32 protein-coding genes are annotated in these 43,400 nt (G+C 37.6%); 27 read left to right on the forward strand and 5 right to left on the reverse strand.

Annotation, left to right across the window (positions count from 1 at the left end; translation table 11 throughout):
- Window positions 1–534 precede the first annotated feature (534 nt).
- Genes tkt through aroB form a run of 4 tightly spaced genes read left to right on the forward strand, consistent with a single transcriptional unit; the run spans window position 535 to window position 5,536 of the window.
- On the forward strand, window positions 535–2,556 hold the full coding sequence (gene tkt / locus KH893_RS10055; RefSeq protein ID WP_281165996.1) for a transketolase: 2,022 nt from the start codon (window positions 535–537) through the stop codon (window positions 2,554–2,556).
- Between the two features lie 17 nt (window positions 2,557–2,573).
- Complete coding sequence (aroE, locus tag KH893_RS10060; protein ID WP_281165997.1) at window positions 2,574–3,452, forward strand: shikimate dehydrogenase; 879 nt, start codon at window positions 2,574–2,576, stop codon at window positions 3,450–3,452.
- On the forward strand, window positions 3,449–4,441 hold the full coding sequence (gene aroF / locus KH893_RS10065) for a 3-deoxy-7-phosphoheptulonate synthase (RefSeq protein WP_281165998.1): 993 nt from the start codon (window positions 3,449–3,451) through the stop codon (window positions 4,439–4,441). The genes aroE and aroF overlap by 4 nt, the downstream gene beginning before the upstream one ends.
- Window positions 4,442–4,450: 9 nt before the next feature.
- A complete protein-coding gene (gene aroB, locus KH893_RS10070; RefSeq protein WP_281165999.1) occupies window positions 4,451–5,536 on the forward strand; it encodes a 3-dehydroquinate synthase in 1,086 nt (361 codons plus the stop codon).
- On the opposite strand, the gene KH893_RS10075 is transcribed toward aroB, so the two are convergent.
- Together KH893_RS10075 and KH893_RS10080 are read right to left on the reverse strand one after the other, a co-directional pair.
- Complete coding sequence (locus tag KH893_RS10075) at window positions 5,529–6,254, reverse strand: GntR family transcriptional regulator (RefSeq protein WP_281166000.1); 726 nt, start codon at window positions 6,252–6,254, stop codon at window positions 5,529–5,531. The genes aroB and KH893_RS10075 overlap by 8 nt on opposite strands.
- Window positions 6,255–6,649: 395 nt before the next feature.
- Window positions 6,650–8,677, reverse strand: coding sequence for a beta-galactosidase (locus KH893_RS10080; RefSeq protein WP_281166001.1), 2,028 nt, complete (start codon window positions 8,675–8,677; stop codon window positions 6,650–6,652).
- A gap of 386 nt (window positions 8,678–9,063) precedes the next feature.
- On the opposite strand from KH893_RS10080, the gene KH893_RS10085 reads away from it, so the two are divergent.
- The 14 genes from KH893_RS10085 (at window position 9,064) to KH893_RS10150 (ending at window position 28,148) form a co-directional block, all read left to right on the forward strand.
- A complete protein-coding gene (locus KH893_RS10085; RefSeq protein ID WP_281166002.1) occupies window positions 9,064–10,758 on the forward strand; it encodes a lactose-specific PTS transporter subunit EIIC in 1,695 nt (564 codons plus the stop codon).
- 12 nt (window positions 10,759–10,770) lie between these two features.
- On the forward strand, window positions 10,771–12,195 hold the full coding sequence (gene lacG, locus KH893_RS10090) for a 6-phospho-beta-galactosidase (protein WP_281166003.1): 1,425 nt from the start codon (window positions 10,771–10,773) through the stop codon (window positions 12,193–12,195).
- A 69-nt stretch (window positions 12,196–12,264) separates the two neighbouring features.
- Complete coding sequence (locus KH893_RS10095; RefSeq protein ID WP_281166004.1) at window positions 12,265–13,275, forward strand: LacI family DNA-binding transcriptional regulator; 1,011 nt, start codon at window positions 12,265–12,267, stop codon at window positions 13,273–13,275.
- 6 nt (window positions 13,276–13,281) lie between these two features.
- Window positions 13,282–13,617 (forward strand): PTS lactose/cellobiose transporter subunit IIA, encoded by a 336-nt coding sequence (locus KH893_RS10100; protein ID WP_281166005.1) that lies wholly within the window; start codon window positions 13,282–13,284, stop codon window positions 13,615–13,617.
- A gap of 161 nt (window positions 13,618–13,778) precedes the next feature.
- On the forward strand, window positions 13,779–14,945 hold the full coding sequence (locus KH893_RS10105; protein ID WP_281166006.1) for a galactokinase: 1,167 nt from the start codon (window positions 13,779–13,781) through the stop codon (window positions 14,943–14,945).
- Window positions 14,946–14,958: 13 nt separating this feature from the next.
- Complete coding sequence (gene galT, locus KH893_RS10110) at window positions 14,959–16,449, forward strand: UDP-glucose--hexose-1-phosphate uridylyltransferase (protein ID WP_281166007.1); 1,491 nt, start codon at window positions 14,959–14,961, stop codon at window positions 16,447–16,449.
- Complete coding sequence (locus KH893_RS10115) at window positions 16,439–17,443, forward strand: aldose epimerase family protein (protein ID WP_281166008.1); 1,005 nt, start codon at window positions 16,439–16,441, stop codon at window positions 17,441–17,443. The genes galT and KH893_RS10115 overlap by 11 nt, the downstream gene beginning before the upstream one ends.
- 103 nt (window positions 17,444–17,546) lie before the next feature.
- Window positions 17,547–18,542 carry a UDP-glucose 4-epimerase GalE gene (gene galE / locus KH893_RS10120; RefSeq protein WP_281166009.1) on the forward strand — a complete coding sequence of 332 codons (996 nt, stop codon included), beginning with the start codon at window positions 17,547–17,549 and terminating at the stop codon, window positions 18,540–18,542.
- A 233-nt stretch (window positions 18,543–18,775) separates the two neighbouring features.
- The gene (locus KH893_RS10125; protein WP_281166010.1) at window positions 18,776–20,905 is read left to right on the forward strand and encodes a glycoside hydrolase family 3 N-terminal domain-containing protein; all 2,130 of its coding nucleotides are present in this window, start codon (window positions 18,776–18,778) and stop codon (window positions 20,903–20,905) included.
- Window positions 20,906–20,920: 15 nt separating this feature from the next.
- Window positions 20,921–23,971 (forward strand): GH36-type glycosyl hydrolase domain-containing protein, encoded by a 3,051-nt coding sequence (locus tag KH893_RS10130; protein ID WP_281166011.1) that lies wholly within the window; start codon window positions 20,921–20,923, stop codon window positions 23,969–23,971.
- Window positions 23,972–24,102: 131 nt separating this feature from the next.
- Window positions 24,103–25,353 carry a sugar ABC transporter substrate-binding protein gene (locus KH893_RS10135; RefSeq protein ID WP_281166012.1) on the forward strand — a complete coding sequence of 417 codons (1,251 nt, stop codon included), beginning with the start codon at window positions 24,103–24,105 and terminating at the stop codon, window positions 25,351–25,353.
- A 62-nt stretch (window positions 25,354–25,415) separates the two neighbouring features.
- The gene (locus tag KH893_RS10140; RefSeq protein ID WP_281166013.1) at window positions 25,416–26,309 is read left to right on the forward strand and encodes a carbohydrate ABC transporter permease; all 894 of its coding nucleotides are present in this window, start codon (window positions 25,416–25,418) and stop codon (window positions 26,307–26,309) included.
- A gap of 12 nt (window positions 26,310–26,321) precedes the next feature.
- Window positions 26,322–27,155, forward strand: coding sequence for a carbohydrate ABC transporter permease (locus tag KH893_RS10145; protein WP_281166014.1), 834 nt, complete (start codon window positions 26,322–26,324; stop codon window positions 27,153–27,155).
- Window positions 27,156–27,170: 15 nt separating this feature from the next.
- Window positions 27,171–28,148, forward strand: coding sequence for a LacI family DNA-binding transcriptional regulator (locus KH893_RS10150; protein ID WP_281166015.1), 978 nt, complete (start codon window positions 27,171–27,173; stop codon window positions 28,146–28,148).
- Between the two features lie 5 nt (window positions 28,149–28,153).
- Here KH893_RS10150 and KH893_RS10155 read toward each other — a convergent pair whose 3' ends face one another.
- On the reverse strand, window positions 28,154–29,035 hold the full coding sequence (locus KH893_RS10155; protein WP_281166016.1) for a helix-turn-helix domain-containing protein: 882 nt from the start codon (window positions 29,033–29,035) through the stop codon (window positions 28,154–28,156).
- Window positions 29,036–29,222: 187 nt separating this feature from the next.
- On the opposite strand from KH893_RS10155, the gene KH893_RS10160 reads away from it, so the two are divergent.
- Window positions 29,223–30,335 (forward strand): ABC transporter ATP-binding protein, encoded by a 1,113-nt coding sequence (locus KH893_RS10160; protein ID WP_281166017.1) that lies wholly within the window; start codon window positions 29,223–29,225, stop codon window positions 30,333–30,335.
- Between the two features lie 89 nt (window positions 30,336–30,424).
- Here the strand turns inward: KH893_RS10160 and KH893_RS10165 are convergent, their stop codons facing one another.
- The gene (locus tag KH893_RS10165) at window positions 30,425–30,727 is read right to left on the reverse strand and encodes a hypothetical protein (protein ID WP_281166018.1); all 303 of its coding nucleotides are present in this window, start codon (window positions 30,725–30,727) and stop codon (window positions 30,425–30,427) included.
- Between the two features lie 264 nt (window positions 30,728–30,991).
- Here KH893_RS10165 and KH893_RS10170 point away from each other — a divergent pair, with 264 nt between their 5' ends.
- Window positions 30,992–32,917, forward strand: a complete 1,926-nt coding sequence (locus KH893_RS10170) for a fructose-1,6-bisphosphatase (RefSeq protein ID WP_281166019.1) — start codon at window positions 30,992–30,994, stop codon at window positions 32,915–32,917.
- Here the strand turns inward: KH893_RS10170 and KH893_RS10175 are convergent.
- On the reverse strand, window positions 32,899–33,822 hold the full coding sequence (locus tag KH893_RS10175; protein WP_281166020.1) for a DMT family transporter: 924 nt from the start codon (window positions 33,820–33,822) through the stop codon (window positions 32,899–32,901). The genes KH893_RS10170 and KH893_RS10175 overlap by 19 nt on opposite strands.
- 196 nt (window positions 33,823–34,018) lie before the next feature.
- On the opposite strand from KH893_RS10175, the gene KH893_RS10180 reads away from it, so the two are divergent.
- From KH893_RS10180 to purB, 7 genes are all read left to right on the forward strand, one after another.
- Window positions 34,019–35,071, forward strand: a complete 1,053-nt coding sequence (locus KH893_RS10180) for an AI-2E family transporter (protein WP_281166021.1) — start codon at window positions 34,019–34,021, stop codon at window positions 35,069–35,071.
- Window positions 35,068–36,249 carry a MalY/PatB family protein gene (locus KH893_RS10185; protein ID WP_281166022.1) on the forward strand — a complete coding sequence of 394 codons (1,182 nt, stop codon included), beginning with the start codon at window positions 35,068–35,070 and terminating at the stop codon, window positions 36,247–36,249. Before KH893_RS10180 ends, KH893_RS10185 begins: the two co-directional genes overlap by 4 nt.
- Before the next feature lie 101 nt (window positions 36,250–36,350).
- Window positions 36,351–37,037, forward strand: a complete 687-nt coding sequence (locus KH893_RS10190) for a 2,3-diphosphoglycerate-dependent phosphoglycerate mutase (RefSeq protein WP_281166023.1) — start codon at window positions 36,351–36,353, stop codon at window positions 37,035–37,037.
- 356 nt (window positions 37,038–37,393) lie between these two features.
- Window positions 37,394–37,564 carry a hypothetical protein gene (locus KH893_RS10195; RefSeq protein WP_281166024.1) on the forward strand — a complete coding sequence of 57 codons (171 nt, stop codon included), beginning with the start codon at window positions 37,394–37,396 and terminating at the stop codon, window positions 37,562–37,564.
- A 299-nt stretch (window positions 37,565–37,863) separates the two neighbouring features.
- A complete protein-coding gene (gene pepI, locus KH893_RS10200) occupies window positions 37,864–38,742 on the forward strand; it encodes a proline iminopeptidase (protein WP_281166025.1) in 879 nt (292 codons plus the stop codon).
- Between the two features lie 341 nt (window positions 38,743–39,083).
- Window positions 39,084–41,489, forward strand: a complete 2,406-nt coding sequence (locus KH893_RS10205; RefSeq protein WP_281166026.1) for a LysM peptidoglycan-binding domain-containing protein — start codon at window positions 39,084–39,086, stop codon at window positions 41,487–41,489.
- Window positions 41,490–41,880: 391 nt separating this feature from the next.
- Window positions 41,881–43,251, forward strand: coding sequence for an adenylosuccinate lyase (gene purB / locus KH893_RS10210; RefSeq protein WP_281166027.1), 1,371 nt, complete (start codon window positions 41,881–41,883; stop codon window positions 43,249–43,251).
- Window positions 43,252–43,400: the final 149 nt, after the last annotated feature.

The raw sequence follows: 43,400 nt of genomic DNA on the forward strand, positions 1-43,400 counted from the left end.
TTTGGATTTCCTTTGTGAGTCCTTTATTTTGTTTTAGCGTTGCACTTAAAGTGTAAATTCAAGGCATAAAATAAAAATCGGTACTTAGGATAGAAAAATTTCTATCAGTACCAAATATTATAGAACCCAATAATACAATAAATTTTATTGACATTCAAAAACAAATCAGTTAAACTTACATTATTAAAAATATCTCATTTATTTGTTGCTTATTTAAGGAGAATTTCATTATGAACTTACGAAAAGTTACCAAGAGAAGCAATCGATTTTATTACTACTGGTTTATCAAGTAGTGTCCGGATCACATTTGATGCGGGCATTACGTTCCCGCATCGGATGTGACCAGTAATTTTTCGTGTAATTTTCTTACTGAATCGGTCACACAGATGCAAACAGCATTGTGTGGCCTTTTAATTAAATGCTTTTTGAATTAAAAATTCAAATTAAATTTAAAAAAAGACTTTTGCAATGTTGGCTGCAGAAGTCCTTTTTTGTTGTTCGAACAGCGTTTTAGGTAAGTAAGGAGGTTTTTAGATGACGAAAATGACAAAAGATCAATTAGCAGTCAATAATTTACGTATGTTGAGTGTGGAAATGATCGAAAAAGCCGGTTCCGGTCATCCGGGGTTGCCTTTAGGAGCAGCGCCAATGCTGTGGTGTCTTTGGAGTCGACATTTGCGGATTGACCAACGTAATCCGCAATGGGTCAATCGTGATCGCTTTGTTTTATCTGCCGGTCATGGTTCAGCTTTATTGTACAGTTTGCTGCATGTGAGTCAATTTGATTTAACAATTAATGATTTGAAACATTTTCGCCGTTTTGGGAGCCAGACTCCTGGTCATCCAGAATTTGGAAATGTTCCTGGGGTGGAAGCAACGACTGGCCCCTTGGGACAAGGCTTGGGAATGGGAGTGGGGATGGCTTTAGCGGAACGCTTTTTAGCCGCTAAATGCAATCGTCATAAGTCTTTGATCAATCATTTTACTTATGTTTTGGTTGGTGACGGCGATTTAATGGAAGGAGTCTCACATGAAGTCGCAAGTTTTGCTGGTAACCAGCAATTGGCTAAATTAATTGTTTTATATGATTCAAATGATGTCTCACTAGATGGGCCAACTAGCCGTTCCTTTAGCACCAATGTTCGTCAAAGATTTGCCAGTTATGGTTGGGATACTCAGTTAGTTGAAGATGGCAATGATTTGGAACAAATTGATCAAGCCATTCAGCAAGCTAAGCAATCTAATCAACCGAGTTTAATCGAAGTCCGCACGGTAATTGGTTTTGGAGCGCCACATGCTGGAACTAATTTAGTTCATGGAACACCATTAGGAAAAAAAGGAATGTCAGTTTTACGTCAGAACTTGAATTGGCAAGCAGAGCCTTTTACAGTTTTACCAGAAGTTGCTCAGTTGGCCCAGCAAAAAATTGTTCAGCGGGGAATGGCAGCAGCTGATCAATGGCAAAAAGAGGTTGTAAAATTAGCTAAGGAATTTCCGCAAGATTTGGCACAGTTCAAAAATTTGTTTTGTGAATCGACTAATGGATTACAAGTTAGCTTACCGTGCTACGAAAGTGGTGCTGAAGCTGGTCGCGACACAAGCCATAAAGTTATTCAGGACTTAGCTGATCAAACTGAAAACTTGCTTGGCGGGTCAGCTGATTTGTCCTCGTCTAATCGAACTGAGATCGATAACAGTTACTTGATGACTCCGCAAAATCCTACTGGTCGTAATTTAGCGTTTGGTGTTCGTGAATTTGGTGAAGGAACGATTTTAAATGGCATGGCGTTACATGGCGGGGTTCGAGTTTTCGGGGCCACTTTTCTGGTTTTTTCGGACTACATGCGACCAGCAATCAGATTAGCTGCTCTGCAAAAATTACCAATTATTTATGTTTTTACACATGATTCCTTGGCAGTTGGCGAAGATGGCCCGACACATCAGCCAGTTGAACAATTAATGAGTTTACGGCAAATACCTGATGTTGAAGTTTTTCGCCCTGCAGATCCTAATGAGGTGCTGGCTGCTTGGGATCAGGCCATCTCAGCAGTTGATCACCCAACGATTTTAATTTTGACTAGACAGCAGCTGGCGGTTTTGCCGGGGACCAAAAAGTTAGCCAAAAAAGGAGTTGAACGTGGAGGTTATGTTATTTCAGCTCAAAAAGGACTGGTGCCGGATGGAATTTTGATGGCTAGCGGTTCAGAAGTTGCTTTGGCTTTGGCCGCTCAAAAGCGTTTATTGAAATTAAATCAAGATGTCAGTGTTGTGTCGATGCCATCAATGGAACGTTTTTGCCAGCAATCTGCAAAATATCAGGCACAGGTCTTGCCAAAAAAAATTCGCCGTCGAGTGGCAATTGAGCTGGGAGTTACTCAAGGTTGGGAAAAATTCACGGGGATCGATGGAAAAGTCATTGGAATTGATTGTTACGGTGCTAGTGGGTCAATGGATGAATTATTAACAGCCGCTGGTTTTACAATTGAACGGATCATCAATGATTATCAGCAGATTCATATTAACGACCAGCAACTTTTATCAATTAACGGTTATTAACTAGAAAGGAGTAAAGAATGAATTTTAACGGTCAGACTCAACTCTATGGCTTTTTAGCCCATCCCGCGCAGCATAGTTTATCACCATTAATGCATAATCTAAGCTTTCAAGCTAGACAGCTAAATGCTTGTTATTTAGCCTTTGATCTTAAACCAGCCGATTTTGATTCATCAGCAGCTAATTTAAAAAAATTTTTTGCTGGTTTCAATTTATCAATGCCATACAAAAAACAGATTATTCCTTATCTTGATGAACTTACTCCTAAAGCTCAACGCATCATGGCTGTTAATACTGTCAAAAATCAAGCGGGACATTTGATTGGTGAAAGTACTGATGGGGCTGGTCTATTTGCCGATTTGCAGGCGAAAGGTCAAAAAGTGGCCGGGAAAAATTTGTTGATTTTAGGTGCTGGAGGAGCGGGACGGGCGATCATTGCTGCAGCGGCCGATTATCAAGTAAAAAAAGTTTTTGTTTGCAAGCGGCCGAATCAAACCTTTGTGGTAATCAAACAATGGTTGCAAAAGATTGCCCAGTCAACGAAGACTGAATATCAGCTGGTTGATTATTCTGACCAATCAGCATTAAAACAGTGTCTGCAGCAAAGCCAAATTTTGATCAATGCAACTAACGTCGGGATGGATGGCCAAGCTTTGCCACTGACATCAGCAGTTTTAAAACAGTTAAGCACTGAACAATTTGTCTATGACATCATCTATCAACCTTTGAAAACACCACTTTTACAATTAGCAGCCAAAAGAGGTTGTCCACATGCCAATGGTGTCGGAATGCTTTTGTGGCAAGGAGCATTAGCTTTTGAATTTTGGACTGGCCAAACAATGCCGTTGCTCAAGGTCAAAACAGCTTTACTCAATGAAATTAGGAGGAGATCATCATGATTATTGTTTTAAAAGAAAGAATCACTGAAAATGTTGCTAAAATCGAAAAACTCTTTGCCGGTCAAAAGCAGGTCTTTGTTCATCAGAATCGGGTAGCTGTCGTTGGAGCGTCAATTGCTGATTTGCCAACTGAAATTAAACAGGCGGCCAGCGAATTGATTGACAAAACACCGGCAGCTGTGCAAGCAAGTCGTTTATTTCACCCTGAAAATACTGTGATCAAGACTGCCCATTCACTGATCGGTGCTGCTAATTTAACGATCATGGCCGGTCCGTGTTCAGTTGAAAGCAAGGAACATATTTTTAAAATGGCTCAGGTTGCTAAACAAGGCGGAGCAACGGTTTTGCGAGGTGGTGCCTTTAAACCACGGACTTCACCATACTCTTTCCAAGGATTGGGGGAAGCCGGCTTGAAGTATCTGCGAGCGGCAGCAGATGAAAACGGGCTGGATGTGATCACTGAAGTTATGGATGATGAACATGTACCGTTGGTAGCTAAATATACCGACATTTTTCAAATTGGAGCCCGGAACATGCAAAACTTTTCGTTATTAAAAGCTGTTGGTAAAACTAAGATACCAGTTGCTTTGAAACGTGGGATGTCAGCGACGATTGATGATTTACTGAATGCAGCTGAATATATTGCAGCCGGTGGCAATCAACAAATTATGCTGATCGAACGCGGTATTCGAACTTTTGATAATAAATACACCCGCAATACATTTGATGTTGGCGCGATTCCGGTTTTACAGCAGTTAACTCATTACCCGGTGATTGTTGATCCTAGTCATGCTGCTGGTTACTGGGATTTAGTGACTCCGCTGGCGACGGCGGGTGTTGCAGCCGGAGCGAGTGGAGTGATCGTTGAGATTCATGATGATCCGGCACATGCGTTCTCTGATGGCCCACAGGCACTTAAACCAGCAGCTTATCAAGCAATGACCCAACGTTGTCAACAAGTCCATCAATTAATGGCCAATTGGAAGTAGGTGATTTCAATGGAGCAAACGATCGAAGTCAAAACAGGGCAACATGATTATGCAATTAAAATCATTCCTAAGGGTTTAAGTCAGCTAGGAGTTTATCTTTCGAAAATTTGGTCAAAACGGCAAATTGCGATCATTACAGATGAAAATGTAGCTCGAATCTATGCTAAACAAGTTCGACGGCAACTCGCATCAGCTGGCTATACGGTTCAGCTTTTAGTAGTTCCAGCAGGTGAACAAAGCAAGTCCTGGCGGCAATTGATCAAGCTGATTGATCAACTAGCTGCTTGGCACTTCACCCGATCAGATGGACTCCTAGCTTTAGGTGGTGGTGTGATTGGGGATTTGGCTGGCTTAGTGGCTTCAATTTATTTGCGGGGAATTTCGATTATTCAAGTTCCAACTTCGCTATTAGCCCAAGTTGACAGTTCGGTTGGTGGCAAAACGGCAATTGATTTGACTGCGGGAAAAAATTTAGTTGGTACTTTTTATCAGCCAGACTTGGTTTTGATTGATCCCACCGTTTTACAGACGTTACCGGAACGCTTGGTAATTGAAGGATATGGAGAAGTGATTAAATGTGCAGCACTGGTCGGCGGGAGTTTTTGGCAGTTGACAGACGAGATTCATTCAGTTGCCGATATCTACAAATTTTCAGCCGAGCTAATTGCAGCGAGTGTAATCTTTAAAGTTAAAATCGTCATGGAAGATGAAACTGAAACTCACCAACGACAATTATTGAATTTAGGGCACACTTTGGGTCACGCCGTTGAGCGAGCAGCCGCTGGTCGACTATTTCATGGTGAGACGGTTGCAATCGGATTATATCAAATCTGCCGGTTGTTCGAAAAAGAAAAGCTGACCGCCCCGCCAACGACTGAACAAGTAGCTCAACGTTTGCAGGCGGTCGGCTTGCCACTGACTGATGAAGCGCTAGCAACGCCAGCATTTTACGCTGCGCTAACACATGATAAAAAGATCCATGATGGTCGCTTAACGTTGATCTATTTAGAAAAAATCGGTCAGCCAAATTTTTATCCCTGGCAGCTGGAAAAAGTTATCGCTTGGCTGAAAACAGAATTACCGGCAATTAATTGACAGCCATAAAGGAATTGAATTTTAAATACTTATAATGCATTCGCATGCTTGAAAACTCGAAGGGTGTGCCATTATCTAAGAAAAAGATTCCTTCCATTACACCCACCGGTTCAGTTGGTTTTAGTTTCAGTAGCTGTTGATCATTTTTGGTTGAAGGGTCGGCAAAGACTGATAAAAAAGACTTAGTAACAGCTAAGTTGCGTTCTTTTTGCAAATAGTTAAACAATGAACCTTCAAGAATTTGCCGAGATAACTCAGGAACGATTTTAATTGGAATATAGCCGGTTTCAATCATAAAGGGCTGGCTGGAAAAAGAGCGCAACCGAATAATTTTATAAACAAAATCATCTTTTCCTAAGAAAAGATCACGTTGCAATTCAGGAGTCACTTTAGTAACTTCAAAAGTTAAAACTTTAATTTTAGGACGCTTGCCATTCATCTTGAAATTATCGGTTACACCTAAGTTGGAGCTTTCCTCGTAATTGAAAACTGATTCATTTTTTAAATAGAGCGGATTTATAAAAGTACCCGAGCCGCGTTTTTTAAAAATTATTCCATCATTCGCCATGCGGCTGAGAGCCCGCTTGATTGAACTACGGCTGACTTGATAAGTTTCACTTAAAGTTCGTTCGTCCGGCAGGCGCATATTGGGGAACTCACCTGCAAAGATCCTGTGCTTTAAGTTAGCGATAATTTGTTTGTATACCAATTGTGCCATGAAAGCTCTCCTCGTCTTATGAATTTATAAGTTACAAATTTTTTACTAAAATGTACTTATTTTTTGAAAACCAGATGCTAGTCTCTAATTGTTATTGGCTTTGGTCAACTGGTGTGGACTTTTCTTTTCTTAGTAACGTAATTATTCGTAAAGACTGCCGCCTGCCGCCCAGATGATCACCTAAAGCTCGAACCACATGTCTTTAAATTACTCTTAATTTCTAGTTAACCACAATGACTAAAAAACAACAAGCAGCGAACAAAATTAATTATTGATTGAATTAGAAATGTCAAAGATTCCAAAAGAAAAAATGAAGCAACCGTCAAAAGCCTGTTACCATGCTAATAAGCCGATGATTGCTTCATTTTTTTATAGTTTTTTGAAAATAGCATTTATTAGTTAAGCTGTTGGAGAATCAAAACTTTCCAAGCTGGTAAAGCAGACTTTGTAACAATTTTGCTGCTTAGCAAATCTTTAAAATTGCCATTTAAAAATGTACTTGGCAGCTGTTGAACGCTATTGCTTAAATTGAGAATAAAGAAATATTTTTGCTTTTCATGATAGCGGACGGTAATATCAAGCTCTTTAGCAGCAGCTGCTAAAGGTACAAGTGCAGAAACATGTTGTTTAAGATATTCAATTAAGTAAGAGATTCCGGCAGTATCCAATTGGCTGCCCACATACCAACTGGTTCCTTGACCATAATGATTTTCTGTGATTGCCGGTGTTCCTTGGTAAAATTCAGCCGCATAATTTGCTAAAGAACTAGCCTTCTTTAAATGAATCAAATCGCAAACTAAAGTGCCTTTGATCCTTGGACCAGCAGTAAATTTGATTGGACAGTCATGATTGGGCAATAAAGCATCAGTTTCTTCGACCCAAATTCCCAAGACTTTCTTTAAGGGCCCAGGATAACCACCAGCGTAAACTTGGTCAGTTTTATTGACTAAACCAGAAAAATAAGTGGTTAGAAAATGCCCGCCGTTTGCCACATAATCGCCAATTTTTTGAGCTAATCCGCTGGTTACTAAATGCAAAACAGGTGCCACGATCAGTTTGTATTGACTAAAATCAGCATCAACACCAATAACATCGACTGGAAGATGTTGTTGATAGAATGCTTGATAATAAGTTAGCACTGTTTTTTGATAATCTAAGTCTTGAGTAATACCGGCAATATGCTGACAGGCCCACCAATTCTGCCAGTCAAAGACGATGGCAATTTGGTTTTTGATCTGAGCATGTAAGATTTTAGAAGCTATTTTTTTAAGATCTTGGCCTAAATGGCTCACTTCTTTAAAAACACGTGTTTGATCGGTATTAGCATGACTGATGACTGCTCCATGAAACTTTTCTTGGGAACCAAGCGACTGTCGCAGTTGAAAATATTGCACAGTATCAGCCCCATGAGCGACAGCTTGCAGTTCTTGAGCTGCTAATTGCCCAGGACGCTTTAAGGGACTATATGCTTGCCAGTTAACTTGTGAAGGAGTCGACTCCATGAGCATAAATGGTTGGTTATTTTTCAAACCACGTATTAGATCATACAAAAATGCGGTTTGATAGGCCGGTGTGTCATAAGCCGGATAACTGTCATAGGCAATCACATCCTGATATTTAGCCCATTGATGATAATCTAAGGCTGGGTTAGGCGTGCCATGAAAATTAGTAGTGATCAATGCTCGTGGATTAGATTTTTCAATAATCTTTTTTTCGTTGATAAATAATTTCAGTAAGCTTTCTGATTGAAAGCGCTGATAATCAAGGGAAAGACCACCGACGGCTGTCGCTGTATTTTCAGGGCCAAAAGCATCACCTAATTCGTTAGGAACTACGATTTCATCCCAGTTATAAATCGTATGTCCCCAGAAATTAAGGTTCCAGGCTCGATTCAACCTCTCAGTGGTTTGATATTTATCCTTAAGCCACTGGCGAAAGGCGATTTGACAGTTTTGACAATAGCAATAGCCACCATACTCATTATTGATATGCCAAACAACAATTGCCGGATTTTTAGCATAGCGCTGAGCTAATTGTTCGACCAGTTTTTGTGACAAACGCTGATAGTTTGGACTGTTAGGACAAAAATTATGACGTTGCCCAAAAACATGACGTCGCCCTTGATAATCTACCCGAGCTACCTCAGGGTATTTTTTAAACATCCAAGCTGGCATTGCAGCAGTTGCAGTTGCTAAAACAATTTTAAAACCAGCAGCTGCATATTTTTTGATAATCTGATCCAAGGTTGAAAAGTCGTAGTATTCCTCAGTTGGTTGCAATAAAGCCCACGAAAAAACATTGATCGTGATTGAATTAATGTTAGCTGCTTGGAAAAAGGTCAGATCTTGATCCCAAGTTTTTGGGGACCACTGTTCTGGATTATAGTCACCGCCGTAGAGCAAATCATTGAGCAGAGATTTCATAACTGATCACATCCGTTTAAATATAAAATTTAGGGGCTGATTATTTGGCAAAATGGTAGATAATTTTTAAAAAGCTACTCCAATTTAATTTCGCTTATTATTCTATCCTGCAAGCGGTTTAATTGCAAGAGGTAAAGAAATGAATAAGCAAAAGTATAAAAGTACCCCTGCTTTGAGAATGCTTTTGCGTATTCTTAAAATAATCTCCTTTTAAATAAAATATATCATTTTACTTGATATATAATAAATAAATTATGTCGATGCTTACAATACAACAATTAAATATTATTTTTAGTAAAAAACTCATTGACTTGGACAAAAAAGCGTACTAATATAAAGCTGTAATGAAAGCGCGATCATTATAAGAAAAATTAGGAGGAGAAAAAATGATTGCTAGTTTTGAAAAAAAATTAGAGAAATTAAGACCTATGTTTCAAAAGATAGCATCTAATACCTATCTGTCTGCAGTTCGTGATGGCTTCATAGCAGCTATGCCGATTATTTTGTTTTCAAGTGTGTTTTTGATGATTGCATATGTTCCAAATGCATGGGGATTTTATTGGCCTACCAAGATTACTAACTATTTATTGATAGCTTATAACTATTCGATGGGATTATTAGCATTGTTTGTTGCTGGAACAACAGCCAAAAACTTAACGGATTCCAAAAATTTGGATTTACCAAAGACAAATCAAATAAATCCTGTGTCGGTAATAATTGCAGCCGAAATCTCATTCATAATTTTAGCGGCAATTCCATTAAAAACCGGATCTGATTTGACTTATATGGGTACCCAAGGTTTAATAGCTGCCTATATAGTGGGATTAGTAATTCCTAACATTTATTATGTTTGCATTAAAAATAACGTAACTATTAAGTTACCACCACAGGTTCCACAAAATATTTCTCAAACTTTTAAAGATTTAATACCTTTGGCTTGTTCGGTTACTTTTTTTTGGATTTTGACTATATTTTTTAAAGTTCTAACGGGAACAAATTTGCCTCACTTCATTATCAATGTTCTTTCTCCATTATTTAAAGCAAGTGATTCATATATTGGTTTGTCAATTATTGCTGCTGCAATGGCTTTCTTCTGGTTCTGCGGCGTTCAGGGACCTTCAATAGTACAGCCGGCAGTTGTGCCGGTAATGATTGCAAATACTGCAGCTAATTTGCAGCTTTACCAAAAAGGTTTACAAGCCTCACATGTTCTAGGCATGAATACAATGGATTATGTTATGAATTTTGGTGGGACAGGTTCAACACTTGTTCTTGCCTATTTAATGCTAAGTCATATTGCTCGTTCAAAGCAGTTAAAGGCTGTAGGCAAAGCAGCATTTATTCCAGGAACATTTTCAGTAAATGAGCCGGTACTTTTCGGAACACCTATTATAATGAATCCAATCTTTTTTATACCATTTCTGTTGACTCCCGTTGTGAATGTCTGCCTATTTAAATTTTTTGTCACAACTTTGGGGATGAATTCAGTTATGTATACTATGCCATGGACATTGCCTGCTCCAATTGGAATTATAATCTCTACGAGTTTTGCTCCTTTATCATTCGTTTATGTTGGACTGGTTTTAATTTTAGACTGTTTAATTTATATTCCCTTCTTAAAAGCGTACGATAACACTTTGTATCTTGAAGAAATTGCAAATGAAAAGAAATTAGTTAAAGAGGGCAATGAAAGTCAAATAATTTCTGAAAATAATGCATCATTAGAAGAAACTTCAAGTGCTGTTAATTTGAATAATTCAAAATTAAAAAAGCAAACGAACGTTTTGGTTTTGTGTGCAGGAGGAGGGACAAGCGGCATTCTTGCAAAAGCTTTAAATAAACTTGCTAAAGATAAAAATTTACCACTTGCTGCGACGGCTAGAGCTTATGGCCAAGATATGGATTTAATTAAAGACATGAATTTAGTGATACTAGCACCACAAATGGACAGCATGAAAGATAATCTAAAAAAGATAACTGATAAGTATGATGTAAAGATGGTTACAACAACAGGAAAACAGTACATTGATTTAACTCAGAATGGAGAAATGGCACTTAAATTTGTAGAAGAAAATATCTAAAGCATTGAGAGGATGGTAGAATTGAATTTTCCTAAAAATTTTTATTTTGGAGGAGCAACAGCTGCATATCAAGCTGAAGGAGCAACAAAAGAAGATGGTAAAGGTCGAGTTCTGTGGGATAGTTATTTAGAGAAAGAAGGAACATTTAGCCCTGATCCTGCATGTGATTTTTATCATCGTTATCCAGAAGATATTGAATTAGCACACAAATTTGGAATCAATGCAATTAGAGTTTCAATTGCATGGTCAAGAATTTTTCCAAATGGAGATGGAAAAGTAGAAAAAAAAGGTGTTAATTTTTATCATGAACTATTCAGAAAATGCTTCTCAGAAAATGTAGAACCGTTTGTTACTTTGCATCATTTTGACTCACCTGAAAAAATCTATTTGGATGGAGATTGGCTCAATCCTCAAAATATTTCAAAATTTTTGGACTATGCAAAGTTTTGTTTTAAAGAATTTCCAGAGATTAATTACTGGATAACTATTAATGAGCCAACCTCAATGGCTGTACAACAATATGTAACGGGAACTTTTCCTCCTGCACAGAAATATAATTTTTCAAGATGCTTTCAAGTGGAGCATAATTTAAACTTAGCACATGCTAAAGCAGTAAATCTTTTTAAGAAAATGAACTTAAAAGGAAAAATTGGAATAGTTCATGCTTTACAAACCGTATATCCTTTTGATCCAAATAAAAGTGGTGATCAACACGCTGCGGAGTTACAAGATGCACTTGATAATAAATTATTTTTAGATGGAACATTAGCCGGAGAGTACTCAAAAAAAAGTATTGATTTAGTAAACGAAATTCTAACAGCTAATCAGCAAAAACACTTTGAAGTTAGACAAGAGGATTACAAAGAGCTTCAATCAGCAGCCAATCAATTAGACTTTGTAGGAGTTAATTATTACTTTAGTAAGTTTATAAAAGAATATCATGGAAAATCTGAAACTATCCACAATGGAACTGGGAAAAAAGGATCATCAATTTCAAGATTGCGTGGTATAGGAGAATCAGGTTTAAGAGATGGAATTGCAACAACTGATTGGGATTGGCCAATTTATCCAAAAGGTATGTATGATATTTTAATGAGAATTACTAATGAGTATCCTAAAATTAAGAACATCTATATAACCGAAAATGGAATAGGATTGAAAGAGGAACTAGATAATAAGCACACAGTAATTAATGATGAAAAGAGAATTGATTACCTAAAATTACATTTGAAGGAGGTTCAGCGTGCCATTGAGGATGGGGCTAAAGTTAATGGATACTTCGTGTGGTCTTTGCAAGATATGTTTTCCTGGACAAATGGTTATAATAAACGTTATGGATTATTCTATGTGGATTTTAAATCACAAAAACGTTATCCTAAGAAAAGTGCTTATTGGTATAAGGAGTTAAGTGAAACAAAACAAATACCTGAAATTTAACCGCTTTTTTGCCACATTTTTTCCTTAAGTTTATAATATGATTATAAAAATAATTGTGGGGTTAAAATAATGGCAAGTTTAAAGCAGATTGCAGAAAAAGCACATGTTTCAATATCAACTGTTTCACGGATTCTGAATTATGATGAAACTTTATCGGTTACTCAGGAAACAAGAATCAGAGTTTTTAAAGCTGCTGAGGAATTTAATTATACAAAGCCTATTAGGAAGAAAAAAAGAAAAAAAGTAGCGGTTGTAACATGGTATACAGAAGCTCAAGAACTGAAAGATTCTTACTATCTTTCAATTAGGTTAGCAGTCGAATCAATTTTAAAACAGTTAAGTATTTCAATTACACGTATATTTTCAGATGGTGTAATTTCAAATATAAAAAATTGTAATGGTGCAATTCTAATTGGACATTTCAGTAGTAATCAATATAAATTATTTAAAGATTTGAATAAAAACATTGTGGTTATTGGCGAAAATACAATTAAATATAATATTTCTTGTGTTTCAAGTGATAACGAAGTTTCTATAAAAAATGTTCTTGACTACTTTATAACTAATAAGAGAACTAATATTGGAATTTTTGTTGGAAATGGAAGAACGAATGATGGTTTAGAAAAAATTTATGATTATAGATTAGGGGTGTTTCGAAAATACTTAAAGTCTAAACATTTGTATAAGGCAAAGAATGTTTTTGAAGGAGCTGTTTCAACTAACAATGGATATAAAATGGCGAATGAGGCTTATGAAGAACTCAAAAATGAATTTCCGAATGCTATTCTTGTTGCAAGCGATACAATGGCAGTTGGAGTTTTAAGGTTCATGCATGATTATGATATTAAAGTTCCTGAGAGAGTGGCAATTATGAGTTTTAATGATTCGCCGACAGCGCAATTTTCAACCCCTTCGCTTAGTTCGATAAAAGTTTTTACAGATGTGATGGCCAAAAGAGGAGTAGATTTGTTAACAGACAGACTTACAAATGATTCTAAAGACGCTCAAATTTCTGAGTGTATAATTGTTGGCACGGTAATCAATTATAGGGAGAGCAGTAATTTTCAGGGGGAGGCATAGTTTCTCATGGCAACAAAAGAAGAAATTTCTATGACAGGGTTTAAAATTGTAGCATATGCAGGTGATGCTAAAACAGCTGTTTTAAAAGCATTAGATAAAGCAAAAAACGGTAATTTTGATGAAACAGAAGATCTTTTAAAAGAGGCAGAAGCCTCAATAAATGATGCTCATAATGCCCAAACACAATTATTAGCCGCAGAAGCTGGTGGGGAAGATTTAGATATGACTTTCATTATGGCACATGGTCAAGATACTTTGATGACAACAATGATGTTGATTGATGAAACAAAATATTTAATAGACCTCTTTAAAAGGGTTAATAAACTTGAAGGGAAAAATTAATTAATTTTCATTTTGGAAGCGTTGTAGTTATTTATTCAACGCTTCTATTTTATATGATTCACAATTCAAATGTGATAGTTTATAGTGTGTTAAACCTTTTTCAAAAAGTAGGCAAGAAGCTTTGTAAGCAAAGAAATATTTTATAGATGGATGTGATAGAAATGGAACAAGCAGAATTAACAAAAGAATTCACAACGATTTTTGACCAAAAGCCAACGGTATGCTGTTTTTCACCTGGAAGAATCAACTTGATCGGCGAACATACGGACTATAATGGCGGCCATGTGTTTCCGTGTGCTTTGAGTTTGGGAACCTATGGAGCAATCAGACGCAGGGATGATCAAAAATTACGTTTTTATTCGGCTAATTTCAGCCAACTAGGCATGATTGAAGTTGATTTAAAAGAGCTGACCTATGATCAAGCCGACAATTGGGCTAATTATCCCAAAGGCATGATCCAACAATTTATAGTGGCTGGTTATTCATTGCCAAGTGGAGCAGATCTTTACTTTAATGGTAATTTACCAAATGGTGCTGGCCTTTCATCATCTGCCTCAATTGAATTGTTGACTGGGGTAATGATTAATGATCTATTTGAATTTAAGGTTAGTCGACTAGACTTAATTAAGTTTGGTCAAAAAACTGAAAACGAATACATTGGAGTCAATTCGGGAATCATGGATCAGTTTGCTGTTGGCATGGGTAAAGCAAATCAAGCGATCTTGTTAGATACCAATACCTTAGATTATGCTTATGCTAATTTGAAGCTGAAAGATAACGTCATTGTGATCATGAATACCAATAAGAAACGGGAGTTGGCTGATTCCAAATACAATGAACGTCGTCAAGAATGTGAAACCGCATTAAAAGAATTACAAACAAGATTGGCAATCAAAAGTTTGGGTGAATTAAGTATTTCGGTATTTGATGAAAACTGTTATTTGATCCAAAACCCAACTTGTCGCAAACGAGCACGGCATGCAGTTTTTGAAAATCAGCGGACCTTAAAAGCTAAATCTGCACTTGATCATGGTGATTTAGCAGAGTTTGGCAAGTTAATGAATGCGTCTCATGTTTCGTTAGCCGATGATTATCAAGTTACCGGCAAAGAATTAGATATGTTGGTGCAAACAGCTTGGCAACAGTCAGGAGTTTTGGGAGCTCGAATGACTGGTGCGGGCTTTGGTGGCTGTGCAATTGCGTTAGTTGCAACGAAGCAAGTGCCAGCCTTCAAAAAACAAGTTGCTCAAGTTTATCAGCAAAAAATCGGTTATGCGCCTAGCTTTTATGTTGCAAAAATTGCCGCTGGAACCAAACGTTTAGCTTAAGAAGGGGATTAAAATGCAAGAAACCTTGCTTGGAGAATTTGTTAGTCGAATAATTGTTGCGAGTGATTATACTGAAATGGATCGAACCTATTTATACAACCGACTATTGAATTTGTTAGCCGAAAAAGATTTGCCTGGTGATTTTAGGCAAACTGATTTATTAACTTTAGTTGCTAAAATAGTGGAAAATTATGATGAACATTTGACTAAACAGCAACAGTCACTTTTAAAAGCTCAATTAATGGATTTTTTAGTACCTGTTCCGAGCCGCCTGAATCAAAAATTCTGGCAAAGGTATCAACAGCAAGGCTCGACGGCAGCTTTAAATTACTTTTATCATTTAAGCCAGGCGAGCGACTATATTAAAGTCAATGAGATCAAGAAAAATAAGTACTTTAAGTTTAATTCGCCGTATGGATCGTTGGAAATTACAATTAACTTGTCTAAACCTGAAAAAGATCCGCGTGATATAGCACGGTTAAAAACAGTGAAGACTAGCGGTTATCCGCCATGTCAATTATGTTTTAGTAACGAAGGCTATCAGGGCCGGCTTAATTATCCGGCCCGCACCAATCATCGGCTGATTCGTTTTAAATTGTTTGATGAAACTTGGGGGCTGCAGTATTCACCTTATGCTTACTTCAATGAACATTGTATTTTTGTTGACCAGCAGCATCAGCCAATGAAAATCGAACGGCTGACCTTTGCCCGGTTACTGAAGATTCTCGATTTGTTCCCAACTTATTTTGTTGGCAGCAATGCCGATCTGCCAATTGTCGGTGGATCGATTTTGAATCATGAACATTTTCAAGGCGGTCGACATGTCTTTGCAATGAACCAAGCCAAATTACAAAGGAAATTCGACTTTAAAGGTTTCCCAGCCGTTCAAGCAGGAATTTTGCATTGGCCAATGTCGGTAATTCGCCTGACAAGTCAAGATCAGGAACAATTAATTGAGCTGGCAGCTAAAGTTTTAGATCACTGGCGTCAGTATTCTGATCCAACTGTTAGTGTTTTGGCTGAAACTGACGGGAAACCGCATCACACAATCACTCCAATTGCGCGTAAGCAAGGTACTGCTTATCAGCTTGATTTAGTCTTGCGAGACAATCGTCAGGATCAACAATATCCAGCTGGAATCTTTCATCCGCATTCTGATGTTCAGCATATTAAAAAGGAAAATATTGGTTTGATTGAGGTGATGGGACTGGCAATCCTGCCACCGCGCTTAGTGCCTGAGTTAACTGAAGTTAAACGCTTCTTGCTGGATTGGCCGAATCAAATTGCTGACCAGCATTTGCCATGGGCTAAACAAATCAAACAACGTGCAGCCACCATTAATCAAGCTAATGTTACGGCAATTTTGCAAAATGCACTCGGTCAAGTCTTTACACGTGTCTTAGAGGATGCGGGCGTTTTCAAAAATGATCAGCTAGGACAAGCGGCATTTGATCGGTTTGTAACAACTATTGGAATTCAATCGGAGGTAAAAAATGCAAATTAAAAAACAACAGGTGGCGACTTTTCAAGAACAACCAGTATTTCAGTACCGCCTGATCAATCAGCAAGGAAATTATATTGATGTTTTGAGTTATGGGGCTACTTGGCAGAGTTTGGTGATCAACGGGCAAAACCTGTTAGCGCATTTTGACCGTGTAGAAGATTATTTTGAGACCCCAGCTTATTTATGCCAAACAATTGGTCGGGTTGCTGGCCGGATTAGCCATGGTTCATTCCAACTAGCTGGTCAGACATATCAGTTGCCGCAAAACGAAGGTCAAAATACTTTACACGGCGGACCAGGTGGCTTTGCTAAATGGAATTGGCAGACATCGGCTAAGAAAGCGGAAAAGGCAGCTGAAGTAATCTTGACAAAAGTCTTTACGCCGGAAATGGATGGCTTTTTGGGGAAACTGTCAGCTCAAGTTGCTTTTTCTTTTGATGAGCAAAATCAAGTTAAAATTACATTTAACGGGACATCAGATGGAACAACCCTTTTTAATCCGACCAACCATGCTTATTTTAACCTGAATGCTGACCAGCATGATCTACAGGATCAGTTTTTAACGATCAATAGCCAGCGACGACTTGAACTTGATCAAGAAAAGCTGCCAACCGGCGAGTTTTTAGCTAATCAGCAGACCGGATATGATTTTAGTGAAGGTCAATTACTAGAACCAGCATTAGCCAAAATCAATCAGCAATTTGGCAAAGCTGAGATCGATGATGCCTTTGTTGTTAAAGCAAATCAGCAGCCAATTGCAACTTTAACAAATCAAAAAAATGGCACGCAGTTAGAACTTTATTCAGATCGCTCGGGCTTAGTTGTTTTTACTGCTGATTTGAATCAGGATAAAATTTTTGATGCTTTAGCTTTAGAAGCTCAATCATTGCCAGATGCAATTAATCATCCGCAGTGGAATGATGACATAGTTTTGGCAGATGGAGCAAAAAAAGAATATCAAATTGTTTTTCGTTATCGCCAGTTGAAATCATAAATTTACATCAACTATCCTTTAAATAAAGAAACTGGTAAAATGAAAGTGATCACTTTGATACAATAAAAATGTTTTTAATGATCGATTAGAAGGAGGAATTTTAATGGCAGTCTTAGTTTTGGGCGGTGCCGGCTATATTGGCTCGCACACAGTTGATCGCTTAGTTGAACGAGGGATCGATGTGGCAGTGGTCGACAGCTTAGTCACTGGTCATAAAGCAGCTGTTAATCCAAAAGCTAAATTTTATCAAGGAGACATTGCCGATCAGCCTTTTATGCGCCGGGTCTTTGCAGAAAATCCTGATATTGAAGCAGTGATTCATTTTGCTGCCTTTTCATTAGTCGCTGAATCAATGAAAAAGCCGCTGAAATACTTTGATAATAATACAGCTGGGATGATCAAATTACTGGAAGTCATGAATGAAGTGGGTGTTAAGAAAATTGTCTTTTCTTCGACAGCAGCTACTTATGGGATTCCGGAGCATATGCCGATCAAAGAAACCGATCCGCAACGGCCAATCAATCCTTATGGCGAAAGCAAACTGATGATGGAAAAAATCATGCATTGGTCGGATTTAGCTTATGGGATCAAGTTTGTTGCTTTACGTTACTTCAATGTGGCGGGTGCCAAGCCAGATGGCAGTATTGGCGAAGATCATTATCCGGAAACACATTTACTGCCGATTGTTTTACAAGTTGCAGCTGGTAAACGTGACAAATTGAAGATTTTTGGTGATGATTACAATACGTCGGATGGCACCAATGTTCGCGATTATGTTCATCCATTTGATTTGGCCGATGCTCATATTTTAGCAGTTGATTACTTGAAAGCCGGCCATGACAGTGATGCTTTCAATTTAGGCTCATCGACTGGTTTTTCAAATTTGCAAATTCTTAAAGCTGCTCGGGAAGTGACTGGCAAACCAATCCCAGCAGAAATGGCCCCAAGACGTCCAGGCGATCCAGATACGTTGATTGCTGCTTCTGACAAGGCACGGAAGGTTTTAGGTTGGCAGCCGCAATTTGATGATATTCACAAAATCATTGCGACCGCTTGGAAATGGCATTCAACTCATCCAAATGGTTACGCTGACCGTTAGTCCATGATTTTATAAATCATTTAAATATTTTATCAAGCCTTAAACGCAATTTTAGTCATAAGTTTAAGGCTTTTTGTGACCACTTCACTATAAACGTTTCAACAAGAAAATTGACTAATAATCTCAGGAATGAAATCGTTAACAAGATACTATTGACTAGCTTAAATAGATCACTTATAATCTAATTGAAACGTTTCTACAAACTTTATTACTAAATTTAAGGAGAAAAAAGTATGTCGCAATTTGTCAAAGAACTGATCAGCAAAATGACTTTTACAGAAAAAATTGGACAGATGACGCAATTGAGTGGAGATTTCTTTGCTAGTGATAATTCAGCAATCACTGGTCCGCTACAACAGGCAAATTTAGCTACGACAGATCTTTATCAAGTTGGCTCAATTTTAGGTGTTTCCGGCGTTGATGAGGTCAAAAAGATTCAAGAAAATTATCTACAGCATAGTCGCTTGAAAATTCCATTGCTGTTTATGGCAGATGTTGTGCATGGATACCGCACAATTTTTCCGATTCCGTTGGCCTTAGCAGCGAGCTTTGATCCGCAACTAGTCAGTCAAACAAGTGAAATTTTTTCACGGGAAGCAGCAGCTGGAGGAGTTCATGTGACCTTTGCACCAATGGTTGATCTGGTTCGTGATCCGCGTTGGGGGCGCGTCATGGAAGCTAACGGTGAAGATCCATTTTTAAATAGTGAATTAGCTAAAGCAAGCGTTGAGGGTATCCAAGGTCAGCAGAAAATTCCTGATGCTGATCACGTAGCTGCCTGTGTCAAACATTTTGCTGGGTATGGTGCTGTCGAGGCCGGTCGGGAATATAACACGGTTGATATTTCTGAATGGCGTCTGCGTGATCAATACTTGAGCGGTTACCAAGCAGCAATTGAAGCAGGCGTACCTTTGGTTATGACAGCTTTCAATACTTTTCAAGGCAAGCCAGCCACCGGAAATTATCACCTGATGCGAGACATTTTGCGCCGTGAGCTCGGATTTAAGGGACCTCTGATTTCTGATTGGGATGCAATTGGCGAAATGATTGCTCATGGAACAGCTAGTGATCTTCAAGATGCGGCCCAGCAAGCCTTAAAAGCTGGAGTCGATATCGATATGATGTCAATGGCCTATTTGAAACTGGCTAGGCGAGTTCATCCAAGTTCAGAATTAGTAGACCTTGTTAATCAAGCTGTTGAACGGATTTTAAATTTTAAAGAATCGCTCGGCTTATTCACCGATCCAAATCGAGGTTTGCATTCAGAAAATGAAAAGCAAATATTTTCAACACATAATTTAGAAATTGCTCAGCAAGCAGCGGTTGAGTCAACAGTTTTACTGAAGAATAAAAATAACCTCTTACCGTTATCTAAGGATTGTCGGCTTGGTCTGGTAGGAAAGTTTGCAGATAATCCAGACTTACTGGGCAGCTGGTCTTGGCAAGGCAAAATGGCTGAAACACAAACAATTAAATCGGCGCTCCAAGAAAATTTTACCAAGGTTTCTTATATTCAAAACCAACAGCTACAGGCAGTTGATTTGCAGCTGTTAAAGCAACAGGATGTCATTGTTGCTTGTCTTGGCTTGTCGGCCCAGCAAAGCGGTGAAGCAACCAGTATGACGCATCCACAGATTCCTGATCAACAGCTAGCTTTGCTGAGAAAATTGCAACAGTTAAACAAACCGATTATTACAGTTTTGATCACCGGGAGACCATTAGTGTTGAATCCGATTATTAAAAATAGTGATGGCTTATTGTTACTGTGGTTTCCAGGCAGTCGCGGGGCGGCAGCTTTGGCCCAGATTCTTTTGGGAGAAAAGGAACCTGGTGGCCGGCTGCCGATGACCTTTCCCAAAGACCTTGGGCAAATACCACTTTATTATAATAATTTTCGAACTGGTCGCCCACTGGTTGGTGATAAGAGCGATTTAGAAAATAAGTATCTTTCAAAATATATCGATCAAGAAAATCAGCCCGCTTTTTGTTTTGGCTATGGGTTAGGCTATGCTAAAACGGCCTTAAGTGAGAGTAAATTGGATAAAAAAACTTATCAGTCGATAGATTCAATTAAAGTATCAGTAAAGATCGAAAATCACTCAGATATTTCTGCTAAGCAAGTTATTCAAGTCTACTGTCACCAAATTGTCGGTGAAACAGTTCGTCCACAGTGGGAACTCAAAGCTTTTCAGAAAGTTAAATTACAGCCAAAAGAGATCAGAAAAGTCGAAATTGATTTACCGCTTAACCGTTTAGCGTATGTTCATAGTGATTTAAAAAGACGACTTGACCCAGGAAATTATTGTTTAAGAGTTGGTTTCGATTCACAAAGCGGTTTAAGACAAAGTTTTAAAATTATTTGAGGGAGAATTGATTAGATGAAAGATAAAAGGCAGCTTAAAAATGGTCAATTGACAGCTACTGTACTTAAAAATGGAGCATTGGCTTCAATCAAGGCTGGCGATACTATGATTAATCAGGTCAATGGCAATCAGCTGGATGGTAGTTTAATGAACATTTATTTACGAGTGTTTTCAGCTGGGCAAATCAAGTTTTTTATTCCACTGCTAGGTCCTAAGTCTGCTAGCAATTTAAAAATTGGCAACAATCAAGCGAGCTGGTCAGGCAGCATTAATGGCATCGATTATCAGGTTAAACTTTTACTTGGCTCGAATACTTGGTTTTGGACGGTCGATCTAACTTCAAAACAAGTTTATCAGGCAGATTTGACGTACGTTCAAGATTTGGGTCTTGGCAAGGCAAGCTTTGTTGAAAGCAATGAGGCTTATGCTTCGCAGTATATAGATCATTTAATTATCAAGGAAACGGAAACGATTACGGTTTGTTCACGTCAAAACCAAAGCCAGTCGGGGGATCATCCGTACTTGCAGCAAGGGTCTTTAGGTGCTTTGAAAAGCTATTCAACCGATGGCTTTCAGTTTTATGGAACAGCGTATAAACAAACTGATATTCCGCAAGCAATGAAACAGGCTAATTTAGCTAATCAGAAATATCAATATGAGTTTGCCCTGACTGCTTTGCGAACTCCACGCTTCAAAGTCAGTTTGCAAACTATAGGGAAAACATTTTATGCAGCTTTTTTGCCGGATCAACCAAATGATAATCAACAAAGATTGTTTTCTGCTGAACGATTGCAGCATGAATATGAAAGATTAGCCAACATCAAACTTGAGCAAGGCTTGACTTTGCCTACGTTGCCCTCTATTCAGCATAAAAATGCAGTTTTAAGCGGTCGACAGTTAACTGAAGCTGAACTGCAACAGTTTTTTCCGGTTGAGCAAAGAAAGCAAGTAGAAATTAACAATGGACAGTTATTGTCATTTTTTGATCAGCATCGACGCCATATTGTTTTACCAGAAAAAGAAGTTCAGCAAGAAAGAATGACTGGGAATGTTATTATGTCGTATGCCAAGGTCGAAGCGGGTAAACCAGTTTTAGCCACTACTCAATATATGTGCGGGGTTTTTGCCTCACAAACAGTTTTTGGCAATACTAATCTGAATATTTTATCAACCAATACTCGGAATGCTTTAAATGCATTTAAAGCAAGTGGAATGCGAATCTGGCTAAAAATTGCTGGGAATTGGAGAATCTTGACAATGCCGTCGTTGTTTTGCATGAGCTATGAAGGCGCTGACTGGTATTACAAATTAGCGGATGATTTGCTGAAAATTTCGGTTGAGGCGGCTGCCAGCGGTGATGGTTTGCTTTTTAATGTTGAGTCAGCGCAAAATCGTGAATATGATTTACGAGTTGTCACGCAACTAGATTTGCAAACGTTAGGGAAAGAACCACAACTGCTAAATGATAAGGGATCATTAGCCGTTTTGCCAGATCAAGACTCTTTGCTGGCTGAGCGTTGTCCAAAACTTAGGTATTATTATAATTTTGCTGATCATTCGCAGCAACAAGTCGAAATCAATGATCTGGGTAATGAAGATGAAAAGTATTTGGTCTTCGAATATCATTCTGTTCAAAAAATTAAATTTACGATTACTACAGTTGCTGCAAAAGTAGCCTTTGAAATTGCTGAACAGCGAATAGCAAATGAGAATAAGTTAATTGATTTTTTGGGAGATTTAAAAATACAAACAGCTCAAGCACCGGTTGCTGAATATTTACAGCAGACAGATTTGATTATTCCATGGTTTGCTCACGATGCTTTAGTTCATTTGCTCTCGCCACATGGTTTGGAACAATATGGCGGTGCGGCTTGGGGAACGCGCGATGTTTCACAAGGGCCGACCGAGCTATTACTCGGGCTGGGCCATTTTGACCAAGTAAAAAAGATAATTCTGATGATTTATCGACACCAATTTATTGAAAATGGTAGCTGGCCACAATGGTTTATGTTTGATGAATATGCCGATCAGTTTGCTGATGAGAGCCATGGTGATATTGTTGTTTGGCCATTGAAAATAGTTGCTGATTATCTTGAAAAAACTCATGATGAAGCAATTTTAGACCGTGAGCTGCCATTCTTCAGCTTACAGGCAAAACAGTCAACGACTCACACAGCAAGTTTAGCCGAACATTTGCAATATCAGCTTGATTATTTAAAAAAGCACTTTTTATTTGACACGCAAGTTTCTTCATATGGTGACGGAGACTGGGATGATACATTACAACCAGCAAATGCTGAACAAAAAAAGACCATGGCCAGCACTTGGACGATGGAATTGACCATTGGCGCGCTGAATGCTTTAGGAAATATTTTATCAAGGCATTCAATGCTGAAACAAAATGTTCAATCACTAGTTAAAGGTATGGAAAAGGATTTTAAGAAATACTTTATGCAAGATGAAATTTTACCGGGTTTTATTCAAATGAATCGGCAGCATCAGGTGAAGCCGATTATTCATCCAAATGATCAAACAACGGGAATTGCTTACCGGCTTTTACCTTTGCAGCAAGGTATTTTAAGCAATATTTTTTCAAAAGAGCAGATTGGCCGAGCTTTGCAATTAATTAAGGACAATTTAGCATTTCCTGATGGTGTTAGGTTAATGAACCAGCCAGCTCCGTATACTGGCGGGGTTAGTCATATTTTTAAACGTGCCGAGCAATCAGCTTGTTTTGGGCGTGAAATTGGTCTGATGTATACTCATGCTCATATTAGGTATGCTGAGGCTTTAGTAGCAGTTCAGCTTAATGACCAAGCTTGGGAAGCGTTGATGAAGGTCAATCCAATTAACCTGCAGCAACGCGTTAAAAATGCAGCTATCCGTCAAGCTAATACTTATTTTTCTAGTTCAGACGGTGATTTTGCTGATCGTTATGCAGCGGCAACTGATTTTGCAAAATTGAAGACCGGAGAAATAGCTGTCAAGGGCGGTTGGCGCTTATATAGTAGTGGCCCAGGAATATATGTAGCAGTCTTACAAAAATTGCTTAGTAAAAACGTTTAACTTAAGTCTAAAACAAATTATTCAGAATAAACTGCTAAAAAAATATGATTAAATTGGTAATATTTTGCTTGTAATCGCTACCAAAAAAGCTATAATAAAAATGTAGAAACGTTTCAACAAAAAATGAAGGAGTGAGAAGGTTGAAGTTTAAAAGAGTAGTGAGTTTGCTTGGGGCACTGTTTGTAGGTGTTTTTCTTCTGGCTGGGTGCGGTAACAGTTCGTCCAATAACAGCAGCAGTTCCAATAAGACATTAACATTTTGGTACGCAGGTGATGGTGATTCTGACGTCAAGCCGATGATCAAACAATTCACTAAAAAAACAGGTATCAAGGTCAAGATTCAAAGCATTCCTTGGAGCCAATATAATGACAAACTGCTGACAGCAGCGTCTTCTAAGAGCGGTCCTGATGTTTTATTGATTGGTACAACTCAAATGGCGCAGTTTGCCAGCTCAAATTCACTGATGGATCTGAGCAGTACGATCAAGAATGATAAGAATTTGTCACCAAGCAAGTACTTTTCCGGGTCTGAAAAAACTACCAAATACAAAGGTAAGTATTACGCTGTTCCTTGGTATGCTGAAACTCGTGTCCTCTATTATCGGAAGGATGTTTTGAAATCAGTCGGTTATGATCATGCTCCTAAAACATGGGATGAACTATATGATGCTGCTTTGAAGCTTTCTAAACGCGGCAAGAACATGTATGGGTTTAACGTTGATTCTTCCGAACCAACCTTTGGCTTTATGTTTGCTCGTCAAAATGGCGCTACCTTGATTAAAAACGGCAAAACGCAGTTTAACAGCCAACAGATGGTTTCAGCCTTAACATATTTGGATAAATTTGTTAAAAATGGTGCTTCACCGAAACAGGATCTCAAGTTGACGATCGCTCAGTCATTTGGTAAAAATGGGCGGATTCCGATGTTTATATCCGGTCCATGGGAGATGAGTAGTATTGAAAGCGATTCTGGTTTGAAAGACTCACAATGGGGTGTAGCCGAACTACCAAAGGGCAAGAACAACACCTCTGTAATGGGCGGTGGCAATTTGGCTGTTTTCCAGTATAGCAAGAACAAGACCAATGCTGTCAAACTGCTTAAATTCTTATCTACCAAGCAAAGTCAGTTGACTTATTACAAGAAGAGCAATTCCATGCCAACTTTGAAGTCAGCCTGGAGCGACAGCTCACTGCAAAGTTCTAAGATCCAAGTCTTTCGCAAGCAGCTGAATCATTCCCAACCAATGCCGGCAGTCAAAAATTGGGATGAGATCGGCACAAATTATTTGGATGTCTGGGAGCAGATTGCTCTTAAGAATACTGATATCCAGCAATCAATGAATAGTTTTAATCAAAAGAGCCAAACATTATTAGATAAATAACAGTCTAACTGCCTCATTACAAGAAATGGGGCAGTTTGTCGTTATTTTTGGAGGAAATCAGCATGGAGAAAGAAAAATTCAAGAAATTAATCCCATATAGCTTTATTTTGCCAGCTTTACTGCTTTTGCTGTTGTTTTCGCTGATCCCGATTCTAGTGGCATTAGTAATCAGTTTTACAGGATTGGATATCACTGGCTTGGGAAACTGGTCGCAGGTCAAATTTATTGGTCTTTCTAATTATATTGAACTGTTTAAAGATTCAACTTTCCTACAGGCAATCGGCAATACTATTTTTTACGTCGTAATCGGCGTTCCGTTGGTCGTTATTTTATCGCTGACCGTTGCGGTGATGATCAATCTCAGTCAAAACAGATTTTTCAAAGTGATGCGACTGATCTTTTATACGCCTTCAATTACTAATACAGTTGCTGTTGCAGTTGTTTGGAGTTTCATTTATAACCCGAGTATGGGTCTGCTGAATGAAATTTTTGGAAAAATTGGGATCGGACCGGTCGGCTGGCTGACGGATCCAAATGTTGCCAAGCTGTCGCTGATCATTTTGGCCGTCTGGAAAGCAATCGGGCTGAATATGTTGATCTTTCTGGCAGCTTTGCAGGGTATCCCACGTTCGTTGTATGAAGCAGCTGATTTAGATGGTGCTAATTTTTGGCAGCAGACAATGCATATTACAATCCCTTCGATGCGGTTTTCAATTTTTTTTGTGACGGTTACAACGATTATCGGTTGGTTCCAGTTCTTTGATGAACCGTTTGTAATGACTCAAGGTGGACCGCTTAACAGCACAAATTCAATGGCACTTTTTGTTTACCAGAATGGTTTCCAAAACAGCAATTTTGGGTATGCTGCAGCTGGATCGTTTATCATGTTTGCCGTGATCATCATTGCTACTTTGATTCAGTTCAAGATTCAAAAAAAGCAACGTGGCGAGATATAGGAGGGTTTGAAAATGGATGCAGGGACAAGGGAAGCAAGTACCAAATCAAAAATTATCGTTGGAATTGTTTTAGGTTTTTGGGGCCTGATCACAGTTGCTCCATTTTTGTGGATGATCTTATCTTCATTTAAATCAAATGCTGAGATTTCACAAATGAGTCAATCGCTTTTACCGCGGCACTGGACGCTGCAGAATTATAAAGACTTATTTATTACTGGTAATTTTGGTGTTTATCTGAAAAACACTTTAATCATTACTTTATTTTCGTTCGGCGGGATGCTGCTCAATGCAATGGCCGGCTACGGTTTCGCCAAATTTAAATTCAAAGGACGCGGAGTTTTATTCATAGCGGTTTTAGCAACGATGATGATTCCCGGCCAAGTTACGATGATTCCAGTATATTTGATCTTAAATCAGGCGCATTTGACTAATACATTAACTGGTATCGTTTTGCCAAGTTTAGTTGGTGCTTTTTCAATTTTTCTTTTTAGGCAATTCATGAGTAATATTTCAGATTCGATTATTGAAGCAGCACGCTTAGATGGAGCAAGCGAGTGGTACATTTTCTGGCACATTATTTTACCAATTTCAAAACCAGTCTTAGCAGTTCAAGGAATTCTAACATTTATTGGTGGCTGGAATTCTTTCTTGTGGCCATTGATCGTTGCTAATGATCAAAAGTATTATACTTTATCTGTAGGGTTGCAATTATTACAAGGACAACATACTTCAGATTATGGTTTACAAATGGCAGGTTCATCCTTTATGGTAATACCGATAGTTATAATATTTTTAATTTTCCAAAAATACATTTTACAAGGTTTTAATATTCAAGCTGAAAAATAGCATGGGGGAATTTGTATGACGGGGATAAAAGACATTGCAAAAAAAGCTGGTGTTTCAATTTCAACTGTTTCGTATGCTTTGAATGGTAGTGATCGAATTACAGAACAAACACGGCAAAAAGTTTTGAAAATTGCGAAAGAAATGCACTATATTCCGAGTTTGGCTGGGCGGGGACTAAAAAAACAAAAAACCAAAATCATTGAAATGTATGTTACTGATTTAGGTGGTTACTTCTATTCACATTTACTGGATGGAGTTGCAAATACTTTGAAGAAACAAGGTTATGAATTGATTGTAGCATCTGGCGGACAACGAGCACAGGCTTTTATTTCGCAAAAACTAGTTGATGGAGCGATTATTTTAGATCCGACATTTCCCAGTCAAACGATTGCTAGTCTAGCGCAAGCCGGTAATAAATTAGTTTTGATGGATCGAGAATTGACATTAGAAAATGTTAGTCATGTTTTACTGAATAATACACAGGGAGCCACACAGGCGGTTAATGAACTTTTGAAATCAGGTGCTGATGCTTTCGCAATCTTAACTGGTCCCAAAGATTCTTACGATGCTAAAAAAAGATTGGAAGCAGCTCTTGATACTTTTCATGAAAAAACTGATCAGCCAGTTATGGTCATGTCGGGAGATTTTACGATTGAAAGTGGCCGCAAAGCAGCAGCTCAACTGAGTAAGATTTGTCAAGAGGGCCACCGAGTTGGCGTATTTGCAACTAATGATGAAATGGCTTTTGGCTTGTATGAAGGCCTTAAAAAGCAAAACCTTCAGCCTGGAAGGGATGTTTTACTCATTGGTTTTGATAATGATTTATTAGCCAATTACTTACAGCCAACTTTAACTACAGTTGGTTATTCTAAACATCAGTGGGGAAGAAAAGCCGCTGAAGCAATCTTAAAAATGATTAATCAAGATCAAGTTTTCAATGAAATTATTCCAACCAAAATTATTGAGCGTGAGTCTTTGAGCTCAAAAGATTAGCGTACTTAGTAATTGTTTGACACCAGCAAAAAGTAACAAAAGACTAAGTCATCCATGTTTTTGAGTGATAGTTGTGTTTCACGGTAAAACTTGTCTAGACGATATTGTAAAGTATTACGATGAATATAAAGTTCTTTGGCTGCTGAACTCAGATTTCCTTGTTGGTGGTACAACGCTGGAATGATTGTTTGAATTTCAGGATATTGGGTCAATTCATCACGGTAGGCTGCTAGCAATTCAGAAGCTAAGATTTGCTGATTAACAGCTTGTAAAAAAATTTGTGGCAAACTGAAAGTATTGGAGCGGACTGCCAATGTTTCGCTTTGAAAAAACTTTTTTTCCAATAGCAAAATGTTTCTGAGGTTTGGTGACGGTTGCCAGAAATGACCAATGAAGACTTTTGAGTTAGTTGAAAAGTCGCTATCAAGTGTTTGCCGAATGCCATCGAACTCTTTCAAGGTCGGACTATCTGAAGAAAAAGGTTCCAAGACTAAACCACAGCGATTATCAATTTGGAGATTAGTCAGACAAGCCTGTGGTAGCATTTTGGCAAAAAAATTTGACCAGGCTGGCAATTGATAATCACTTTTGCGAAAATCAACTTGAAAAAGAATAATGCGAATTTTTTGATTTAGCACTGGCAATTTTGTACCTGGAACGTTCAAATAAGCCGCCCATGGATCATTGGAGAATTCGTTATTTGATAAATTGATCTGTTTATTTTTAAAAAGCGAGCTCAACAATTTTTTTTCGTGATCTGAGAGTTCAGCGTTTGGAAAATTGATCCATTCCTGATTTAAGGGAAAACTTAAGTAATCTTGTGAGTTCAAAGACTGTGAAGCGATGATCGAGTTGGGATAAATAGCTAACAATTCCTTTAATTCCATAGTTGCTTCCTCCATTTATAATACTAATTGTAACATTTAATTTAGTGATTTAGATAATTTCAAGCTAATGAAACCGATTTCTCAAAAATGCACAAAAACATCAAGCCTTTTTTGTGCAAGATTGGCTAGTTTAATGCAAACGATTTCGCTATGATAAAAGTGTAAATAAAAAGAAAAGGTGATTTGAATGGCAGGATTAAAACTAGAACATATTTATAAAGAATATGAAAATGCTAAGGAAGGCGATTACGCCGTCACAGATTTTAACTTAGATGTTAAAGATCGTGAGTTTATTGTATTCGTTGGGCCTTCTGGTTGCGGTAAATCAACGACTTTACGAATGATCGCTGGCTTGGAGGATATTACCAAGGGTAAATTATATATTAATGATAATGTTGTTAACGACTGGGCTCCGAAAGATCGTGACATTGCGATGGTTTTTCAGAACTATGCCTTGTATCCGCATATGACCGTTTTTGATAACATGGCTTTTGGATTAAAGTTGCGAAAATATGAAAAAGCCGATATTGAAAAGCGAGTTAAAGAAGCAGCCAAAATTTTAGGCTTAACACCTTATTTGCAGCGTAAACCAGCTGCTCTTTCCGGTGGTCAGCGGCAGCGGGTTGCTTTAGGAAGGGCAATCGTTCGTGATGCACCAATCTTTTTGATGGATGAACCATTATCAAACTTGGACGCTAAGTTGCGTGTTTCAATGCGGGCGGAGATTGCTAAGTTGCATCGGCGTTTGAATACTACAACAATTTATGTTACACATGATCAGACCGAAGCAATGACGATGGCTGATCGAATCGTTGTTATGCGTGATGGCAAGATTCAACAAGTTGGTACTCCACAAGAGGTTTATTATAAACCTACTAATTTGTTTGTCGCTGGTTTTATTGGTTCACCAGCAATGAACTTTTTCAACGTAACTTTGAAAGATGGCTATGTAACTGATGAAAAAGGCGATTTGCATTTGAAAGTTCCAGAAGGCATCGATAAGACTTTACGGGAAAAGGATTACGACGGCAAGAAAATCGTTTTGGGCGTCCGTCCAGAAGATATTCATACTGAAGGAGCTTTCCTCGAAACTTTTCCAGAAGCTGCCGTTCAAGCTGAAGTCGTGGTTTCAGAATTACTTGGTGCTGAATCAATGCTTTATAGCAAAGTTGGTGGAACAGAGTTTGTTTCAAAAGTTGATGCTCGTGACTTTATGAACCCCGGAGAGAAAGTCAGAATGGGCTTTGATTTAAATAAGTCGCATTTCTTTGATGTGAAAACAGAATTGGCTATTTTGTAGATTACTAAAATAAAAAAGTACCCGCTTGAAATTAGACTTTGGTTTAATTTCAAGCGGGTACTTTTTAATAATTTTAAAATTAATCGTCATTACTCTTTTTCCAAATAGGTAACTGCGTCATCGGCTGATAAAGGAAGGTAGTCCAAACCAATTACATCTTGGTTTAAAACAAGTTGATAATTATCACTGATTTTTGCAACTAACTTTTGGAGTTCGTTAATTTGCTCAGATTCAAACCGGTTGAATGAAAAATTTCGATGAACTTTCATTGCCTTTTCCAATCCCTTATCAAAAACAATATCTAGAAAATTACCAGTTTCATGATTGATCAAGCGCCAAACAGCACTTTTTTCTGCCCGTGCTTCGGTCCGTTCGACAGTTAAATTGTTCATTTAAATCCTCCTCAATTATCTTTCAAGTTAACAGCTATACCATATCATCATTAAATCCATTTTTCAAGCATATATCTGCAAATAAGTGTAAATAAGCACAAATTGGTATTAGTAATTAAATATGCGTAGTATTAAGTTTTATAGCCTGCTTTTAAGTAATTGTAAGTTGATTTAATGGATTGTTTTTTTTAAAAAATGATGTATATTACTAGGTGTACCAATTTTAAAATTAATGACAATTAAGATCAAAAAGAGGTTATTTTGATGGAACTAATGCAAAAATTACTACGCGAAAGGTTTCCTAATCGTCAGGCAGTGATCACTGAAATTACCAATTTAGAGGCAATTTTAAATTTGCCAAAGCCGACTGAACATTTTGTCAGTGACCTGCACGGGGAGTTCCCGGCATTTGATCATGTTTTACGCAATGGTTCGGGTAATATTAAACAAAAAATCATCGAAAACTTTGGCGATCAATTGACGAAGGACAGTATCCAGGATTTTGCGACGCTGGTGTATTACCCTGAGGATATGTTATTGGCAGAAAGGCAAAAGAGAACTGATGATCAGCTCAAACAGTGGTATTTGGATACTTTTGCCCGCTTAATAGAATTACTGAAAATTTCGTCAACGAAATATACGCGTTCGAAAGTTCGTAAAGCATTGGATCCAAATTTTGCTTATATCACTGAGGAGTTGTTATATACTGATCATCGCGAAGTTGACAAACGAGCTTATTACAATCAAATCATGCAAAATCTGCTAAAACTAAATCAAGCCAATCAGTTTATCATTGCGACTTGTTATTCGATTCAGCATTTGATCGTAGACCATTTGCATGTCATCGGTGATATTTTTGACCGGGGACCGGAACCAGATAAGATCATGGAGCGGTTGATGAGCTACCATTCGGTTGATATTCAGTGGGGCAATCATGATATTTTGTGGCTGGGGGCGGTGTCAGGATCGGCTCTGTGTTTGATGAATTTGTTGCGAATCAGTGCTCGCTATGATAACTTGGGCATTATTGAGGATCATTATGGGATCAATCTGCGGCATTTATTCTTTTTTGCCGATCAGCACTACCAAGCTTTGCCGGCTTTTTATCCCAAAACCATGTCTAATCAAAAACAGCTGACGGAAATGGAGAAAAAGATGATTGCCAAAGTGCAAGCAGCTGTCGCGGTCATTCAGTTTAAACTTGAAGGCCAGTTGAAGCAGCGGCGGCCTGAGTGGCGGTTGCCGCAGGTTGGATTGTTAGGTCAGATCAACTGGCAAGATCAGACAGTAAAAATCAATGGACAAGATTACAAATTAAGCAATCAATGTTTTGCTACAGTTGATCAGCAAAATCCATTTGAATTGACCACTGAGGAAAAGACAGTTACTAATGGCCTTTTGAATTCATTCATCAATTCCAGCAAATTGCGTCGGCAGTTGGACTTTATGATGCAAGCCGGCAGCATGTATAAGATTGCTAATGGAAATTTATTATTTCATGGTTGTGTGCCAGTTGATGAAAAAGGAAAGTTTTTAACTTTACATTCACAAAGCCAAAGCTACACCGGTCAAGCTTTATTTTGCTTTTTTGAAAAGCAGTTACGTCAGGCTTATGCCCATCCAAACCAGCAGAATGATCCAGCAACTGACTGGACCTGGTATTTGTGGCAAGGACCATTATCACCGCTCTTTGGCAAACACGCCATGACCACTTTTGCTCGATATTTTGTGGCCGAGTCAAATACGCATGTTGAACGTAAAAATCCTTATTTTGTTTTGCGCCGAGAAGAGTGGTTTTGCCGGCAAATCATGCAGGAATTCGGTTTGGATCCGCAAACTGGCCATGTGATCAATGGTCATACGCCTGTTAAACGCGGTAAAGAACCAATTATGGCGAACAAAAAAATGATCGTTATTGATGGTGGCTTTTCTAAAGCTTATCAGCCAACGACGGGAATTGGCGGTTATACTTTGCTATCAAATTCTTATGGCTTACAATTAGTTTCTCACCATCCGTTCACTTCAAAACAGGATGCAATCAAAAATGAGACGGATATTATTTCCACGATTGAGGTCGTTAATCATGAAGTTGAGCGGAAAAAAGTAGCTGACACAGACACCGGCAAGCAAATCAAGGAAAATATCCGGCAGCTGCATCAGCTTTTAAAAATTTATGCTTCAAAAGAATGATCAATGGAGCGTTTGACTTGATGACCAAGTGCTAAAATAAAGACTGTGCTCAAAATTAAACCAGCACCAATGAACTGAACCAAGTTAAAATTAACATTCATAAATAAAACAGTCCCTAAAGTTGCCGTCAGTGGTTCAAGTGTGTCCAGCAGGCTGGCCATGGTGGGGGTTATGTGTTTTAAACTTTGTAAATACAATAGATAACTCAAAGCAGTACCACCAAAAGCCACAAACAATAAAGCTAACAAACTGAGCAAAGAAAAATGCGGAGTGGATTTCCAGGCTGGTTGAATAATTTGGCTAAAAGTTCCGGCAATTAGCATCCCCCAGCCTAAAACAGTCAAGGGGCTATAACGTTCAATCAGTTTCATCGGAGCTAATGTTAACGCAGCATCGGTAAAAATCAAGCCAGTGCCAAACAAAACCGTGCTGGGACTGATTGATAATTGAGTTAAGGCCCCACGAGTGACCAGCAACCAAGTACCAATTAGTGCACAAAAGACTGCTAGCCATTCTTGCCGGCTGGGATGCTGGTGACAAAAAATTGCCACATAAAAAATGATCAAAACCGTATGCAAGGTTTGTAAAATTGTAGTCGTTGCGGCGTCACTGGATTGAACTGTCAGTAAATAGGTGAACTGTACTCCAGCTAACCCGACCGCGGCATAAAAGATCAGTCGTAAAATATCGAGCGGATGTTGCCAAATCTTGAGCCAATTTTGTGGATCACAATAGGCTGCAATCGGTAACAAAATAACGGCTGTTAGCATCATTTTCATTCCTAATAACCAAGTAACCGGGATAGCAGCTTTTTGCAATAAAAACTGTGATACCGGACCAGCAACTCCCCAAAGAATACAAGCAATGACTGCTAAAAGGATGCCAAAATTAACTTGTTTTTTCAAAATTACTCCCCCAATTCAAGTGACAAATCAATGTTAATTATAATGAAAAAATTAAGAAAATAAACCCTATTTTTAGGAAAACAAATTTTTCTGATTACAACTTTGACAATTATCAGTGGAATCCAACAGTTTAAAAAATCTGTATTTAGTGGTTAAATAAAGTTGGACTGTTTAAAAAAATTTACGAGGTGATTTTGTGGGAGTTTGGCAACGATTTTTAGCAAATGTACGTTTAAGGAGATTTGCCGTCTTACTAAGCGTTGTAATCATTTTATATTTACTTCGTAGTTTATCAAGCATGATTTTATTGACTTTTATTTTTACATTTTTGGTTTTCAATTTTGCCATGTTCCTGAAAAAACATCTGCACTTGCCATTTCATCTGAGTGTGATTCTGATTTATTTAGTATTAATTAGTTTACTATATTTAGCGGTCACAATATATTTTCCGTTGATTTTTAAACAAACGGAGGCAATGATTCGTTATCTAGTTAATTTTTACCAAAAGCCTTCAATGACGGCTAATAAAGTTTTCGATTTTTTCAGTCAGTATATTAGCACCTCAACTCTGTCAGCCCAATTAAAAAATGGGGTAGCGATTCTATTTAAGTATGTAACTAGCATCGGGACAGTTGGGGCAACTTTTATTTTATCTTTGATATTGAGCTTCTTTTTTACAATTGAAGAAAGACGGATGGCTAAATTTTCCAAGAATTTTTTAAGTGGGCCATTTGCTTGGTATTTTCAAGATATTTATTTTTTTGCTAAGAAATTTGTCAATACATTCGGGATCGTGATCGAAACACAATTTATTATTGCGATCGTCAATACGATCATTACGACAATCTGTCTAGCATTTCTAAAGATGCCGCAATTATTTAGTTTGTCACTGCTGATTTTTGTAATGAGCTTGGTTCCAGTTGCCGGGGTAATTATTTCGGCTATTCCAATGAGTGTGATTGGCTACTCAGTCGGTGGTCTTCGTGATGTGATTTATATTGTAATAATGTTATTAATCGTTCATGCTTTGGAGTCATATGTTTTAAATCCCAAGCTGATGTCAAACAAGACTGAGTTGCCGATTTTTTATACTTTTGTAGTTTTATTTGTCGCTGAAAGACTTTTTGGAATGTGGGGATTGATCGTGGGAATTCCGATTTTTACCTTCCTGCTGGATATTTTAGGAGTCAAAGCGATTAAACAGACTAACAAACAGGACAAATCTGAAAAAAAGGAGAAAAGTTCATGAACGTAACTGACTTTCTAAAAACATATCAAATTGATCGTCACCAAACTGATTCAGTCAAATGGGATGGAATGAAGCAGGCTTTTGGAAGAGCTGATTTAGTGCCATTATGGATTGCCGATACTGATTTTAAGGTGCCAGAAGCAGTTGTCTCAGCTTTGCAAAAAGCAATAGCTCAAGGAGTATATGGTTACTCAATGACTCCCCAAAATTATTTTGCCGCTTATGCTAATTGGCAACAAACTCGTTATGGAACTGAGATTCATCCTGAATGGTTGCGCTACGGAACAGGTGTAGTTCAGTCTTTAAGCACGCTGATCAATGTTTTAACACAGCCGCAAGCAGCAGTCATGGTCTTGCAACCAGTCTATTTTCCATTTATGAAGGTAATTGAGGAAAATAACCGGCAGTTGGTTGTATCTGAGTTAAAGCCAGTTGATCATCACTATGAAATGGATTTTGCTGATATTGAACAAAAAATTGTTGCTAATCAGGTTCGCTTATTGGTCAATTGTTCGCCGCATAATCCGGTTGGCCGTGTTTGGAGTGAAGCAGAGCTAGAGAAGCTCTTTGAAATTTGTCGGGAGCATGAAGTCTTATTAATTTCAGATGAGATTCACCATGACTTGATTGTTGGTCCACAGAAGTTTGTTTCGGCACTTTCCATTAAAAATGGTTTCTATCGCGACAATTTGGTAATGCTGGATGCTGCTTCCAAGACTTTCAATTTGGCAGGTTTAAAAAACAGTCATATTGTGATTCCTAATCCGCAAATGCGTATGCGTTATGATGCTTATTTTGCACGATTAGCTGCGCCAACTGGAACTTATTTAGGACAAGTGGCAGCTTTAGCAGCTTATCGAGCAGGCCAAGATTGGCTAGATGGTTTTTTAGCTGTTGTTCGGCAAAATTTTGCTATTTTAAAGCAACTCGAAAAAGTTCAACCGCAAGTCAAAGTTTATGATTTGCAAGGAACTTATTTAGCTTGGGTCGATTTAAGTCGGGTAATTGATCCGGCAAAATTAAAGCAAGTGATGCTAAATGATGCTAAGTTGGCGGTTAATTTAGGTGAAATTTTTGGTTCCAGCGGCCGTGGCTTTGTTCGACTTAATTTGGCAACACCACCGCAAAATATAAAAGTAGCCGTTGCCAGGCTGCAAAAGATCCTTGAAAATAAATAAAAGTTTCACATGTTCTGCTAGTTGGTACTATCAATTTTCAAGTTTTCATTGTAAAATATGAAATGTAAACAAATAATTAATGAAAGAGGTTTTCGCTAGCTATGACAAAATTAGTATTTATTCGTCACGGACAAAGTGAATGGAATTTAAAAAACCTTTTCACTGGCTGGGTAGATGTTGACCTAAGTGAAAAAGGTGTTGAAGAAGCAAAAGAGGCTGGTCGCAAGCTTAAAGAATCAGGTATTCAATTTGATCAAGCTTACACTTCAGTTTTAACTCGTGCTATCAAGACATTGCACTACGCACTTGAAGGCTGTGGCCAATTATGGATCCCAGAAACCAAGACCTGGCGTTTGAACGAACGTCATTATGGTGCTTTACAAGGCAAAAACAAAGCTAAAGCTGCTGAAAAATATGGTGATGAACAAGTTCATATTTGGCGTCGTTCATATGATGTTTTGCCACCGCTTTTGAGTGCCGATGATGAAGGCTCCGCAGCTAAAGATCGTCGTTATGCAGATCTTGATCCACGTGCTGTTCCTGGTGGTGAAAACTTGAAAGTAACTTTGGAACGAGTAATCCCATTCTGGGAAGACGAAATTGCTCCTAAATTGCTCGACGGCAAGAACGTTATTATCGCAGCACATGGTAACTCATTACGTGCTTTGACCAAGTACATTGAAGGCATTTCTGATGCAGATATCATGAATGTTGAAATGACAACTGGCCAACCTGTTGTTTATGATTTAGATGAGAAATTAAACATCGTTAACAAGACAAAGCTTTAATCAAGGCTGATATAACAATAAAAAGTCCCGGTTTGCTTCCAAAAAACTGGGACTTTTTTGTGCGCTGTGGTTAGATGCTAGAATGACTTTTTATTAGTGTAATTCTAAAACGTTGGCATTTTTTGGACAAAATTGCCAAAATTTAGTGAGACAGAAAATAGCTTGAAAAGGTAACCTAAAAAATTATTGCAAGTGGTAATTAAATTGGGTTTTTATGATAATATAAAACAATAGAGTTATGCAATCGCAAATATTTTATTTTAGGAGAAATTAAAATGGCAGTCAATAATTTGAATTTGACATTCAATTCAATGATGTAGGCACTGGGATGGCCTTATGATAAGGCGATTAATGGTTTGCCTGGTCAAAAAGGAGTTGTTAATTTAGGAAAAATGGTTCCAGTAGTAGGAGCGATAATTGGTGGGTCAATTGATATAGTCATAACAAAAACGGTTGCTAAAAGGACTAAAGAAACATTACAACAAATGGTATTTTTAGACAATGGTAGAGTTATTATTGACAACTGAATACTTGAATTTGATAGAAGCTGAAATTGATTAATTTATTGTATTCTCTTGAAATGTCAAGTTAAATTAGAAATAACTTAGTTTATAATCATTTAAGAAGTATAAAACAAAAAGAATTGAAGATCGGGGACATGGAATCAACTAGTTATCCTCGAATTATGGACAAAAGACCGATTAGAATTATTCTTGATTACTGAGCTAATTTTGTTGCAGGGAGTAACTATTGGTAACATAAGTTTAGTTATATAATCAATGTTAATTAGACTAATAAGCAATTAACTGAAAGGGACTGATTTAGGATGAAAATTCAAGAAGGATATATGCCATTTCATCAATATCGAACATATTACCGAATCGTTGGAGAATCAAGCAAAGGACAAGCTCCATTGTTACTGATCCATGGCGGACCAGGTTCTTCCCATAACTATTTTGAATTAATGGATGATTATGCCAAAACTGGCCGGCAATTAATTATGTATGATCAGGTTGGTTGCGGTAAATCTTCAATTCCAGATGATGAGTCGATTTATGTCAAAGAAACTTGGGCAGAGGAATTAATTGCCTTACGCAAATATTTGCATTTAGATGAGGTACATTTGCTAGGCCAATCGTGGGGTGGAATGTTGGAGATGTATTATCTGACTAATTTTGATCCACAAGGAATTAAAAGTGTCATGATCAATGGATCACCGGCCTCAATTAAGCTCTGGGTCAAAGAACAGCACCGTTTGATTAAATATCTGAGTTATGAAGATCAGCAGGCAATTGCTACAGCTGAAAAAACTGGAGATTTCACTGGGCCTAAATATTTAGCAGCTAATGATCGCTATATGGAACGTTATTGTTGGAATGATCCTGATGAAAATTCGCCGGAACCCTTAAGAAGACCAACAAACGGCAAGAAAGCGAGTTTGATTGCCGAAGGGCCAAATGAATTTACTGAAAATGGAACGATCAGTGATTTTGATGTGACTGACGAGCTTAAAAAGATCCATGTGCCAGTGTTGGTTACTAATGGAACGGATGATTTGTGCACACCTTTGATCGCAAAAGCTGTTTACGACCATATTACGGGAGCTAAGTGGCATTTATTTGCTAACAGTCGACATCTAGCATTACTTGACCAGCATGATGAATTTATTCAAGTACTGGATCAATGGTTAAAAGAAAATGATTAACCTGTTTGAGTAACTAAAAAGTATTTAATGATGGGTATTGTTAAATAAAACTTCCAATGTTAATTTAAGTTAAGGCTTGATTTATTGATTTTATAATTAAGGGTGATGTTGTTATTCATCATAGTTAAGGTTTTGGTAATCTAAGATTGAGTATATGAACTCGATCATGTTATTTAGCAAAAGCAACATCAAGCCCATGAATAATTTGGATTTAAATTTTCAAGAAGTTAGAAATGTAGCATTATTTTACAATAATATTACATTAAACAAAAAACTCTATACAGGTAATTTATTATGATAATCTAAAGATAAGGGAATAGGGCTTTCAGGAGGTAATATAGTTGAGGATAGAACCCAAGAAAAAATCACATTATAAAATGTACAAAGCTGGTAAGTTTTGGGTATTTAGTATGGTTACCGTTTTTTCCTTTTTAGTGGGAATGGAATTTAAGAGTATACCTTCAATAAATGTTCAAGCTGATAATATTAGTGATGCAGATTCGTCCAGTTCATCATCTTCATCCAGTTCGCTGACAGTTGTTAGCGATAACAGTTCAAGTTCATCGTCTTCGTCCAGTTCAAGTGCTGACGAGACTTCAACAACTGATAGCAGTTCAAGTCAAGCAGAGCAGACAAAAGCTGATACTGCAAGTTCATCGTCTTCGTCCAGTTCAAGTGCTGACGAGACTTCAACAACTGATAGCAGTTCAAGTCAAGCAGAGCAAACAAAAGCTGATACTGCAAGTTCATCGTCTTCGTCCAGTTCAAGTGCTGACGAGACTTCAACAACTGATAGCAGTTCAAGTCAAGCAGAGCAAACAAAAGCTGATACTGCAAGTTCATCGTCTTCGTCCAGTTCAAGTGCTGACGAGGCTTCAACAACTGATAACAGTTCAAGTCAAACAGAGCAGACAAAAGCTGATACTGCAAGTTCTAATGATTCAACTTCATCAGATTCAACTTCATCAGATTCAAGTGATACGTCTACAACGAGTACCGAAACAACCACTTTATCTGAAAGTGAACTAGAAGCAGCCATTAAGCAAATTGAAGAAGAAAATACAGATAATTATTCTACTAAAGTTTCAACCTTTTTAAATAAGATTATTAGTGGTGCAATTGAAGGATGGATAAAATATAAAATACTTCCTTCTATAACAGCTTCCCAGGCAATTCTTGAAAGTGGGTGGGGTACTTCAACTTTAGCAAGTAAATATCATAATTTATTTGGTGTCAAAGCAGGCAGTTCTTGGAGTGGAAAGACAGTTAAACTAAAAACTAAAGAGTATTACAATGGTGAATACCATACCGTTTATGCAACTTTCCGTGAGTATGATAATGATGATGATAGTATAACTGATCATGCAGAGTTGTTATCTACTAGTTCGCGTTATAGCAATTTAGTTGGTGAAACTGATGCAGATACAGCTGCTGAGTTAATTTATGAAGATGGTTATGCAACAGATGCAAGTTATACTTCTAAATTAGAAAACATTATTGAAAGTTATGACTTAACTTCATGGGATCAGTTGGCTTTTGAGTATACTGGAACTAGTACTTCGTCTTCTTCAAGTAGCAGTTCTAGTTCGACGTCCGCAACGTCTTCTAGTTCATCATCAACTTATACAGTAAAATCTGGTGATACTCTTTCTGGAATTGCAAAAACATACAGTACGACGGTAGCAAAACTTGCATCGTTAAATAATATTACCAATGTTAATAAAATTTATGTTGGTGAAGTCTTAACTTTAAGTAGTTCTAGTTCAACTTCATCGACATCTACAAGTAGTTCCACTAGTTCATCATCAACCTATACAGTAAAATCTGGTGATACTCTTTATGGAATTGCCAAAACATACAGTACAACGGTGGCAAAACTTGCATCGTTAAATAATATTACCAATGTTAATAAAATTTATGTTGGTGAAGTATTATCTTTGAGTAGTTCTAGTTCAACTTCATCGACATCTACAAGTAGTTCCACTAGTTCATCATCAACCTATACAGTAAAATCTGGTGATACTCTTTATGGAATTGCCAAAACATACAGTACGACGGTGGCAAAACTTGTATCACTAAATAATATTTCTAATAGCAATAAGATCTACGTTGGAGAAGTCTTGACTTTAAGTAGTTCTAGTTCAACTTCATCGACATCTACAAGCAGTTCTAACAGTTCTACTGGTTCCAGTTCGTCATCAACCTATACAGTAAAGTCAGGTGATACTCTTTATGGCATTGCGAAGACAAATGGTACAACAGTTTCAAAACTTGTGTCACTAAATAATATTTCTAATAGCAATAAGATCTATGTTGGTGAGGTATTAACCTTAAGTAGTTCCAGCTCAACTTCATCAACATCTACAAGCAGTTCTAACAGTTCTACTGGTTCTAGTTCATCATCAACCTATACAGTAAAGTCAGGTGACACTCTTTATGGCATTGCAAAAACATACAGTACAACGGTGGCAAAACTTGTATCACTAAATAATATTTCTAATAGCAATAAGATCTATGTTGGTGAGGTATTAACCTTAAGTAGTTCCAGCTCAACTTCATCAACATCTACAAGCAGTTCTAACAGTTCTACTAGTTCTAGTTCATCATCGACATATACGATTAAGTCAGGTGATACCCTTTATGGCATTGCTAAAACTTATAATACAACTGTAGCAAAATTGGCAGCTTTAAATAATATTACTAATACTGATAAAATTTACGTTGGAAAAACATTAAAAGTTTCTTGATTAACATTTAATATTGAAGCCTTTGAGCTGACTTTTTCCAAAGTTTATTGGTTATTTGATGATAAAATAATATTGTTTGAATAAATAGGTTATCTGTTCTTGATGGGCAGGTAGCCTTTTTGGGTGATTAATCGTAATCAAATGATGGTCGCTGATTGATAAATAGGATCTGAAGTAAGCTTTCATCAATAATTGGACAATAATTACCACAAATATTTAGGGACATTTTGAAAGGAGTTCTAATCAATCATGATTTAATCATTAAATGTGTTCTTTGATTTAAAATAATGATAAATTCTAAAAAGTTTCTGCTAATTTTAAGCTTTTTAGACTAAAATAAAATTGTGTTTTATCAAATATAAGTTAAGACTTAATAAAAAGGAGTTTTAAATTGGCTTCAAGTGTAATTGATTCAGAGTTATTCAAAGATCAATATGGAACTAAATCGATGCGTCAAGTATTTTCAGAAAAAAGTCAAATTCAAAGTTGGTTGAATGCTTGGTCGGCTTTGGCACAAGCAGAAGCTTTAGAGAAGATAATTCCTGCTGAAGCAGCGGAGGAAATCAAAGCTAAGGCTCAAGTCGATAATATTGATATGGCTGAAGTTCGACGAGGATTTAAAATAACGGCTCATCCTCTAATGCCACAAATTCAAAGTTTTAGTCGGGTTTTATCTCCACAAGCTGCTAAATATTTACATTGGGGTGCAACGACTCAAGATATCACTGACACTGGTTTGGTTTTGCAGATCAAGGCTGCTCAAAGGATTATTGAGATTCAAGTTCATCAAATCTTAGAGGATTGTTTACAGCGAGCTAAACAATATCGTAATTTAGTAATGGCTGGAAGAACGCATGGTCAGCAAGCAGTTCCAATCACATTAGGTTATAAAGTTGCCATTTGGGCAGCAGAATTTGGTCGACATGTAGAGCGACTTCAGCAAGGTAAAAGACGTTATTTAGTTGGAGAATTAGGTGGAGCAGCTGGGACCCTGGCTTCTTTAGGTGACAAGGGATTAGATGTTCAAAAAAGATATTGCCAAATTTTGGGATTAAATGAACCATTAATTTCTTGGCATGTTTCCCGCGATGGTTTCGCAGAATTTGCTTCAATCCAGGCTTTAATTGCGGGGACGGTTGCTAAAATCGCTAATGAAATTATTAATCTTCAAAGAACGGAAATTGGAGAAGTTGAAGAAGGTTTTACAATGGGGAAAATTGGTTCGAGTACAATGCCACAAAAAAGAAATCCAATGATTTGTGAAAATATTGTTGCATTGACTCGTTTAGTTCAAGCCAATGCGTCATTGGGCTTTTCAGGAATGGTCCAAGAGCATGAACGTGACATGACTTTTTGGCAAACTGATTGGTCATATTTACCGCAAATGTGTCTTAATTTAAGTAAAGCTTTGCAAATGTTGCATCAAGTTTTAACAGAAATGTTGGTTCATGAGGATCGTGTGAAAGAAAATTTATCTATGACTCATGGAATGATAGTTGCTGAACGGGTTATGCTTGTTTTAGGACACTATATTGGGCGGCAACGAGCTCACCAAGTAATTTACGAGAATTGTATGCAGGCATTTAAACAACGTAAGCCTCTTCTGAAATTCTTGCTACAAGATGAAAGAGTTACTAAAAAGGTTGATGAAGCAACACTTATCCAGATTTTAAATCCAGAAAATTATAGTGGCCAAGCTCAAGAAATGGTTGATCGTGTTTTAAAGCAATATAGTGCTTTGGAAAATAAAAAACATTCATAACTAAATTATGAATGTTTTTTTATTGGTTCTATAATATTTGGTACTGATAGAAATTTTTCTATCCTAAGTACCGATTTTTATTTTATGCCTTGAATTTACACTTTAAGTGCAACGCTAAAACAAAATAAAGGACTCACAAAGGAAATCCA

The sequence above is a fragment of the Liquorilactobacillus sicerae genome, from assembly GCF_029916425.1.
Lineage (GTDB): Bacteria > Bacillota > Bacilli > Lactobacillales > Lactobacillaceae > Liquorilactobacillus > Liquorilactobacillus sicerae.

Excerpts from the sequence above, each read along its gene's own strand:
- KH893_RS10075 (WP_281166000.1), bottom strand. The coding sequence starts at position 6,254 with ATGGCACAATTGGTATACAAACAAATTATCGCTAACTTAAAGCACAGG.
- KH893_RS10170 (WP_281166019.1), top strand. The coding sequence starts at position 30,992 with ATGGAACTAATGCAAAAATTACTACGCGAAAGGTTTCCTAATCGTCAG.
- KH893_RS10150 (WP_281166015.1), top strand. The coding sequence starts at position 27,171 with ATGACGGGGATAAAAGACATTGCAAAAAAAGCTGGTGTTTCAATTTCA.
- galE (WP_281166009.1), top strand. The coding sequence starts at position 17,547 with ATGGCAGTCTTAGTTTTGGGCGGTGCCGGCTATATTGGCTCGCACACA.
- KH893_RS10105 (WP_281166006.1), top strand. The coding sequence starts at position 13,779 with ATGGAACAAGCAGAATTAACAAAAGAATTCACAACGATTTTTGACCAA.
- KH893_RS10160 (WP_281166017.1), top strand. The coding sequence starts at position 29,223 with ATGGCAGGATTAAAACTAGAACATATTTATAAAGAATATGAAAATGCT.
- galT (WP_281166007.1), top strand. The coding sequence starts at position 14,959 with ATGCAAGAAACCTTGCTTGGAGAATTTGTTAGTCGAATAATTGTTGCG.
- aroF (WP_281165998.1), top strand. The coding sequence starts at position 3,449 with ATGATTATTGTTTTAAAAGAAAGAATCACTGAAAATGTTGCTAAAATC.
- KH893_RS10130 (WP_281166011.1), top strand. The coding sequence starts at position 20,921 with ATGAAAGATAAAAGGCAGCTTAAAAATGGTCAATTGACAGCTACTGTA.
- KH893_RS10165 (WP_281166018.1), bottom strand. The coding sequence starts at position 30,727 with ATGAACAATTTAACTGTCGAACGGACCGAAGCACGGGCAGAAAAAAGT.
- KH893_RS10145 (WP_281166014.1), top strand. The coding sequence starts at position 26,322 with ATGGATGCAGGGACAAGGGAAGCAAGTACCAAATCAAAAATTATCGTT.
- KH893_RS10115 (WP_281166008.1), top strand. The coding sequence starts at position 16,439 with ATGCAAATTAAAAAACAACAGGTGGCGACTTTTCAAGAACAACCAGTA.
- KH893_RS10095 (WP_281166004.1), top strand. The coding sequence starts at position 12,265 with ATGGCAAGTTTAAAGCAGATTGCAGAAAAAGCACATGTTTCAATATCA.
- KH893_RS10085 (WP_281166002.1), top strand. The coding sequence starts at position 9,064 with ATGATTGCTAGTTTTGAAAAAAAATTAGAGAAATTAAGACCTATGTTT.
- KH893_RS10100 (WP_281166005.1), top strand. The coding sequence starts at position 13,282 with ATGGCAACAAAAGAAGAAATTTCTATGACAGGGTTTAAAATTGTAGCA.
- tkt (WP_281165996.1), top strand. The coding sequence starts at position 535 with ATGACGAAAATGACAAAAGATCAATTAGCAGTCAATAATTTACGTATG.
- KH893_RS10125 (WP_281166010.1), top strand. The coding sequence starts at position 18,776 with ATGTCGCAATTTGTCAAAGAACTGATCAGCAAAATGACTTTTACAGAA.
- aroE (WP_281165997.1), top strand. The coding sequence starts at position 2,574 with ATGAATTTTAACGGTCAGACTCAACTCTATGGCTTTTTAGCCCATCCC.
- KH893_RS10080 (WP_281166001.1), bottom strand. The coding sequence starts at position 8,677 with ATGAAATCTCTGCTCAATGATTTGCTCTACGGCGGTGACTATAATCCA.
- KH893_RS10155 (WP_281166016.1), bottom strand. The coding sequence starts at position 29,035 with ATGGAATTAAAGGAATTGTTAGCTATTTATCCCAACTCGATCATCGCT.
- KH893_RS10140 (WP_281166013.1), top strand. The coding sequence starts at position 25,416 with ATGGAGAAAGAAAAATTCAAGAAATTAATCCCATATAGCTTTATTTTG.
- lacG (WP_281166003.1), top strand. The coding sequence starts at position 10,771 with ATGGTAGAATTGAATTTTCCTAAAAATTTTTATTTTGGAGGAGCAACA.
- KH893_RS10190 (WP_281166023.1), top strand. The coding sequence starts at position 36,351 with ATGACAAAATTAGTATTTATTCGTCACGGACAAAGTGAATGGAATTTA.
- aroB (WP_281165999.1), top strand. The coding sequence starts at position 4,451 with ATGGAGCAAACGATCGAAGTCAAAACAGGGCAACATGATTATGCAATT.
- pepI (WP_281166025.1), top strand. The coding sequence starts at position 37,864 with ATGAAAATTCAAGAAGGATATATGCCATTTCATCAATATCGAACATAT.
- KH893_RS10185 (WP_281166022.1), top strand. The coding sequence starts at position 35,068 with ATGAACGTAACTGACTTTCTAAAAACATATCAAATTGATCGTCACCAA.